46 protein-coding genes and 3 pseudogenes are annotated in these 43203 nt (G+C 62.2%); 29 read left to right on the forward strand and 20 right to left on the reverse strand.

Annotation, left to right across the window (positions count from 1 at the left end; translation table 11 throughout):
- The first annotated feature begins 161 nt into the window (after positions 1 to 161).
- Positions 162 to 512, forward strand: a complete 351-nt coding sequence (locus D4765_RS13870; RefSeq protein WP_338054641.1) for a GNAT family N-acetyltransferase — start codon at positions 162 to 164, stop codon at positions 510 to 512.
- A 429-nt stretch (positions 513 to 941) separates the two neighbouring features.
- On the opposite strand, the gene D4765_RS13880 is transcribed toward D4765_RS13870, so the two are convergent.
- From D4765_RS13880 to D4765_RS13925, 10 genes are read right to left on the reverse strand one after another with little or no spacing between them, the layout of a single operon-like run.
- Positions 942 to 2054: a hypothetical protein gene (locus D4765_RS13880; RefSeq protein WP_136642899.1), complete on the reverse strand. Its 1113-nt coding sequence runs from the start codon at positions 2052 to 2054 to the stop codon at positions 942 to 944.
- Positions 2054 to 2653 (reverse strand): hypothetical protein, encoded by a 600-nt coding sequence (locus tag D4765_RS13885; protein WP_136642900.1) that lies wholly within the window; start codon positions 2651 to 2653, stop codon positions 2054 to 2056. The genes D4765_RS13880 and D4765_RS13885 overlap by 1 nt, the downstream gene beginning before the upstream one ends.
- Positions 2650 to 3369, reverse strand: coding sequence for a hypothetical protein (locus tag D4765_RS13890; RefSeq protein WP_136642901.1), 720 nt, complete (start codon positions 3367 to 3369; stop codon positions 2650 to 2652). Before D4765_RS13890 ends, D4765_RS13885 begins: the two co-directional genes overlap by 4 nt.
- Positions 3366 to 5060, reverse strand: a complete 1695-nt coding sequence (locus D4765_RS13895) for a type IV secretory system conjugative DNA transfer family protein (RefSeq protein ID WP_136642902.1) — start codon at positions 5058 to 5060, stop codon at positions 3366 to 3368. Before D4765_RS13895 ends, D4765_RS13890 begins: the two co-directional genes overlap by 4 nt.
- Complete coding sequence (locus D4765_RS13900) at positions 5057 to 6553, reverse strand: ATP-binding protein (RefSeq protein ID WP_136642903.1); 1497 nt, start codon at positions 6551 to 6553, stop codon at positions 5057 to 5059. Before D4765_RS13900 ends, D4765_RS13895 begins: the two co-directional genes overlap by 4 nt.
- Positions 6550 to 8172, reverse strand: coding sequence for an SCO6880 family protein (locus tag D4765_RS13905; protein WP_136642904.1), 1623 nt, complete (start codon positions 8170 to 8172; stop codon positions 6550 to 6552). The genes D4765_RS13900 and D4765_RS13905 overlap by 4 nt, the downstream gene beginning before the upstream one ends.
- 20 nt (positions 8173 to 8192) lie before the next feature.
- The gene (locus D4765_RS13910) at positions 8193 to 9623 is read right to left on the reverse strand and encodes a hypothetical protein (protein WP_136642905.1); all 1431 of its coding nucleotides are present in this window, start codon (positions 9621 to 9623) and stop codon (positions 8193 to 8195) included.
- 14 nt (positions 9624 to 9637) lie between these two features.
- Entirely contained in the window at positions 9638 to 10297 is a 660-nt protein-coding gene (locus tag D4765_RS13915; protein ID WP_136642906.1) for a hypothetical protein, read from the reverse strand.
- Positions 10298 to 10338: 41 nt separating this feature from the next.
- On the reverse strand, positions 10339 to 10671 hold the full coding sequence (locus tag D4765_RS13920; RefSeq protein WP_136642907.1) for a hypothetical protein: 333 nt from the start codon (positions 10669 to 10671) through the stop codon (positions 10339 to 10341).
- A gap of 21 nt (positions 10672 to 10692) precedes the next feature.
- Positions 10693 to 11898: a MinD/ParA family ATP-binding protein gene (locus D4765_RS13925; protein ID WP_136642908.1), complete on the reverse strand. Its 1206-nt coding sequence runs from the start codon at positions 11896 to 11898 to the stop codon at positions 10693 to 10695.
- 194 nt (positions 11899 to 12092) lie between these two features.
- Here D4765_RS13925 and D4765_RS19255 point away from each other — a divergent pair, with 194 nt between their 5' ends.
- A complete protein-coding gene (locus D4765_RS19255) occupies positions 12093 to 12260 on the forward strand; it encodes a hypothetical protein (protein WP_161580450.1) in 168 nt (55 codons plus the stop codon).
- 22 nt (positions 12261 to 12282) lie between these two features.
- Here the strand turns inward: D4765_RS19255 and D4765_RS13930 are convergent, their stop codons facing one another.
- Entirely contained in the window at positions 12283 to 12471 is a 189-nt protein-coding gene (locus tag D4765_RS13930) for a DUF6290 family protein (protein WP_136642909.1), read from the reverse strand.
- Between the two features lie 385 nt (positions 12472 to 12856).
- On the opposite strand from D4765_RS13930, the gene D4765_RS13935 reads away from it, so the two are divergent.
- The 4 genes from D4765_RS13935 to D4765_RS13955 all read left to right on the forward strand — a co-directional run bounded on the left by D4765_RS13935 (position 12857) and on the right by D4765_RS13955 (position 16018).
- Complete coding sequence (locus tag D4765_RS13935; protein WP_136642910.1) at positions 12857 to 13303, forward strand: single-stranded DNA-binding protein; 447 nt, start codon at positions 12857 to 12859, stop codon at positions 13301 to 13303.
- 149 nt (positions 13304 to 13452) lie between these two features.
- Complete coding sequence (locus D4765_RS13940) at positions 13453 to 14121, forward strand: hypothetical protein (RefSeq protein ID WP_136642911.1); 669 nt, start codon at positions 13453 to 13455, stop codon at positions 14119 to 14121.
- Between the two features lie 77 nt (positions 14122 to 14198).
- Positions 14199 to 15563 carry a hypothetical protein gene (locus D4765_RS19260; protein ID WP_161580451.1) on the forward strand — a complete coding sequence of 455 codons (1365 nt, stop codon included), beginning with the start codon at positions 14199 to 14201 and terminating at the stop codon, positions 15561 to 15563.
- On the forward strand, positions 15560 to 16018 hold the full coding sequence (locus D4765_RS13955; protein WP_237280442.1) for a DUF6993 domain-containing protein: 459 nt from the start codon (positions 15560 to 15562) through the stop codon (positions 16016 to 16018). The genes D4765_RS19260 and D4765_RS13955 overlap by 4 nt, the downstream gene beginning before the upstream one ends.
- Before the next feature lie 71 nt (positions 16019 to 16089).
- On the opposite strand, the gene D4765_RS13960 is transcribed toward D4765_RS13955, so the two are convergent.
- The 5 genes from D4765_RS13960 to D4765_RS13980 all read right to left on the reverse strand — a co-directional run bounded on the left by D4765_RS13960 (position 16090) and on the right by D4765_RS13980 (position 22131).
- Positions 16090 to 16248: a DUF4175 domain-containing protein gene (locus tag D4765_RS13960; RefSeq protein ID WP_136642914.1), complete on the reverse strand. Its 159-nt coding sequence runs from the start codon at positions 16246 to 16248 to the stop codon at positions 16090 to 16092.
- A gap of 5 nt (positions 16249 to 16253) precedes the next feature.
- Entirely contained in the window at positions 16254 to 16958 is a 705-nt protein-coding gene (locus D4765_RS13965) for a class E sortase (protein WP_237280443.1), read from the reverse strand.
- A gap of 167 nt (positions 16959 to 17125) precedes the next feature.
- The gene (locus D4765_RS13970) at positions 17126 to 20119 is read right to left on the reverse strand and encodes a hypothetical protein (RefSeq protein WP_136642916.1); all 2994 of its coding nucleotides are present in this window, start codon (positions 20117 to 20119) and stop codon (positions 17126 to 17128) included.
- 115 nt (positions 20120 to 20234) lie between these two features.
- Positions 20235 to 21041, reverse strand: coding sequence for a hypothetical protein (locus tag D4765_RS13975; RefSeq protein WP_136642917.1), 807 nt, complete (start codon positions 21039 to 21041; stop codon positions 20235 to 20237).
- Positions 21034 to 22131, reverse strand: coding sequence for a ParB/RepB/Spo0J family partition protein (locus D4765_RS13980; RefSeq protein WP_136642918.1), 1098 nt, complete (start codon positions 22129 to 22131; stop codon positions 21034 to 21036). The genes D4765_RS13975 and D4765_RS13980 overlap by 8 nt, the downstream gene beginning before the upstream one ends.
- A 315-nt stretch (positions 22132 to 22446) precedes the next feature.
- On the opposite strand from D4765_RS13980, the gene D4765_RS13985 reads away from it, so the two are divergent.
- From D4765_RS13985 to D4765_RS14080, 20 genes are all read left to right on the forward strand, one after another.
- Entirely contained in the window at positions 22447 to 22671 is a 225-nt protein-coding gene (locus tag D4765_RS13985; RefSeq protein WP_136642919.1) for a hypothetical protein, read from the forward strand.
- A gap of 39 nt (positions 22672 to 22710) precedes the next feature.
- Positions 22711 to 23370, forward strand: a complete 660-nt coding sequence (locus D4765_RS13990; RefSeq protein ID WP_136642920.1) for a helix-turn-helix domain-containing protein — start codon at positions 22711 to 22713, stop codon at positions 23368 to 23370.
- Positions 23371 to 23425: 55 nt separating this feature from the next.
- On the forward strand, positions 23426 to 23881 hold the full coding sequence (locus tag D4765_RS13995) for a hypothetical protein (protein ID WP_136642921.1): 456 nt from the start codon (positions 23426 to 23428) through the stop codon (positions 23879 to 23881).
- Positions 23882 to 23890: 9 nt separating this feature from the next.
- On the forward strand, positions 23891 to 24820 hold the full coding sequence (locus D4765_RS14000; RefSeq protein ID WP_136642922.1) for a hypothetical protein: 930 nt from the start codon (positions 23891 to 23893) through the stop codon (positions 24818 to 24820).
- Positions 24821 to 24836: 16 nt separating this feature from the next.
- Positions 24837 to 25949 (forward strand): alpha/beta hydrolase, encoded by a 1113-nt coding sequence (locus D4765_RS14005; RefSeq protein ID WP_136642923.1) that lies wholly within the window; start codon positions 24837 to 24839, stop codon positions 25947 to 25949.
- A 67-nt stretch (positions 25950 to 26016) separates the two neighbouring features.
- On the forward strand, positions 26017 to 26337 hold the full coding sequence (locus tag D4765_RS14010; RefSeq protein ID WP_136642924.1) for a hypothetical protein: 321 nt from the start codon (positions 26017 to 26019) through the stop codon (positions 26335 to 26337).
- A gap of 280 nt (positions 26338 to 26617) precedes the next feature.
- A complete protein-coding gene (locus D4765_RS14015; protein ID WP_136642925.1) occupies positions 26618 to 26812 on the forward strand; it encodes a hypothetical protein in 195 nt (64 codons plus the stop codon).
- Between the two features lie 410 nt (positions 26813 to 27222).
- Entirely contained in the window at positions 27223 to 27477 is a 255-nt protein-coding gene (locus D4765_RS14020; RefSeq protein WP_136642926.1) for a hypothetical protein, read from the forward strand.
- 446 nt (positions 27478 to 27923) lie between these two features.
- On the forward strand, positions 27924 to 29930 hold the full coding sequence (locus tag D4765_RS14025; RefSeq protein ID WP_237280444.1) for a hypothetical protein: 2007 nt from the start codon (positions 27924 to 27926) through the stop codon (positions 29928 to 29930).
- 170 nt (positions 29931 to 30100) lie between these two features.
- Positions 30101 to 30346, forward strand: coding sequence for a hypothetical protein (locus D4765_RS14030; RefSeq protein ID WP_136642927.1), 246 nt, complete (start codon positions 30101 to 30103; stop codon positions 30344 to 30346).
- 382 nt (positions 30347 to 30728) lie between these two features.
- Entirely contained in the window at positions 30729 to 30920 is a 192-nt protein-coding gene (locus D4765_RS14035) for a hypothetical protein (protein ID WP_136642928.1), read from the forward strand.
- A gap of 837 nt (positions 30921 to 31757) precedes the next feature.
- Complete coding sequence (locus D4765_RS14040; protein WP_237280445.1) at positions 31758 to 32429, forward strand: ParA family protein; 672 nt, start codon at positions 31758 to 31760, stop codon at positions 32427 to 32429.
- A gap of 128 nt (positions 32430 to 32557) precedes the next feature.
- On the forward strand, positions 32558 to 32863 hold the full coding sequence (locus D4765_RS14045; protein ID WP_201799325.1) for a hypothetical protein: 306 nt from the start codon (positions 32558 to 32560) through the stop codon (positions 32861 to 32863).
- A 152-nt stretch (positions 32864 to 33015) separates the two neighbouring features.
- A complete protein-coding gene (locus D4765_RS14050) occupies positions 33016 to 33405 on the forward strand; it encodes a hypothetical protein (RefSeq protein WP_136642929.1) in 390 nt (129 codons plus the stop codon).
- 360 nt (positions 33406 to 33765) lie between these two features.
- Positions 33766 to 34125, forward strand: coding sequence for a hypothetical protein (locus D4765_RS20045; protein ID WP_338054642.1), 360 nt, complete (start codon positions 33766 to 33768; stop codon positions 34123 to 34125).
- Positions 34126 to 34418: 293 nt separating this feature from the next.
- Entirely contained in the window at positions 34419 to 34646 is a 228-nt protein-coding gene (gene nrdH, locus D4765_RS14060) for a glutaredoxin-like protein NrdH (RefSeq protein ID WP_136642942.1), read from the forward strand.
- A gap of 16 nt (positions 34647 to 34662) precedes the next feature.
- Positions 34663 to 35049: a single-stranded DNA-binding protein gene (locus D4765_RS14065; RefSeq protein ID WP_161580452.1), complete on the forward strand. Its 387-nt coding sequence runs from the start codon at positions 34663 to 34665 to the stop codon at positions 35047 to 35049.
- Between the two features lie 298 nt (positions 35050 to 35347).
- Positions 35348 to 36526 carry a site-specific integrase gene (locus tag D4765_RS14070; protein ID WP_136642932.1) on the forward strand — a complete coding sequence of 393 codons (1179 nt, stop codon included), beginning with the start codon at positions 35348 to 35350 and terminating at the stop codon, positions 36524 to 36526.
- Positions 36527 to 36726: 200 nt separating this feature from the next.
- Positions 36727 to 37485: a hypothetical protein gene (locus D4765_RS14075; RefSeq protein ID WP_136642933.1), complete on the forward strand. Its 759-nt coding sequence runs from the start codon at positions 36727 to 36729 to the stop codon at positions 37483 to 37485.
- A gap of 203 nt (positions 37486 to 37688) precedes the next feature.
- The gene (locus tag D4765_RS14080; protein ID WP_136642934.1) at positions 37689 to 37976 is read left to right on the forward strand and encodes a hypothetical protein; all 288 of its coding nucleotides are present in this window, start codon (positions 37689 to 37691) and stop codon (positions 37974 to 37976) included.
- 162 nt (positions 37977 to 38138) lie between these two features.
- On the opposite strand, the gene D4765_RS14085 is transcribed toward D4765_RS14080, so the two are convergent.
- Positions 38139 to 38471, reverse strand: a complete 333-nt coding sequence (locus D4765_RS14085; RefSeq protein ID WP_136642935.1) for a DUF7882 family protein — start codon at positions 38469 to 38471, stop codon at positions 38139 to 38141.
- Between the two features lie 267 nt (positions 38472 to 38738).
- Positions 38739 to 39017 (reverse strand): hypothetical protein, encoded by a 279-nt coding sequence (locus D4765_RS14090; RefSeq protein WP_136642936.1) that lies wholly within the window; start codon positions 39015 to 39017, stop codon positions 38739 to 38741.
- A 421-nt stretch (positions 39018 to 39438) separates the two neighbouring features.
- Here D4765_RS14090 and D4765_RS19745 point away from each other — a divergent pair.
- From D4765_RS19745 to D4765_RS14100, 3 genes and pseudogenes are all read left to right on the forward strand, one after another.
- Positions 39439 to 39687, forward strand: a pseudogene (locus tag D4765_RS19745) (diacylglycerol/lipid kinase family protein); the annotation flags it as partial.
- A gap of 329 nt (positions 39688 to 40016) precedes the next feature.
- Positions 40017 to 40334 (forward strand): diacylglycerol kinase family protein, encoded by a 318-nt coding sequence (locus tag D4765_RS19750; protein ID WP_237280447.1) that lies wholly within the window; start codon positions 40017 to 40019, stop codon positions 40332 to 40334.
- Positions 40335 to 40341: 7 nt separating this feature from the next.
- Entirely contained in the window at positions 40342 to 40650 is a 309-nt protein-coding gene (locus tag D4765_RS14100; RefSeq protein ID WP_136642937.1) for an alpha/beta fold hydrolase, read from the forward strand.
- 762 nt (positions 40651 to 41412) lie between these two features.
- Here D4765_RS14100 and D4765_RS14105 read toward each other — a convergent pair.
- Positions 41413 to 42566: pseudogene (locus tag D4765_RS14105) on the reverse strand (IS3 family transposase).
- Between the two features lie 77 nt (positions 42567 to 42643).
- Positions 42644 to 42859 (reverse strand): annotated as a pseudogene (locus D4765_RS14110) (IS3 family transposase); the annotation flags it as partial.
- Between the last annotated feature and the right edge of the window lie 344 nt (positions 42860 to 43203).

Genomic DNA, 43203 nt, shown 5'->3' on the forward strand with positions numbered 1-43203 from the left:
CACCGAGACCTACACGCTAAGAGACCGCCTAACGCTCGCTGCTCCCGTGAGCACAACAGATAATTGAATGGTGAGTTTCGCAGCCCTCTCCTTGGACGATGTCGACGGCCTGCGCGGATTCCTTCGCGAGACTGACCTGACGCTGGCTGGATGAGCCCGCATTGAACCTCTGGGTCGAGCGAGATGCCGACAACGAGATCATCGGCAGCACGGGATTCGAGCTAAGCAACGACCGTAAACACGCGTTAATACGCAGCGTCGCGGTCGCGCCCCAACGCCGCGCAGCCGGAGCAGGCTCGCGGCTGGCAAGGTATGCGATGGGCCAGGCGTCCAGGATGGGAGCGATGCGAGCGTGGCTTTTCTCGCGCCGGTCCGGTCCCTTCTGGCAGCAGCTTGGATTCGCAGGTGCGGACTTGTACGAGTTGGCAGCTGCTCTGCCGGAAACGCATCAGGTAGCCTCTTCGTCGAAAGTGGGCAACTCGAACGCGAGGTTGCATGGACGCGGTCGCTAGGAAGCGATGCCCGCTGAGGGATCGACTACAAGAGCAGTTCGATTTCATAGAGGCTGGAAGCCAGCTGACGTTCGCTGTTCGGTGCCGTGACATCCCGAACGTGTTTGAAGCCTTGGCGTTCGTAAACTTTGGAAACCCTGGGTTATCAGTCGCGCAATCAAGCCGCACCAAGCGCGTGCCGCGAAAACGGGCCATCCCCGGGCGAGACCGCAGCCGACACTCAGACCACGACCAGACGCCCCCCTTGGGGCTGGTGACAGCACCGTTACCAGCACCCCAACCCTGCAGGTAAGCCTCGGTGAGGCGCGCTACCAGGGCTTCCTCGGATGGGCGGGGCCCAGCGCTCGGGCCGCGGGTGCTCGAATTGAGCACCCGGCGATACCAGGGACGGCTATCTGTTGATGCGTCACTCATGTGAGTCGACCTCTCCTATGGGGTTGGTGTGGTGGGCGGCGTTGAGGTTTGGAAGGTGAGGGTCCCGTCGGTGTGACCGACGTCGATGTGAAGGTGGGTGCAGCTGTCGTCGAATTCGACGAGGTTCGTGAGGGCCAGGCTTATCCCTGCTGACTGCCGGCAGGACGATTGACCGACGTCGGCCCCGTGGGGCATGACGGGGTCGAGGATGCTGATCAGTTTGAGAGAGTTCTTATCGGCACCGGTGAGCCCGGAGCCGTCGAGGATGTAGAAGTCCACGGCGTGCCCGCCACCGTTGAAGTAGTGCGCGGATGCTGTCCCGGCGCCTTCGATCTGGTTGGTGCATTTTCGGTTGATGTCGGACACACCGACTTTTGCGAAGTTCCGGACGGCCAGGACGATGACTTGGAGGATCCGGACGTCGACGCCGCAGTCAGGAACGGTTTGGCCGTCCGCGATCCACCGGATCTCTTTGATGTGGTCGGGTGTTGACCCGACGAGTTTTCCGGCGTCGACGGCGACGATGAGTTCTTTAGCAAGCGCTTGGGCGTCCGCGGATACGGTGCACGCCCCGCCTGCACCGGCAAGGGTGTTCACAACGGTTTGCGCGTCGGCCCAGAATGGGGCGTAATACAGGGGATCTTGATTGATTTGCACGGCGTGCGTGGCGAGAGATGGCTCCAGGGTTTCCCAGTCCGGTACCTGAACAAGGCGTGCGAGGAACGCTGCGGCCGCTTTCGCCGTGTCGAGCCGATCCGCGACGGTTCCATAGCTTGCGCCTTGCTGAAACGTGCCGATCGTGGTGTTATCGACGGCGTCGCCGTGGTCAGGGTCACCGAGCGAGGACTCTCCCATCGCCGTCATCACGGCGATGGTTTCGGCTCGGAGATCATATTTGCCGGCTACCGCAACACTCATGATCGTCGCGGCGATCGCGAGTTGAGGTTTAGCCCATCGCCCTACAGAGTCGGGCACGGTACTCACCGCGGTGCTTATCGCAGTGCTTATCGCAGTGCAGCCGGTGCTGGTGGCTCCGGACGCGCCAGCACCTCCGACGAACAGCACTGCGGTGATACCTCCGACGATGATCAGAGCGAACACGACGAGGATGTTCAGAGCGGCTTTCATTAGTTCTGCCCCGCGGGCGGAATCGCGCGGGACACAGCCCAATTCCCGGCACCGGACGGACGAACCATTATGACCTGGTAGACCCCCGTAGACGTGGGTACGTCGCAGGTCGCAGTAGCGACCATGGCGCCCTGTTCCAGGGTGGGATCTCCGGAAAGGGTAAATGATGCCATGGTCGCTGGGTCGTTGTATTGGTATCCGGTGGCTGCGAAGTCGGTCAGGAATCCGCGGATCCCATCGAACCACGCCTGTTTGGGTAGCTGGGTTTGGCTGTACGCCCGCATGAATCCGGTCGCCGTCGACGTTGCCGCTTCAGCGCCCGCTTGGTCGATGGGGGCGGTCGGAATCACAGGCCCGGTCCCATCGGAGCCGGCGCTGTCGGGCGCGGCGGCAATGCCGGTCACAGCCGGTACACCACCGGTCGGTGCTGCAGTCGGTGAACCCTGAGTAAGGGGATCAGACGGTACAGGCGAAGCTGCTGCAGTACTCGTCGACGGGGGTGTGCCAGCGTTCGACGAACTGGCTGTGGAACAGCCGGAGAGGGTGAGCGTGACGACCAGAGCGGTCGTGCAGGCGAGCGCTGCAACGCGGCCGCTCATGTGATTTCTCCGGATTCCTGGTCGACGAACGGTTCGGTGCGTTTCTCGGCAGGCTTTTTCGCCCGCCCGGCCTTGGCTTTTTGTTCGGCGGCTCGGGTTGCTGCGAGAGTGCCCTCTATTCCGGTGCCGTCGGTGACGAAGGTTTCGAAATCTTCCTCGTCGAATGTGAGAGGGTGCGCTTTCTCGGCCAGGTCGACGTGCTGGTGGGTGGTGCATTTGTTCCAGAAGTCCCGGATCCGCTCCAGGGTTGGCCAGAGGGAGCGTTCATGCCACTCGAAGAGAGCCGCGGACGGCGCCGATTGGGCGGTACGATATGCGCCGGCGTGGCTGACCATCAACGCGGTGAGGTGCTCGACCACGAGCGGGTGTTTGTACCAACACGGCCGCAGACCGTAGCGGTCTTGGCCGAGGTATTGGACGTAGCGCCGCTCGAGCCACGCGACCCATTCGAACAGTTGCCCCCACAGCTCGGCAGCTTCTAGGCCTTCGAGCTCTTTCCAGAACCAGGGCCCACCGGGCCGTGTCTTCAGGTACGTGAGGATCTGGCTCAGCGATCCGTCCAGACCGTCAACCCGCTCGAGAAGGGTTCCGTGATGCCTATCAAGATTTTCTAGCCCAGAGGTGATCTCCTCGAGCAATGCGGCGAGTTCCTCCTCGCTTCCTGGGCTGTTAGCGGGCGACGGGTCGCCTGGTTCTGGGCCAATGTGGTCGGTCATGCTTGGTCCTCCGCTGTGAAACCTTCGAGTTCGAGTACGTGCTGCTCGGAATCGAGGAACACCTTTTTGTCTTTGCTCTCGAACCATGCGGGGAGACGAACGATCGCCGGGGCGTGGTTGCGGTAATTCAGAAGCGCTTGACCCACCCGGAGCTGAGCGATGTCCGAAACGGTGAGTACATCGTCTTTCGTGGTCGCGGTGTTCGTTGAACCGCCGCGATCGCTGGCGGAGTAGCTGACCTGGTCAGTCCACCTTCGACCGGCTAAGGCAACCATCTCTTGCAGATGCTTGGTGTCTCGTGACCCACCAAGCTGCAGGAACACGGAGGCATTGTTGACGATCTCGTTCGTGCCGTGCTCACCGAAACGGTGCGTGAGCTGGTCCCGGTTCTGCGCCACAACGACGGTTTTTATTCCGTGGCCACGACCGTCTGACATCAGGGTCGGCAGCATCGGGATCGGGCAAATGTTGGGTACCTCGTCCAGAATGTTGTGCAGGACCGGCGACAATCGCCCTTCACGGGTACGTGTCGCGGCCCTGGTCGCTTCTTGCTGGATCGACTCCACGAGGGTGGTGATGACGGGCGCTGCGAGAGCGTTCCCGCCGGACTGGGTGAGGAGGTAGAGGGTGTCTGTTGAGGCGTGGAAGGTGCTGGAGCTGAACCCCTCCCCCGGGTTCGGGCACACGGAGTCGAGGATCGCGCGGATCGAGAACGCTTGGAGTACCCCGGAGAGGGTCTGTTCCACGTTCGAGGCGGTCTCTGGGGATTCGCCGCGGGAGTATTTCATCAAGTCGTCGTACCAACCGGTATTCGCATCCGGGTGGTCACGGAGGATCGCGAAGGGTTCGTCGTCTTTGAAGTCTCGCGTCCATGCGAGCACGTCCCGCATCGATTTGTTCTCCAATGCTGCAGCGTGCAGCATGCAGCGGAGGATCGTCTCTGACGCGTTCGCGAAGAACCCGCTATTACTGGAGTCGCCCTCCAGCGGCCGGGCGGCTACGAGCGCGCGGGCGCGGCGCATCGCGGTTTCATCGTCCGCGCAGCCGGCGACGATGTCCCATTTGATCGGGTTCGGCCAGCGTGAGACGCCCTCGGGGTCAAAGACGTGAACTTTCCCGAAGACCCGGCGAAGCCACGCTGTGAGGCGCAGCACGTCGGGTTTGGTTGACGTGTTGATCAGGGGGGCGCGGCCGGCGCGGAAGATGTATCCAACGACAGCCCGCACTGTCTTTCCCATCCCGGAGGGGGCAAGGATCAGGGCGGAGTCTTCGTCGGTGTCGTAGATCCCCCGCCGGCCGATGTAGGCGTATGGGCGGCGCGCCTTCTTGAACGCACGCGTCAGGGCGGCGTTCAGGTCTGGGGCGTTCGATAAGCCGGTGTGGGTGGACCCGATCCGGACCCGGCGGTAGAAGCTGGCAGCGACGATCCAGACGGTGATGAACAGTGCCAGGTACGCGCCTGTCACCCAGAGCACGGGGGCGACGTCGGGAAGTGGACCGTCGCTGGTGGTGCCGTTTTTGAAGATGTAGCCGACGGCGGCCTGCAGGCTCGGGTTGATTTGCTCGAGCTTGTTGCCGAAGACGGTGACGACGGCGAGGTGCCAGGACAGCACGAGTAGCCCGGCACCGAGCCAGATTGGCCAGGTGTGGGTGGTGTTCGGGTCGGTGGCGGTGGTGGGGGTGACGGTCATGAGTTCTGGTGCCTTTGTGTGTCGAGCGCTTCGTTGGTGTCGGTCATCGCGACCTCCCACCTCGAGCGGGTGTGCTCGACGAGCATCTCGGGGCGGGTTCCGATCTTGAGGTACTGGCGGCCGTTGGGCAGGCCCTGCAGCTGCTTCGCGGTGCCCGGTTTGAGGCTGAAGAGCCGCTCGCACATGCGCGCGTCGTCGTTGAGTCCTTGCCGATACAGATGTACCGTCTGCGCTTCTTTGATGAACGCGATCGCGGGATCCTTCTTGGGGATGTCGGAGACGTGGTGGAGGCTGACGATGTTCGACAAACCGTGGGCCCGGGCCAGTTTCGCGTTCGACTGGATTACTTTTCCGCTGGGCCCGCCGACCAGGTGCCAGCCTTCCTCGACGACACAGTTGGTCTGCCAGCCGGGGTGCTTTTTCATGATGCCAAGCAGCCACACGTTGATCAGCATCATGCTGATTGTTAGTGCAGGGCCGGACTCTGGGAGGCGGGAAATATCGAAGACGGTCAGTTTGCCGTCGAGGCGAACGTCTTTGCTGGTCTCTCGATCGAACAGTCCTTCGAGCTCGTCGGAGACGAGCTTGTCGAGGAGGAACTTCACCGTCAGTCCCGCTTCGTTCATCTTCCTTTTGGCGTGCGGGGCCAGGTCTTTGAACTCGTCGATGTCGACGTTGCCGAGGAACTCGATTACGTCGGGGATCACAGGTACACGTCCGGCCCGTTCGGCGGTGCGGATACCGTACCGGTATGCCATGCGGAGCGCTTTGCCTTCCCAGGAGGTGAGTTCTTTACCGGATTGGCTGAGTTCGGCGACGGTTCGAAGCGTCGCGTATCGGCCGCCGCCTTTATCTCCGCCGAGCAGCAGCGGGTCGAGCATGTTCAGCGTCGATCCTTCACTGTCGCTGCCGATCCGGAGCCGGATGGTGTCGTAACCCATCTCGCGGCAGAGGCGTGCGTATTCGGACTCTTCGCCTTGTGCTTTCTTGTCAATAACACAGACCCGCCGCCCCTTGAGTAGAAGGGGCCGCGCAACGTAGACCGTTTTGAGGAGGGACGATTTCCCCGATCCAACGTCGCCCATACAGACGACGTTGGGTGAATCGACGATCCGTTTGTTGTACGCGGTGATCGGATCGTGCGCGACGGGGGTTCGTGAGAGGGTGTCGCGGCCAACGAGGATTCCTTCGTCGTCCGTCGGCGCGGCGATCACGGCGGTGTTCAGTATCTCGGCCTGCCTGGTCGTGCTCGGCGCACCCGGGGCGGTGGGGGCGTAGAACCCGCGCTTGGCCAGAAACCCGCGCCGCGGCGGTAAATAACCGCGCCGAATGTCGGCGTCCCATGCTGGCGCGTCGCTGGCCGCGTCCTGCGGCTCAGGGATGGGACGCTCTGGCCCGGCCAGCACGTCTGGCGGGGGCGGGGGTGCGGGTAGGCGATCATTCCGCCTTGCCCTCCGCGTGGCGGTGGGCTGGCCGGTGGCCGAGATTGTCATAGTTGTTCCTTCGCGCCTTTTCCGGCGATGAGAGATTCGAGTTGGGCGTAGCCCTGACGCCGGGCCGGGGTGAGCCCTCGGCCGACCGGCCAGGTGGTTGCGTGCGCGGCGGCTTGGTAGGTGTCGAGCCAGATGAGCTTGTTGATGCCGGCCTGTGATGCGGCGTCTTCGATGGCGTCGACCGCTTCGATGAGTGCTGGTTCGTCGGTGGCGGACACGGTGACGTAACCCACCCAGGCGACGCCGTGGATTCCGCTGCCGGGGTTGAGATCTCGGCGGCGGCGCTTCGCGGCACTGAGCGAGACGGTTGTCTCTTCGTCAGCGAGGCGACCTCGCTGCTGGTCTGTTGCGCTCTCGGTGAGGTCGCTGACGACGTCTTGTCTGGCGAGATAGCGCGCTTCTGCCTGTGGGATGACCTCGAGATGGAACGACAGCGTTCGTACGATCTGCTTACTCATCCCTGTCAGCATCGGAACAAGCCAGAGGCTGTTCCGGTATGACGTCTCGACGTGTTTCGCTTCGATTCGTGCGGTGCGGCTCAGGGACTTGGTGATGGGGCCGTTGGGGCCCGCTGCGGCGGCCGAGAACGTCGTGTACGACCATTTATCTTCACTGGGCACCCAACCGGAGGTGGCCGAGACGTCAGCGACCTGGTCGATCGGGAACGACGGGTGCTGCATGTGCCTGATGACCGCTGCGGTCTGGCGTGCGGAGAGCACGGTAACGGAGCGGAATTTTGCGGTCCGAAATGCTGAGGCAACGTTTCGGATCTCGTCCTCCATCAGACGGATCCAGCCGTCGCGGCCGACGCCGCGGCGTTTCGCTTTATTGATGAAGAGCGGGGTGATGGGCCACGACACCGTGAACATGTGCCGTTGGAACAGCTGGCCGCGGCGCAGCCCGGTGATGACCTCTTGGTAGGACTCTGCGACGATCGCGGGCGCTTCCGAATCGCGGTTATTGTTGACCCACCGCTCGTGACGAGCGGAGTCGACGGGCAGCACACGTGTCAATGTTTGGATGCGACCCACCAGAGCCGCCCTTTCGCCATTTCTGGCAAGGAGCGCTCCGTATGCTTCCGCGCACGCATCCAGAAAACTGTCTCCTTCGATGCCGGCGATCTGGCCGGCAGTGCTGAAAGCGACCGAGAGGTACGCTTCCTGCTCGAGAGGGCGATGCCAGGCGATGCCGGGTTGACCGGTGCGGTCCTCCAGCCAGCTCATTCCTTCGACCCCGTCCGGGGTCTCCCGCATGGCGGCGAGCTTGCGGTTTGCAGCTTTTCGTTCTTTGCCCCGGGCAGCGACAGCATCAGCCATCCACTCGTCCCAGACATCGCTGTCATAGGGCACATACACCGTTGTTCCGGTGCGGATGCGGCCCCTCCACCGCCACTTGCCTAGCTGGCGAGCAAGGATGGTGCCGTTCTCGGTTCCCATCGTCCCCAACCAGGCCACCGCGAAGATCGGCAGGGCCACCAGGAGCCCGTTGAACTGCAAAGCCAGCACGAGGATCGCAGACGTAACGCCCGCGATCGACAATGCCCACGCTCGAGCTTTGGGCACTCGGCCCCACGCCCCACGAGAGCTTGATTCGCCGCCGAGGATAGATGTACGTGCCATTGTGTCGGGGTTCCCTTGTTCTAGTCCTGGGCCGCTTCGGCGGCGTGCCCGGCTGTCGACTCCGCCATCTGGGCTCCTTTGCTCGCAGCTGACAGCGCCGCCGCCGCGATCAGGGTCGGGACGCCAACAGCGGCACCGACACCAGTCGCGGACTCCGCGGCGCCAGCTGCAGCGGCGCCCTCTGCAATCCCGGTTGCGCCGGCTGCGACGCCTTCTGCTCCTGCAGCGCCCGCCGCCCCTGTCGCGCCGACAGCTTCGGTGCTGGATGCTGCAGCCGCAGCGCCTGACTCACTCGCCATCGCGGTGCTCGGCGCTCCGGGGGAGCCGGCACCTGTCGTGGGCGCTGATGCGGAACTGCTGACGTCGGTGTTCGCCGGCGCTTCTGAGCCGGGAGAGACCTGAGCTGCGCTTTGCTCGTTCGCGACACTGGTGAGCTGGCTCTCGCCGCCGTCTCCGCCGCTGTTCCCTCCGCTGGGACTGCCAGAGGGGCCTGACGATGGGCTACCGGGGGCGGTGAACCCTCCGCTGCTGGCGTGCCCTGCATTGCCGAGAGGGCTGGCAACTTTGGCGAACGCCAGTAACCCCATCGGGGCGAACACCACCAACCCCATGATCACTCCCACGGTTACGAGGTTGACCAGAACGACGAGGCCGTTCTGCTGCGCGGTGGAGGCCGGGTCCGCCCACGATAAACCGAGACCAGAGATGGCGAAGAAGCCGATCGCGAGCAGGAAGAACAAGAAGAAATGCGACGCGATGATCCCGACCACGACCAGCGGGGCTTTCTTGGCGAAGCTCCGAGTCCGGGGATCTATCAGCCAGACGATGCCGAGGGGGATCAGCGCTGCGCTCAGGTAAACGGCGGCCAATTGAACGATGCAGATCACGACCGCACCGATCAACGCAAGCAAGACCACCAACATCACGATGATTCCCACCACCGCGCCGCCGGTGATGCCTGCAACATCCTTGGAGGCGAACCGGGCGGAAAGGGTGGTCAGGAACGCAGTCTGGGTTCCGCCGAGCCCCCAGGCGGTGACGCCATCCGTCGCTGCTGAGACGATGTTGGAGAACGTGGCACCAATGATGGGGCCGAAAACAGTTCCGGCCAAAAAGAGAGGCCCGTACTCGAAGACCGACTCGAACGCTTCCCGGCCGCCCATCTCATGCCGACCCGCTCGGGCCAGGGTGACGATGATGAGGATCACGAAAACCAAGACCGCGATGCCGAAGGAGGCTTCGTAGCATTGGATCCACCACGCGGCGCTGAAATCTGGCTTCAATGCGTCGACGAGTGCGGGTAACACGGTGCCCGAGAGACCTGCGGTAGCTTCTTGGATCTTGGAAAGTACGTAGCCCAGCGGGTCGGTGGCGAAGCTGACGGCCTGCACGCCGGCGCCGATCACGCCTCCGATCCCGTCGGTGATTCCACAGCCAATGGGGCCTAACACGCATCCGTCGGCCATTAGCAGCCCCCTTCAAATTTGGTCCCGACGCTGTAGATGTCTTGCATCGTGCGTGCGGACGCCGTGCCATCGCTGAACTTCCAGCCGTCGCTGGTTGGCTTCAAGGTGTACGTCCCGGCTGCCGTCGTCACCTGGCCCGGGTTGCTGGCATCCGCGACGTCTGGTTTGTCGTTCAGATACATGGGTGCGGCGATCGTGACGACTACCGCGTCCGGAGTCGCGGATTCGATGTAGTACACCGCGCCGTCAAGCGAGACCCGCTTGTTCGCGCCGTTGTATTGCCCGCCGGGGGCGGCGTACTTCGGGACGAACGTGACCATCGTGCTCGTGAATGGTTCCACGGTCGTCGCCGCGAGCACATGGTAGTAATCGTTCGCCGGGGCGGGGCCCGGGAGGGAGATGTATTGCAGCCAGGCACCGAAGAAGGTGACGGCGCCCAACGGTGTGAGATCTTTACGGGCCTGCTCGGCGAGCAGCTGGTCGACGGTAATAGCGGTCCCGCCAACACAGCCATTCGCGGCGGCGCCTGTGACGCTTGCCCGCGGCGACGCGGTTGCTGCGCCCGCGATGATGCCGGCAGGCGCGGGTGGGGCCACAGCGACCCACACACCCACGCCGACGGCCAGCAGCACCGCGGCGCCGGCGATGATGCCGATCACTGTGCGACGCCGACGCGAACGCTGACCTGGAAGCTCCGAAGTCATGAAAAGACCGTGATGATCGCGCCCACGATGATCGGTAGAGCGACCAGACCGCCCAGCGAGCCGAGCGAGCCGATGACCTTGCTCTTGGCTGAACCGGCCTGCTGCGGATTCGAGTTATCCCGTGCATGCCTCACGGCCACGAGGGCCATGATCAGGTAGACGATCGCGACGATGATCGCGATGCCCCACACCCCGGCAAGGAGAAGCTGCCAGAGCGCGGTGAACTTCACCCCGAGGAACGTGAAGTTCGGGGTGATGTTGTTCAGTGGGTTGTCGAACTGGTGAACGTAGGACGCAACGGTCGTGCTGAGGCGCAGAGTGATGTTCATGAGGTTTCCTTCGGATGCGTGTTAGTGGACGTTGGCTTTCAGGACCTGAACGATCCGCGCTGACGCGCGGGTCCAGGCGCGTCGCGAAGGCGCGCTGAGTTTGGCGAGAGTCATCTCTCCCCCGGCGGCGATGTGCGGGTCGAACGGAATATCGAACAACGTTCGCTCCGTCTCCCCCCGCAACGTCAGTGCGCGGAGTTTCTGGTCGACGTGCGGGTCTTCTCGGGAGCCGTTGTGCATGAACAGGATGGTCGCGGTGTCGGCCAGCTCTGGGTGCCCATACCGGCGCACCACATCAAGCAAATTCAAAACACCGAAGAGGGAATCAACCGAGGCGATCGTGGGCACGACGAGAGCGTCGGTTAGCTCGAGCGTCTTAACAAACGCCGACGAGTGCATGTTGTTTCCGGTGTCCGCGATGCTGATCCGGTAGTACCGGTCCAGCAACCGCTCAATGCTGACGATGTCATCCTCGAGGAGTACGGCCCGGTCAGCGATCGACCCGATGACGTCCGCGCCGGAGCTTTGCGGGGCCACGTATCCGCCGAGCTCGCCGTGGTTCGAGACGGTGTCGACTCTCTCGAGCAACTCAGCCAGACCACGCGCCGGGGTCCCTTCTGCCCGTCGACCAATGCTTCCCGCCGCATCAGGGGCGTCCCATATCACAACGGAACCGCCCCGACCTTCCGCGAGGGTGTCCCCGATCGTTTTCACTGACGGAGTCTTTCCGACTCCGCCCTTCGGGTTTGCCACGGTGATGTGGACGGGTCGCACCCACATCGTCTGCCTGATCGTCAGCTTCGCTTCCCGGTCCGACACCTCGTCGCTTCCCGGCTTGAGCTTGACCAGTCCGCCCGTCAGCTGACGGACCCTTCCCCGGGCGCCCCACAACGCCGGTTCAGGCGTCGCGGTCTCCGTCGGCATCACCGCGAAATCCTCCAGCACCGACCGGTGAAGGACGACAGCCGCGGCGGGTTCTCCCTCACCAGGTCGCACCCGCTCCGGTCGGGCTGCAGAGGCCACCGCGGCGGAGTGGGCGGGCGATGTGGGCGGGAGCGCGATCTCGAGATAAGAGTCTGTTCGGTGTCCGTCACCGAACAGCTCGTCTGTGGGTTGGGTCATCAGAATGCTTCCTTCCATCGAAGGGCATGACAGGTGCGGCACCGTGCGGTCCGCGCCCTTCACGAACAAGAAGGAGAGGCACGCGCAGTCCGCTGCTGCGCGCACGCGTGCTTCTTATGAGCACACGAAGACACCCCGCCCCGAATAGGGGGTGCTCGACTACTTCAGCAGGAGAAGGACCCGAATGTCACACCCCCCCGGCCCGGCCCGAGAACCGCCCCTCTCCCCCACAGCCCGCGGACGCACCCTCCCGAACTATCTGCAGCGCACGTATCCCCGCGAACCCCGATACGCCCGAGTTGGTTCGGGAAGAAACCCGGCTCCTTGCCGAGCACGCCGCGAACGTGAAGTCCTACACGGCCGGCGGGTGGGTGGTTACTGCGAACACCATGATCAACAACTACGCCAACCGCACCTACCTGATCCTCGACGTCGTCGAACGCGCAGAGCCGGCCGGTCAGCCGTGACAGCGCAGAGCCCGGCTGGCCTCTACTCGGAGGAGGTGCCGCCTATCAGCTGAGCTTTTTCAATCGCCGCATCGCGAATGAATGCTGACAGGTTCGTACCAGTTGAGGCCGCCGCTTTGCTGATCAGTTCCCGCTCCGACGCGCGCAACCGCAAAGCTACCGGATTCACCGGCGGATCTTTCTCAGGCGGTCGGCCCATCGTTTTCGCCACGACCACATACTAACCGTATTGCACTAATTATCACGACATGTAGTTATCGCGATACGGAAAGTGCTATTATCGCGATACGGAAAGTAACCCGGAAGGTGCCCGATGACTGTCACTCCCACCCCCAACAAGCCACCTCGGCCTTTGGTGGCCGCGGCGATACGGCCCGGCTCAAAAACCAGCCTGGTCAGGTGGTACCCGACCGGCGACGGCTGGCGAACGGAACTGCTCACCGGCATCTATCGCGGCCGAAGCTCGGACGTCTGGAAAATCGAAATCGCCAACGAGGAACGTCACCTCCCCCGTGCAGACTGGCACCCGTGCACCCTCTGAACCCTCTGGCTCAGTCACGTTTCTCCACAGAATCACTCAAGGAAAGAAGGAAAAGATGGCCGGCGAAACGATTATCACCGTCGTGGGGAACCTGACGGGTGACCCGGAGCTGCGGTACACGCAGAACGGGCTTGCGGTCGCGAACTTCACGATCGCGTCCACACCACGCACCCTTGATCGCAGTTCGAACGCCTGGAAGGACGGGGATCCGCTCTTTCTGCGGGCGAGCGTTTGGCGGGAGTTCGCTGAGCACGTCGCAGGGAGCCTGACGAAAGGATCACGAGTCATCGCGACCGGTCGCCTCAGGCAGCGCTCGTATGAGACAAAAGAGGGAGAGAAGCGATCCTCGATCGAGTTGGAGATCGACGAGATCGGCCCCAGCCTTCGCTACGCGACGGCGACTCTCGCCCGGCCCGCAACGACAAGCACGGCTCCTGCGTCAAGCGACGCCGGCGACGTGTGGGATCAGCCCGGGTCGTACAGCGACGAAACCCCGTTCTAAAAGCCAACCACCCCGAATCCGGAACCAGTGGATCCCGAACCTCTGCCGACCCGGCACCGTATGGTCAGCAGAGGTTCGGGTAACGGGTCGGGCGTGACCCTCCTGCGCCGTCTGCCAACCCTCGCACCCTCAAAAGTAGGAATCTCCCGATGCCACGAAAGACCAGGTCCGCCCTCTACATCCTCGGCGTGATCATCGTGGTTGCGGGGATCGTCGTTTACTTCGGCCCCCGGGTCCAAGGCGACTCTGTCCCGCAAGCCGGCGTTGATGGTTCGCACACGCCTGAGCTGGACTCGACCTCGAGCGGCGTCACTCTCCGTCAAATCCACTCCCCCGGCACAGTCGAGCGCGACCTTACCCTTCCCGCCGGACAGTGCCACATGATTGTCGTCGACGCCGACGCGGGCGAGTACCTTCCCGACCAAACGTGCACACCAGGCGCGGTCGACCCGGCTGTCACTCAGGAGAGCATCGACGCCACGATCTGTGTCAGCGGGTACACGTCCACCGTGCGACCCCCGTCGACCGATACGAACAAAATCAAGACGATGGAGCTGGCCGCGTACGGCATCGCGTACGACAAGACCATCGAACTCGATCACCAGATCCCGCTCGAGCTCGGGGGCGCGAACAGCGTCTCGAATCTATGGCCAGAAGCGAACACCAGCACCGCGACCACAGTGAACAACCCAAAAGACCAGGTCGAGAACGACCTCAAAACCGCGGTCTGTGATCACACGGTCACCCTGATCGCGGCGCAAACCGCGATCAATTCGAACTGGGTCACTGCTGAAACTGTGCTCGGTCTTTCCCGCTAACGCGGGATCGAACTCGTGCAGGACACAATGACTGATAACTCCGCACCAGGCATCATCACTGCACCACGGAGCACCTCATGAATATCACCGATACCCCGTCAGAACGACCTGGTCGACGTCGACCATGGAAGCGCACTGTTGCTGCGATCACTCTGATCGCAGTTATCGTGCTCGGCGCGGCAGGGGCCGGCATCACGACGGTCATCGTTCACAACAACGAGCATGACCAGGCACAGGCAGCCATGCTCGCCGCGTCGACCACGTACGAGGTGGCCGCCACGGCGCAGAACGCGGCGGCAGACGGCATTAAGGCGACGGTCGCCGTGTCGGCGGCGTTGTCCGCATCCGCGCAGCAGCTGATGAACGAGTCGGCGCCGAACGGTCTTGATCTGCTCACCCCAGACAGCCGCGCCGCTCTCAACACGCAGCTCGCCGCGCTGAACACGGCGCTAGCTCCTGAAACCAGCGCTGCCATCGCGAAGCTCTACACACCGGCCAGCGCCCCCGCAGCCTCGACCCCAGGCCCTTCGGGAGCAGCTAGCCCGGCCGCGCCGGCAGCGGACGCTACCCCCGGCATCCCGAGCGCAACCCAGTCGGTTGCACCTACCCCCCAAGGCAGGGAATACATCAGCCCGACCGGGGACGTCGTCTCATTCACCGACGACACCGACTCGCTGAACAAAACCGCCCAATCAATGACTAACGAAGCCGTCATACTCACCGAGGCAACACCGCCCGTGGTTGCCCAGACCGCACAGCTCGTGACGCTTAACACGAACGTGGTCGCGGCGATCGACGCAGCAGCTGGCACCGTCGCCGTTCAAGGCACCGCTATCCTCGCCCTTGTTCAGGGAGCATCACAGCCCGAGAAAGATGCCCTCACCGCGTCGATCGCGGCCGTCGCGGTGCCAGCCGACCCGTCGGCGGACCGGGCAGCAACCGTCGGCGCGGTCAACACCTACGTCTTAGCTGTGAACGCCGCCACCACCTCCCTCGCCGCGAACGCCGCAGCAGCGCAGGCCGCAGCGAACGAGTCCAGCTCAGGCGGCAGCTCGAGCGGTGGTGGCTCATCGTCCGGGTCCCATGGAAGTGGCTCCTCCGGTGGCGGCTCGAACGGCGGAGGCGGCTCGTCAGGAGGTAGCGGTTCCAGCGGCGGAGGCGGCTCGAACGGCGGAGGTGGTTCGTCAGGAGGTGGCGGCGGCTCCAGTGGCGGAGGCGGCTCATCGGGAGGCGGCGGCGGCACGCCCCCCGTCGATAAGAGCCTGAAAATCCGTGTCGGGTCGCAGGTTGGTTCTTGCCCGAGCGCGTACCCGACCTCCTACAGTTTCAGCCAGTCGGTGTCGTATGGCTCGACGCTAACCGTTCCAAACCGTTGGCTGGACTACAGCACGAGCGACACCGGCTCTGGGTGGTCTGTATCCGGCGACTACTGCGACCAGTGACGATACGAAGGATTGCCATACTGCTGGCCGTCAAAACCATCGGCCTCGCCGGCTGCACAAGCCAACCGGCGGCGCCAACTCCGGTCTCGGCCGCGGCCGCGCAAGCGCCGCCGACCGGATCGGTTGAACCGGGGCCGGTGATGGGTGGATCCGCCGCGGCCGATCAACCACTTTTCGATGCAACGAACGAGGCGACGATTCAGCACAACCCCGCAGCGTCGGGCGCCGACTTCGCCGCTGCCCTCGCCGGCGCCGGGTTCGCGGCATCGACGCTGCAGTACACAGCGGATACGACGAGTGCTGGCCTGACCGCCGCCTCGACCCAGTTCTCTGCGCAGCTCGGCGCGGCGTGTCTGATCGGCCAGTATGGGGCAGGCGCAACGGGGTATCGCAGTATCGTCGCGGCCACGCTAAACGGGCTCTGCCTCGTCGGAGGTGCCGCTATCGGCGGCTGAATCCAAACTAGCGATGAGGAAGGCCCCGTGGAACATTCCACGGGGCCTTCCTCATTTGCGCCAGTATCGGGCTAGCCGACCGTACCCGAGCTGTCGGAGTAGAGCCAACGGTCGGCCATCGGAAACAGCCACGCCACGAGGCAGAACCACGCGGCGCAGACCAGTGCTACCGCGAGGACAATACTGAGCCACAGAGGGCCAGGCAGGGCCCGCCAGATGAGGGTGTACATGGTGGCTATCCTTTCGACGCGACGGTAGCCGCGATCTCGGCGGGGGCGCCGGCGGTGAGGGGTTGGAAGGACTCGAACGAGCCGTAGGCGATGAGACGTTCGACGGCGTGAAACGGCGGGTTGCACGTCGTCATGGTGATGAGGCGGGCCCCAGCGGGTGCACCGTTGACGGTCGGGACGGCATTCAGGACGTTCACCTGGTCGGGTTGCACGTACTGGAAGTTCCGGAAACGGTAGGTGTACCAGCCGTCCGGGGTTTGGATGTAGATCGCGTCTCCGATCTGCAGTTTCGAGACATCGATGAAGGTGTTGCCGTAGCCGCTGTCGTGCGCGGCGATCGCAAAGTTCCCGACACCACCAGGCATTGCGGTACCCGGATAGTGGCCGACGCCGGCGTCGTAGGAGTTCAGCACCGTTTCGGTGTCGACGGTCTCTCGAATGGTTCGTTCCCAGTCCGAACCAAGCCGGGGTACGTAGATCACGGCTAGCGGTTCCGTGGCACCCGGCGCTGCGTCGACGGGCGGGTCAGCGGGGCTTCCTGCAGGCGCGGTCGCGGCGTGACTGATCCACGTCTGCGAAAGCGTCGACGCGGCGGCGCTCTGCCCGGCGTTCAGGACGATGCTGTTGAACCAGGTCTCCCAGCCGAGGAACAGCACCACGATCAGCCCGGCGGTGACGAAGGCGTCTGCGGCGTAGCGGAGAGGTGTCACCTGGCAGCGGTTTTTCCGGTGAGTCATGTTTCTCTTAGTCCAAGCTCGAGGGCTGAAATACAGTGATGGGGCTCTCGGTGTACGAGAGCCCCATCACTGGTCAGAGCCGGTTGGGTGGTGTCGGCCGGGACTGGTAGGAACGTTCTATCTGTTCCTGCCGGCCGGGGTTACTCGGCCGTCGTGCTGCGGCGCCGACGGATCATGAACAGCGCGAACAGGACCCCGCCGCCGGCGAGCAGACCACCGGCGAGGAGTACCAGCGGCTGCGCGTCGAAGCCGGTGTGAGCCAAGACAGGCGTGCCCGGTGAACCGTTGAACAGTTCTTCGGTGCAGCCGCCCTGGACGATGACTTTGCCATTTTGTCCGATCAGCTGCTCTACGAACCCGTAGTTACCGGCGTCCAAACCTCCGGTTGCGGGAGACGTGTAGCTCGTGTTCGCGTTGGGTCCAGCGGTGATGCTGATCGCGGGCAGCGTCGTCACGAGCGACGTGGCGTCGCACACCAGCGTGTTGTTCGTAGCGCCCTGCTTGTACAGAGAAACCACGGCGGTCGTGCCGGGGTTGATCGTACCGTTCACCACGAGGGTGTCCGTGGCTGTGCTACCCGCGGTCAGGGTCGACGGCGGGGTGGTTACCACCGTCGGCTGCGAAACGGGGAACAGCTCATCAAGGCAGCCGCCTGTCACGATCGCAACGCCCTTCGCGTTGAGCAGCTGCTCCACGAAGCCGTAGTTTCCGGCGACCAGGGCGTCAGTCTCAGCAGACGTGTACGAAGCGTCGCTGGCAAAGCCAGCGGTGATCGCGATCGGCGCCGAAATGGCATCGACCTGAGTGCTCGTGTCACAGACCAATGTGGCAGCGCCAGTTGCCTGCTTGTAAAGCGTGACAACAGCGGTGGTGCCGGGGTTGATCTGCCCGTTGACGGTCAGTGTGTCGTGTGCCGTCGCGCCGGACGAAAGCCCGGTCGGCGGCGCGGTGACGACCGTTGGCTGAGCAACAACGGTCTGCTCACTCGTGACACCGCACTTCCCAGTGCTGATGACATTCGTGGTGCCGTGAACGCTGGCCGTCTCGATCCAGAAGACCTTCCCTGTCGTGGTGTCCGCGACGGGGAAAGCCTCGGATGGGTAATCGCCCGCCGTTGTCGCGGTGACCGGCTTGGTGCTCGTGTACGTCAGAGTCGACGCATCGCACACCGGGCTGGTCGAGCCGTCCTTCTGCAGGTATCCCTTGAAGGTGACGTCAACGCCGACGGTCGGCATCGGCCCGGTGATCGTCGCAGTGTCCTGAACCGTGCCACCAGGTGCAGCATCGGCCTGAGCCTTTGTGGTGACCGTCGGGGTGAGGATCTGCGCCGTCTCGGCGGGAACGCCGTAGTTGTCAGACCAATCAGCGAAATACCCCTGATATTGCGCAGGCTGATCGGCCTTCACAAGCGCCCACACAACGGTGTCGTATCCAGCGGCGTAGCCCACGTCGATCGAGGACGACGTCACGGTTCCTCCACCAGCAAGAATCTGGGTTGCGGTCCCGATCTTGACGGCGTCGGCGGGAACGGTTGAAGCCTGCACTGGTGCCTTGTCTGAGTGGTAGACGGCTCCCGAAAGTGTTACCGGGATCGGGGTTCCGTTGCTGTCGCGGAGCCAGTCACCGCCCACGAGGGTGGGGGTGATTGCGTCGGTGACCGAACCGCCCAGTACCTTGCTCGTGTCGCTCAGCGTGGTCGACAGAGTGGGGCGGGAGGGGGTGATGTGGGACTCTGCGACCTGGCCGAACTTGTCGGTGAAGGAGTAGCCGTCGGGGAGGACGGTTTGCGCATCGGCGCTCTGATCAGCGGCGCTGATCGCCCAGACCCACGTTGAGTATCCGGCTTGGGTAGCGGGCGTGTCGCTTGAGGCGGTGTACACCTTATTCGGGCCGTCAGCCGCGGTAGTTGTAACGCTGGCGTGACCCAACACGACCGATCCTGCCGGAGCGGTATCTGACTCCGTGAATGCGGCGGTCGACCAGTACAGGGTGCCGTTGGCCACGATCGGGACGTAGCTACCGTCACCGGCCTTTGCCCACGGGTTCGTTACTGTGCGACCACTGGATGCTTGGAAGCTCGTCGTGCTGAAGGTGAGGTTGTCTTGCGGGGTAGCGCCCGCGTCGACGAACGTTGACGCAACCGTCGTGCCCACGATGGGCGCGAATGCCGCGGAACGCGCGAACGGGTCGTGGCCTGAAACTGTGAACGTCGCGGTCGGAGCTGTTGAGGTGCCAGCAACCAGTAGCCGCTGCTCTGAGCCGGTGTTGTACTGTGCAACGTTCGAGTCAGCGTGTGACCCGGTCGACGGGCCGGTGAAAGTACCTGATCCGGAGATTTGGTAGTCCTTGACGCCGGCGGGCGGTGCGCCGTGGACGTCCAGTGTTTCTCCGGCGGTCACACCGGCAACCGATGAGCTACCGGTCGCGGTGAAAACGCCGTTGGTGAGGGTGATCGCACCCGTCGCGGTTGACGGCTGAACGTCTGCCGTCACCGTGCCGTCGAAGTTACTGCCGACGACCGCGAAGTCGAGGGTTCCGCTGCCGGTTCCGCCGCCGCCGCTGTTCCAGTTCGCGTCGGCGTCGGCCCAGATGGTGTTGTATTCGTCGGTGACCTCTGGGTGGCTGGCCGAGATGTACGCAGCGCCTTCGGCTTGGGTGCCTGGGCTGATCCCGCCACCAAGATGAGAGCCGGTGTAGGCGTAGATGTACGCGTTCACCGCTGCGGCCTGGACGTCGTCGCCGGTGTCGCCGTATTTCAGCAGGACGTAATTGACCTTCGTCATGTCGTCGCCTTGCAGTACCTGGCCGGCGTCGGCGGTGAACGACGTGACGTACTGCCCGCCGTCTGTGTCCCCGAACGCGCCATCGCGCGACGGGTCAGCGCAGTAGCCTCGTTTTCCGTCGGGCGTGATTTCGTTACCGAGGTGACCACCGAAAGAGGAACCGTCATCGAACCCCGCGCCTTGCGTTGCAGCGTTCGCTGGGGCGGCGGCGAGAGTGAGGCCGGTCAGAGAGATACCGGCGGCCGCGGTGATCGCGAGCACCCTGACCATCAACGAGTGTGGCGACTTGTGTGTGTCACCCTTTTTGCGGCGAGGGCCGGGGCCCGCGCCTGGCGGCGTGCTAACTGACATGGATGCTCCTCAGCATTGGTGGAAACCGAAGGCTTCGGCTCGCACCACGAAGAAGCGCGACAACGCGCACCACCAAAAGCCAATGACCGTGGTACGCCGGCGTAACAAGGGACTGCTACGCGGCCATCATTCGGCTTTGATAGGTGCGAAGTGCACGGAAATGGGTGGGCGACGTCTTCGGGTCGAAGTCCTGGTCTCGAAGGAACCCGTATGCCAGGGATGTCTCTCGCGGGGTCGGCCTGCCGCCCCAGGTCACGTTCGCGACCGCGTCGATCTGCGCCGGACGCAGCGCCGGGAAGAGCTCGCCAGCCGCGCACCGATCGCCATGGTCGTAAGAAACCCGCTGCGGCGGGTTCTCAGCGAGGTGCCAGACCAGGTCGGCAACCACACCGCGGAGCCCGGCAGGGGTGCGAGGGCTGATGGTCTGGAAAGTGAGGTCGACGACGTCGCGTAACGGCGTCAGGCCGTGTTCTGGGACCCAGGCCGGGTCGCAATGCTGCTGACGCGGATCCGCGACCTCAGCGCTCAGCCCGTCGAGCGCGTCGGCGTGGAAGCCCGCACGATTCCATAACCACCCCGGCGATTTCCCGGGACGAGGCCGGTCCGTCGCGCACGTGTAGAGATACGCTGCGGGATCCCTCACGAAACCGGGGTCGTCGTTATCGATAATCGCGAGTCTGTTGAGCGCGGCCGGTGACGTGAGAAGTTCGGTCAGGATGAAGGATCCGACCTCGTTTGGCTCGAGCGGGAACCAAAGCGGGTCGACGCTGTACTTCACCAAAGCAGGCCCAACCAGCGCTTCCAACAGGCCAATGAACGCCACTCCCTCGGGCTGGCGGAAACAGTCTCGTCCGGTGGCCAAGGCGACGAAACCGTCCCGAAGGAGAGCTGTTTCCTCGGGGCTGGTGCTGATGCTAGACATGGCGCGCCTGCACAAGCGTATTGATCTGATCGAGCCTTCCGATAAGTCGCTGGGCCGAAGCGAGGACGCCGTCCCAATCCTCTGCAGCGAGAGGGTCCTCACCGATCGCGTCGACCACGTCGGCTCCTTTGACGCGGATGATCTTCTCTTCCGCAAGCGTTACCGCGTTCACCAGCTGGCTGATGAGATGGCTGTGAATCTTCGTGGCCATGCCATCCGCACCAATCCGGTATTCCTCGACGATGCGGAGCGCTTTGTTGTAATACCCGTCGACCTTGCCAGACTCGTTCGCCGACGCGACAAGTTGGCCGAGCTCGTCGCGAACCGGCGCCGGCAATGAAAGGTCTTCATGAAGGGAGCGGATCTTTTCGTACTTCATCACAGTTTTCTCGGACGCCGGGACTAAACGCTCGATAATCTCTCGTCGGCTTCCCGGACGATCCAATGCGGCCTGTATCGAAGCGGGCAACTTTCCCTCTCCGATGATCAGAGCGACTCTCTCGTCACTGCTCATCGGAGTCGGCAAATTTCCCACCGTGCCCGGACCGCCCCAACGTTCCATATTTAGGCGGTCACCGTTGATCCGTCTGACTCTCTTTTCTCGCTCGGCCAGCGCCGGCTGCAGCGACTTCACCAGGTCGGCCTGCTGCTCCAGGCTCGGCGTCGACCGAGCTTGGTTCTCTTCCCAGCGCAGCAGATCACGCGTCTCGACGTCTTTGGGGTCAATGTCCTCGAACACCCGCGCGCTAATGGTCTCCCACCGTAACTGGCGGGCCGCAGCCAGGCGTACCCGGCCAAAGATCAGCCCGTAGTGGAAGTCCAACGAAATGGGATGAAGCTGCCCGTATGCTTCCAGCGACGCGGCCATTCGGGCGACGTCGCGGGCATCCACCACCGAATCCGGTTGGTCGGTTCCACCGTGCACGCGCGCCACAGGCACCTGTTCGGTGCGGACGGCGCCAATGTTTCGGGAGCTTTCCACCGGGCGCAACCCTTGCGAGCCTCCCCGGGCTGCCGGGTCGAACATCGATCGAGCTGCGGGCGTTGCGGGCACATTTGAAGATCGTTCCTGCGCCAGAAACTCTCCCATCACAATGTCCCCTCCCCCACGGGGAGTCTCGCAAGATCCCCATCAACGCCCAGCGCGTACTATTTATACGCCATCAGTATAGTGTGAAAACACTAATTGCGTATTATTGGTACTCCAAAGTCGACGCCGCTCCGCGCTGAAGCCAATTGGCGGCAGAACGCTTTGCGCTGCGCCAAAATAGTGTTCATGCCCCCGAGACACTCATGGCCGACTCCGGAGGAGAGGCCAGTAGACCTTGAGGCGGCTTTGCAGGTACTAGGCGATCGGCTGTGCGTTGAAATTCTTAGATTCATGTGGCCACTAACGAGCGCAAGCGTGGCGCAACTGCTCCGGGGCACCCAGATCACGCGCTCATCCCTGACCAACAAGCTGCTTATCCTCGAGAAAGCTGGATGCATCACGGCCGATGTTCCCGAAGGCGAAAGCCGCGTCGGTAAGAATCTGAACTACTCGGTCGTGCATGAACGCGTCGAAACCCTCCAGCAAGCCTGGAAGTCATACGTTCTCAGCAGCACGCCGCCAGACCAGCCGCTGCCCTAGTACTCCTGTAGACACTGGTCTCCTTGGTAGGATGCCCACGTGAGTAGAAAAGCGGACGCCCCTGTGACCCCGTGGGCGCGCCAGGTGGCCCGCGCGATCGCGACGCTGCAAGCTCAGACAGGAATTTCTCACGCAGAACTCGTCAGACACTGCGGCTTTTCGCACACTTACTACTACAAGCGCCTTCGCGGCGACGAAGCGTTCGATCTCGACGACGTAGCAAACCTCGCCGCCCCTCTGGGTGTCACTCTCGTTGAGCTCATGGAGCTCGCGGCTTTGATGCCGGAGAAGAACGAAGATGATCGCGGCGCGGTCGTCAAAGTCGATGGGGCTGAACTCGGCCGCCGGCTTCGCTATTTGGAGGACACCTCGGTCTACGAGTTGGACATACCTGAGCTTGACCGGCAGCTCCAAACCGAAGGATTCTCCTTCAACCAGAACGACTGGACCGAGCTGACAACCGGGACCGCAACCAGCAGCGTTTACGAGGCAATCCTCAAGCGAATCGCCCAGGCTTTCCACGTACCGGACGAATACCTCACCGATACGGGGCGGCCGGCTTGGGCGGATCGAATCGAGGCGGAGATCGACTTCGATAGAGCTGTCCAAGATGCCCACGTTCAACGCATCGCAGCTCGGTCGCTCGGTGAAGTGAGCGCCGCCGAGCTTCGCGCACTAGCTGCAGCAATTCGCGGTTAGTCCGCTCGTGGGTTCTAATCCGCAACCCCGGTGGTTGGAGAACGATGGAGTCATCTTGCGCGCCGAGCAGGCCTTCGTAAAGCATGGGTTGAGCAGAATCCGAACAGCAGAGGATCTCCAGCAACTGGTCACGGAGATCAGCGGAAAGCCGGTCGAGCTCAAGCTCATCAGCGACACAAACATGAAAACCACGACAGCGCTCTGGATCGAGGATCAACGCCGGCACCGGATCATTCTCCGCAAGCAAGACCGGCCGCTCTACCGCGCCCGAGGGCTACACCACGAATACGCCCACATCATCCTTGGCCACCCAACGTGTATCGGCCATGTTGCCGACCCTCTCATCAGGCGAGAGCGGACCTTTGGTGACCAGACGATGTCCGCCGCAATTAACGCCGACGAGGCCGGCGACGCAGCCCAATGGGAAGGCGAAGCCGAATATCTCGCCGGACTCATTGCGCGCACCCTTTTACACCCGATTTACCTCGACGACGAGCGACTATTCGGATAGGCAGATTCGATGCTGACCTATCTGATCGTCTTCCTCATTCTGGCCGTTCTCTTCGTGACGCGCGCCAGTAGCGCTTACCGTGTGCCACACGCCCGCACTTCATGGCTGGCTTCAGGCATCGGCGCGCTGGCGATTCTCACGCTCGGACCAGTCATACCAGTCGAAGAACTCGATGGATTCCTGGGCGGCACGAACCTGATCTACCTCGTCCAGTGCATCCTGGCCACCCTTGCTTTCTCGCTCTTCGCCCGCGCTGCGCTCATCACCGATACCCACCTGCTGCTCCCGGCACGGACCTGGCCGGTCCTTCTCTGGTGTGCCGTCTTCTGTGTACCGTTCTTCTTCATCAAAAGGCGCGAACCAACCGCGGATCTCTTTATTCGCGTCCACATCGACCAACTTGCATCTGTCCTCTGCGCATCCCTCTACATGCTTGGAATCGCGGCGATCTCGACGAGGCTGCTTCTTGGTACCCGCAACAAGTCCGACCGGGTCTACTGGCTCTTCCGACTCGGAGCAACGCTGGCGATCGCCGGAATAGCGACGCAAATCGCCGCCCTTATCCTCGACCACTTCAAAATCGGGCCATACGCCCTGGCTGATTTCTTCTACGACTGGTTCAACCCGCTTTTCTACGGAGGCGTCATAACCATCGGACTCGGTATGGGCGTGTTTGCCATCAGCCGGTGGGGACGAACGAGGCGTCTCAAGAAACGCATCCGCGAACTAGAGAACCTGCTGCGTGCTCGAGGTATCCAAGTGCCGAGCACGTCCGGTGATGAGCTCTCCTACGCCGTTTACACCCTGATTGTCTGGATCACCGACAACGTCATCAACGGTGACATCGTGCTCAGCCCAGAAGAGGCACTGGTCGTCGAAGAATCTGAACTCTGGATCGAACGCAAACTCCCGCAACTCGACCAACTCGCCGCACTATAACCACAACTGGAGTACCTTGAAGCGCCTTATCGCGGCTGCCACCACCGTTACTGCTCTACCGCTCGCGCTCGGTGTCGTCTTTGCCCGCCGCGTTGTCGGGTCATATGGCCACGGATCCCAACAGGTTGTCAGCTCGAGCGCCGACTCCATCACTTTTCACGCCAACCGGAAGACCAGCCACCCCGGCACGTTCGGGTTTTGGTTCACCGAAGGCCACGCGCTGGTTGGTGAAGTCATCGCCACCGACGAAGACCGTAAGACCGTAGAACGCAGGCTCATCACTCTCGAAGGACAGCTCAGCGACAACACCAAAGGCATCTGGGAAGGTGACGTCTTCCGGAATCCGAGCGTCATCGGTCACTACCGCGATATCGACATCATCGGCCCGACTGGAGTTTCACCCGCCTGGCAATTCGATGGCGAAGACAAAGGGTTCTGGGCGATTCACGTCCATGGCATCAGGACCACCAAGATGAACGCCGTTCGCACGGTGCCGCCTTTTCAAAGCTCCGGAGCGACGTCGCTGGTCGTTTCCTACCGAGGCGATGGAGAAGGCCCATCAACCGGCCAAAGCGGCGCCATGCTGGGCCTGACCGAATGGGAAGACGTCGAAGCTGCCATCGACTACGCGATCAACAACGGCGCCCGGCGCATCGTTCTCGTCGGCTGGTCCATGGGGGCCAGCGTCGTTCTCCTAGCAGCTGAACGATCCGCCCACAATGGACTCATCGCAGGAATCCTTCTCGTTTCGCCGGCGGTCGAATGGCGCACCATCATGAGCTACCGCGCACAAAAAATGGGAATCCCCCTTCCTCGCCTCTGCAGCCGCCTCGCGGAGCTCGTACTGTCCACTCCGGGACTGTGTCGTCTGGCCGGCCTGGCAGCGCCCATCGACTTCACAATGCTGGACTGGACCCACCCAGGCCGAGTCACAGTCCCGGTGTTCGCTGTCCACTCTGACGGGGACCAGACGATCCCCCTGCAGCTCTCACGAACCTTCGCGGACAACAACCCCGACCTGGTGGATCTTCACATCACCGCCGACGCTGACCATTCGTGGGAATACAACGTCGGCCCCGAAAATTTCAACCAAGCCATCCAGGCTTGGGCAGAAATGATAGCCCGATAAGCACCCCCCGTACCAGGGGTGAACCATATGAGTAGCGACGTACTGCCTGTGCAGGTAGTATCGCAATATGACAGCCCTGATGAGCGCAGCCAAAACTTGGAAGGGTCGCCACCAGATGCCTTCCGCATCAGCAACAGACCGTCTGGTAGCGGTAATGACCATCCCGGCCAGCGAGGTCATACGAGCGATTTCGGCATCTGCCGAGTCCGTGAGTGAAATCGTGCGGCGTACCTGCCTGCGTTCAGACGAGGTGAGCGAGACCCTTGACGAGCTCGAGCGCGTCGGCTGCGTCAGTGAGCTAAGCGTCAACGGTGACACTCTCTACCGCGCAAACCGTCACCAAATTTCCACGGTTACCCTCTTCGGCGGCTTCCCTGGAACTACTTAGTCACGTGCCGATCAGTAAATATTCCCTCTCAGAAAATCGCGGGGCGCGGGGATCGGGCCGGATTCCCGACGGGTCAGCTGTGGCTTACAGCTGCGCACTGCTCATTGAAAGACTTGAATCCGGAAGACCGCTTCGCTACAAGTGGACTCTGCTCCAAGCTCCTTGGATCTTAACTCGCCATACAGGAGCGCAACACGCCGCCCGCCAAACGTTTCCTTTAATGATTTGCCGGTTGGATGGACGTATGGGCAGACCAAGCAAGGGACCGCGATTCTCCATCATGGCAAAGCCAGCTTTGCCTCTCGCCGAAGTCATCAAGACCAATGCCGACGCGCTCGGACTGGCCTACGGCGAATACATCACTGCCATCGTCGCGGAATCCCTTGGAATGCCCGAGTATGCTCCGAGGCCCGAGCGAGACAGGACTAACGAACTGCCGATCCCCGGGGAGACACCGATCAGCAAAGTGGCCTAATCGAAAAAGGCCCGTCGCTTGCGGGACGGGCCGATGAAGTTTCGTAGCTCAGAACCCTCCACAGTTTGCCGACCTAGAGGTTCGAGCTAATCCAACGAAGAAACCGGTTCATCAGCCCGGTGCCTTCGCTGTACCCCAACGGATGAACCGGAAGGAATGGTCTCATAGTAACCGATAGCGCTTTTTCAGCGCCAGTATTGGCGAACTCAATTTCGGGCGTGTCTAACGCGACACAGTCCCCTTCGACGGCATCTTTCGACGGAACTAAGGCTTCCGGTCAAGCTGCCGACTTCGTGACTGCTGTTAGTTCAGTCGCCCAACGAACGCCTCTCGAAACGGTTCCCTATCGAATTCCCGACACGCTGCCCCGCCTGACGTTAACCACCCCTTTAACTCGACATGCTTTCCTCATGACGCAAGCCAAGAACGCAGGCATCAAGCGGAACCGCCGCCCCGCAGGGGCCAAGGTTGTTGAACGAAAAATTGTTCTCTCAGCCGAGACTGCTGAGCGACTAAGAGCCGCCGGCATGGCCTCTGGCTCCTTGTCGCTGTCGCTGTACCTTGAACTGCTAGTTGGCCAGCTCGAAGCAGAACGCGGGGCCCTCCCTGTTCTGTCTCCTACGCTCGACATCCACTCCAAGGAGGCTGTCACGAAGGCCGCCTAAACGAAAAGGCCCGCCGCTTACGCGACGGGCCGGACAAGTTTCGTAGCTTCGAACCCTCTTCGCTGCCAGGCCAACGGGTTCAAGCTAATTCAGATCACCAGCCCACAAGGGAGGTTTCTCTATGACCGTCACTATAGCAACATCAACTGAAATTCCTAGAGGTTCCTTTTTGGGCGTGTCGTACTACCCCACAAAGACCCTCGTCCGCCATTCAGAGCAACGATGCTCTGACTTCGCGTTGAACGACAGACTCACGATGAGCATGCCTGCTCTCGTCTTCTCGCGCACGTCTCCCAGACGGGAGCTGCCTACGGCCGTCGCTTAACGAAAATGACCCGCCGTACTATCGGCGGGTCATTCCCAAGTCATGTAGTTCGAACCCTCTTTGCTTGCCGGCGGGAGGTTCGAGCTAATTCGATCCACCTGCCCTCACGGGAGGCTTTTCTATGCCCGAAACATTACCCCAGCCGATGGGTTCATTACCTGAGCGTCGTGTCGGCGTGTCGTCGACCCCGGCGATCGCTGAGGACGCGAATGCGCTGTTGCGCGCCTGGGATTTGACCAGGCGGTTGAGTCCGCGGGGCACGGTGCGGGTGATGAAGCGGGACGCGTACGGCCGGTTGGATGAGAATAGTTACCCGAGCACGCACATGGTGGGTCCTGGGGCGCCGTCGACGCCGTGGTGCATGAATCTCGCGGACGAGGCGGGGTTGTTTTGGGTGTTGTGCTTCGACTTCGATGGCAAGGACAAGCACGGGGTTGATCCGGAGCTGATGGAACTCGCCCGGGATGAGAGCGACGCGCTGTCAACGGTTCTGGGTGAGCTGTCGATCGCGCATGTTGTCTGCCAGTCGTCCGGTACCGGCGGCCGACACGTCTGGGTGGCTCTGAACGCTGGCGTACCGGCCGATGAGATAGCGGCGCTTGGTCGTGCGGCGCGGGCGAATTATCGGACGCTGGATCATGGGATGCTGCACAACGCCCGCACGGGCGCCGCGCGCCCTCCGTTGTCGCCTCACCGTGATGGGAGCCGCTCGAGTGTGCTCCGCGGCCGGCTGGACTCTTTGCTCGCACCGTCCACCGACGCCGAGATGGTTGCTGAGCTTGCCCGGGTCCTTGATAAGCGGAAGCCCGCCCCCCGTGCGCTTGAGACGGCACCGTCCGGCCCGGTTGATGCCCGGCATCACGCGCACCGGACGTTGAGCGCTTCTGGGACTGCGCATATGGCCACGATTGGTGGGGGTAGTAACCCGTCGTGGACGGGGTTCATGTGTCTTCTCGCGGCCGCGCACGCTGGCTGGCAGCTCGCCGATGTCCAGCACGCTGCGAAGGTGGCACCGGGGATGGAGCATTACCGCAGCAAGAACACCGGCCGCGGCACCCGTCGTGCCCGGAGTGCGGCGGAGGCGGCCGAACGGCTTGGCCGGCAGTGGGAGAAGGCTCAGCAGTACGCCGCCATCCAGCGCCCACTCCCCCCAACAGGGAAGGCACCGGCGGACCTGACGGAGCTGGACGGCATCGTTGGCGCCGTAGAGGCCGTTCTGGGCTCTTTTTACACGGCTCCTGGCCGTTGGGGTAGCACCGAGTCGGCGCAGTCCCAGCGCAGCGTCCTGGCCGCTCTGGCGTACCTGTCCCTACAGACCGGGAAACGCATCGTCGCCGCCTCGATCAGAGACCTCGCCCTGATGACAGGGCTCGGCCGGACAACCGCAGCAGACGCACTCGTAGCCCTCACAGAGCAGGACCTGATCGAACGGGTTAGCAGCAGCGATGGCGGCAATGCCGCGGAATGGCGGATGACCCCCGAGTTTTCCACAACCTCAGGAACAGTCCGGTCACAACCACTACATAACCCCCGCCCCCCTGCCGATCTCTTCAACACCAGAGCCGATCAAGTGGCCACCCTGGAGAACCTGCTTGCTGATCAACGGCACGACCTGTTTACCCGCGCCGGGCTGGGTCACCTGGCAGGGAAGGTCTACGCACTGCTCCGACAGATCCCCGCCCTGACCGTCGAATCTGCTGCACGGTTGCTGGGTGTGTCGACGAAACATACGATCACGGTGCTGAGCCGGTTACGTCGGCACAGGCTAATCATTCGCCATCCGGAAGGCTGGGCCAGGTCCAAACGTGATCTCCGACACTATGCAGCGAAACTGATCGGTGTCGCGGGCATTCTGGTGGATCGGGCAAACCGGTACCAGAAGGAGCGGGAGGTGTGGGCATGGTGGTTGGCTGAGGTGAACCAGATGAACTCGACCCCGAGGCGTCGTATCAGGAGGCCACACGTTTCGAGCCGGACGCTGCAGTTCGTTGATGATCTCCCGGGTGAACGGCAATGGCCCCGCTACCCTCGAGCTGCTGACGGTCGAGCCGATCACAAAGAAGCCCGCTATTGGGCTGTGAACGGAATGCTTGACCCCGGATCGTTGTGGTACTCCAGCGCCGCCTAACGGCCTGGTCGACGCCGCAGCGGTAGACAATATCCAGACGGTTCCCGCAGGTCAGGGAAGGCGGCTTGTTGATCTCGACCGGGCGTGAGCACCGACCTGGCTTGACAGCGCCTCGGGTTGCCGAGCCAGGTCGGACGCCCCGGGGTGGTTGGGCGGTGTAGGTTTTTGGCATGCCGCGTCTGATTTCGCTGCCTGACAAGCATGACCCGTCCAGCCCGCGACGGATCTGGTTCAACCCGGAACACGTCGTATCGTTGATCCCGAAATTCGGCAGCAACGGCACCCGGCACACCTTCACTGTCGAGATCAAACTCACCGGCATCCCCGCGATGGACGCCTGGCTCGGCGACTACGGCTCGCGAACCGACGCCGACAACGTCTGGCGGGCCTTCCTCACTAGCATTACCACCGGCTGACTAGGTGCGCGCAGCTCGCACGGAGCGTCAGGTCGTCGACATCGGGGCTGATCTGCGCCGCGGAAGACTGGTCCCTACCCGGTTCCGGCCTCGGCGCAGAGGCCGGAACGTCTGACCGACCAAGCACGGACACGGGCACGGATGCCGGCGCGGCCGACAACGCACTGATCTGATGGAGCCGCCGTGGGCGGCGCTGCCTGGTCGAACATGTTTCCGTCTGTCTGGCCACTTCACGATAGTTCGCTTCCTGCCCTCCGTGCCCACCAGGTTGGACGCGCCCTGCGGGCTGATTTCGCCCAAACTGGCACGCACTCCGTGCCGTCCGCTCTCACTCGCTGCGCTTGCCAGACAGGCAAAAAAATCAGTTGAGGGAGAGAACCCCATGAGCACCACCCTTGAAAGCATCCTCCGCGACCAGATGGTCACCTACCTCGTCAGCCGCAGCATCACCTGCCCTATCACCGGGAAAGTGCTCGACACCCGCACCTGCGTCACCGTCACCGACCGCGACGGGGACCCGAGTGTCGTGCTCTCCCCCAAAGGTTGCACCGACGACCTGGACAGCACGAGCTAAGTCCTACTCCCCCGCACCAGAAAAGTAGCTGCGCAGCGAATCAGTGGAATAGAAACCGTCACCAACCGCGTGACCAAAGTAAACGACACCTAGCTAAGGCGAGCAGAACAGACAGGCGAGCAGAACAGATAAATCAGGCACCGACACGACGCCCTGGGGGAGTTCAGTTGCGCCGGCTTCAAACTCACCCACACCGGAACAATCTATAACGCGGAGTCAGTGGTGTTCATAGACTCACTAATACGCGCGGCGTAGCGGGGCGGTCGCCATTGGCGTCGCAGTCTTGCGAGCGGTCGCCCCTCGCGCTCCCCCAGACGCCACTCCCCCTCGTAGTAGTAGGTCACCGCACCTGCTTTGTAACTTACAGACTCTGTATGTTACGAATGCTTGTCCTGCAGTTCTCGGAGACAATGTGAGTTCTGCGCTACCGGGCGATGATTGCGTACAAATCGATTGTCACTGCTGTTACCAACGGATATGAGAAGCCTGGCTGGGGCTGGTCTCAGCCGGTATGCCGATGGCTTTCGCCCTTCTAAACGTACAGACTCTGTAACGTACAGACTCTGTAACGTACAGACTCTGTAACGTACAGACTCTGTAACGTACAGACTCTGTAACGTACAGACTATCGGCGGCGTAAGTCCGTAAGTCCGTAAGTCCGTAAGTCCGTAAGTCCGTAAGTCCGTAAGTCCGAAAGTCTGGTAGTTTGTAACTTACTAACTCACTGAGCTCAGACTTACAGACTTCGGTACTTCCGATGTCTGTAAGTTCGTAAGTTCCTGACTTACAGACTTAGACTCGCCGGCGCTGCTCCGGGCAAATGTCACTACATCGGGATTGGAAAACAACATGCGCATAGTGTCTCTGGTCGGTCAGAAGGGTGGGGTGGGAAAGACAACGACCACGATGAATCTGGCCGCCGTCATGTCCAAACACTCTCGTGTGCTGGTCGTCGACGTCGACCCTCAGAAGTCCACAACGTGGTGGGCAGAAAACGCGGGGGAGAGTCTTCCTTTTGACTTCGCCGCAGACGTGGATCCAGACAACCTCGCCCGACTTCGCGAACTGCCCTACGACACCATCTTCGTCGACACACCAGGCAGCCTCGAAGACACTCGTGTCCTATCCGCAGTTCTCGATGCATCTGACTTCGTCATCCTTCCGCTCAATCCGGAGCCGCTCAACACCCCCGCGATGATACGAACGATCAAACAACACATCGCTCCCCGAAATCTCCCCTTCAGGGTCTTGCTCAGCAAAATCGACCGACGTCGTGCGGGCCAGCTCGAGGACTGGGAGCAACTCGTCGACCACGGACTCAAGTTGCCGCGGTTCCGGCAATATGTGCGACTCTATGCAGCCCACGCCGACGCGCCGCTGGAAGGTCGGGTGGTCACCCAATACGCCGACACTCGGCAAAACGCAAATGCCATCTTCGATTACACCCACGTGGCCATGGAACTCATGGCCATCTGGGCCAACGAACCCCTGAAAGCTGAGGCGCGGTAATGGCTCGAGCCGACTTGAACGCAATGCTTGGCCGACTAGGCGAGGAGGATGTCACCAACTCAGAGCCCGTGACGTTCGAAGCGGCAGCGGGTACCAGGCCCCCAAGAACCTCGTCAGCTAAACGAAAAGTGACGCCGACGAAGTCAACCGACAAGTCAGAGGCCATCGATTCTGGAAGCGTAGCGGGGGAGGCCGCGGGTAAGGCGCCCGTGCCGCTCTACATGCGCCTCGAGCGCAAAGAGGCGCGGCTGAGGGCCGACCAATACTCGAAACTAACAGAACACGCTCGGCGGCTCAGCAGAGCCAAGGCCGAGGGCGGCGACCGAATCACAGAAAACACTCTGATCCGTGTCGCGATAGACCTGCTGCTCGATCGCGCCGACTTACTGGCCGGATCAGACGAAGCGGAACTACGTAACTCTGTAAGTCTGTAAGTCTGTAAGTCTGTAAATCTGTGGAATGTCTGACCACGACCTTTGATGTTCACGGACCGATGTGCCGCAAGTCCGAAATCGATAAGTGATTTCGTTGTGATTGCGAGTAGAAGAGCCTTGTTATTCGGGTGTCATTGGTGTGGAATGGAGCTATGACCACAACAACGTCACGTCCGGGGCTTCGCGCTTATGAGGACTCGTTGCGTCTTGCGCCCGCCGAAGTGGTAGCAGCGCTTCGAGAAACGCTTGGTGCGAAGTTGGTTGCTTATCTCGGGGGAGTGCGTGAGACCCGGGCGGTGCGCGAGTGGGCGGATGGAACCCGGATCCCTGCTGACGAGGTGATTCAGCGGCTTCGTGCCGCGTACTACGTCACAGCGATGCTCCGCGATAGAGAGTCCGCGCCGACGGTAGCGAGCTGGTTTCAGGGGATGAATCCTGAGCTTGACGACGTCGCGCCGGCGCGCATGCTCCGTGAGCAGGATTTGGACACGGCTGGGCCGGCCGTTCTTGCTGCAGCTCGATCTTTCATCGCTCTCGGCTAACTGAGCGTTCCTTCGACAGAACTAACGATCCGCGAGAACCCAGGAAACGTCTGGCGCGTCGGGTTTGCCCCGGACCCATGGGCGTGGAGCGACTGGAAGTACGCGATCGATGAGGGCCGCTTCAATGGCCGCTGGGACGACCTCCGCGGGCAGTTCCGTACCGTCTACGCCGGCAACACCCTGTATGCCTGCCGGATCGAGGTACTTGCCAAATATCGGCGAGACGCCGCGCTCGCCCTCGAGCTCGATGGCATAAACGAAGACCCCGCAGACACTGATGAGTTTCCGGCCCGTCCTGCTGCCACGGTTGGGTACGACTGGCTGGAGCTGCGGCTCGCATCCAGCGGCATGCTCGGCGGAATGTTCGGCGACATCAATGCGTCAGCGACGATCGCGGCGCTCTGGCCACGGTTCGCACCCATGGCGATCGAACTCGGTGCGAAAGATTTTGATCTCGCGGCGTTGAAGGATTCTGGACCCCGCGATCTCACGCGCTCCATCGCGTCCTGGCTGTACGCCCTCACCGACCCGGTGATCGACGGGGTCGAGTTCAGTTCCCGTCACGGCGACGACCTCCGGCTTTGGGCCATCTTCGAACGCCCCTCGGGGGAGACGAACGTGTCGCCGCTGCTGACGCAGCGCGAGAACTCCCGGCTTACACCTGAAACCCCAGAGCTCGTTGAGGCGTTCAGAACACTTGGGCTGGCCTGGGCGAGCTGACTCACCACGGCTAGCGCCGCCAAGACGGAGGTGACGCTAGCCGGCACGGAGGCCGGCTGGGAAACGGAGCCGCTGCGCGGCGCAGCGAACCATGAGACGTTTTCACCTTGTCTGGCCGTTCACCGTAGCTCGCTTTCACGCCTCCAGGTCACGCATTCGCGGCATATCCTCCTGCGCTGCGCTGCGTCCGGTATTCCACGACCTGACACTGCGGCGTTCACGCTCGCAAACGATTCCCTTTGCCAGACAGGCTAAGCATAATGTCGGTGGGAAGGGGTAGAACGATGAGCGAGATGGTGGTCACGGTGTATTCGAAGCCCGCGTGCGTGCAGTGCGTGGCAACAAAGAAAGCCCTCGAGCGCAAGGGCATCCGTTACACCGAAGTCGACGTCACGACGAACGATGCTGCCCTGGAGTATGTGACCGAGGAACTCGGCTATAGCGCAGCACCTGTCGTTGTCGTTGACGATCATCACCACTGGTCGCAGTTCCGACCCGACCTCATCGACAACCTGGCGTAACCGATCACAACAGAAATTGAAGGAGCAGAAACCCCTGTCCACAGCACGCACCATCACTGGCAACTTGGCCGCTGACGTCGAGGTCGTCAAAGCCGGCAGTATCGACATCGCGAAGCTCCGTGTCATCGAGAGCACGGGCGAATACCGGGGCGGCAAGTATGTTGAGCACCCCGATGCTACAACCCCCTTCGTTGAGGCCAAGTTCGAGCTCGGTGAGAACGTCGCCGCAACCCTTCACAAAGGAGACGCCGTGATCGTTATCGGCCGCGAACACACCAGCAGCTGGGGCCCGGAAGGGTCCAAAACGTATGGCCGCGTCATCGACGCCGACACCATTGGCGTGGACCTTGGCCGCGCCGTCGCCGCCGTCCGGAAAGTCACCCGTGACGATGACGGACGGTAGCGGGCCACTGCTGACGCAGCGCGAGAACGTACGGCTCACACCAGACACTCCCGAACTCGTCGAGGCATTCGCAACGCGGGGCCTGGCGTGAGCGAGCTGACCCGTGGCGCCGCGCAGCGGTCGCATTCGGGGCTCAGGATTAAGTCTCCCGGCGAGCCGCTGATACGGGGGTCCTAGCCGCTTCGCCCTGTGTGCTTGTGTGTTGTGCAAGGGTTATTGTACGAACGAGGTCCATAATAGATGTTCTAGCCCGGAAATGGGCTCGGCTGAGCCGTGAGACCGGGGGAGGACAACGCCAATGGATGAAGTCACTCTCCTCGGGGAGAAAAAGGGCCACGTCGCACGGGGCGGGGGTGGGGAGGTTGCGGGTGCGGTGAGGGTGCCGGTGCGGTCGCGTGCGGAGGAGTTCGCGGCACCGAACACGGTGAAGGGGTATCGCAGTGATTTGCGCCGGTTCCGGTTGTGGTTGGCACGAATGGACCACCTGCCTCCCGGTCAGATAGATGAGGGTTTCCTGGCCAGTCCGGAGTTTGATACGGTCCCGGTGTCCGGGCAGACGGTCGCGGACTACCTCGATCTGAAGGCGGAGGAAACCGATCCAGTCACGGCGGAGCGGAAGTTCGCCGCGTCGACGATCGTCCGGTGGGTTGCCGCGATCGGTTGGGAGCACCTACTGCAGGGCTGGCCGTCCCCGGTGAAAGATCCGGCCGTGGTCCAGGCACTGAAAGTGATCCGCCGAACCAACGCCCGACCTACGAAACGCGCCGCCCCGCTACTGCTTGATCCGCTGCGGAAAACGTTGCTGTCTGTCGATATCAGCGGGGAGCAGCGCGGGGTCCTCGGTGCACGCGATGTCGCACTGATCTTGTTCGGCTGGGTGGGCGCGTTTCGTGGCAGCGAACTCGCCGCCCTGCAGGTCAAAGACGTGACGGTGGTGCCCGGGGAGGGGCTTCGTGTTCGGGTGACGAGGTCCAAAACGGACCAGGAAGGTAGGGGAGGGGTGAAGGCGTTACCGTTCGGGTCAAACCCTGTTACTTGCGCGCCGTGCGCGTACACCCGCTGGTACCGCCTCCTTGCCGCACAAGGCGACCGGCGGGACCGGGCTGCGCTGATGCGGAATGTCCGGGAGAACACCTTCGCGGTGCACGTCTGTCGGGAACCGCTACCCGGGGTGTTGCCGGGCTCGGTGCCGTTGTTTCGTGCGGTGTCCACTGCGGGCCTGATCAGGGACGCCCCGATCACCGGGGACACTGTCAGCCGGGCTGTGAAACGCCGAAGCCACGCCGCTGGTATTGATGTGCCGCAGTTGAGCGGTCATTCGCTGCGTGCAGGGTTCATCACCGAAGCTCTGAACGCGGGAGCGTCCACAGCGGAAGTGATGCGGCAATCGTTGCACCGGGACGAACGCACCATCCTGATCTATGACCGGGAAAACAACCCTCTGAAAAGAAACGCCGTCACCCGGGTCCGGCTCTGATGCGACCAGAGCTCCGCACCCAATGGGCGCTTTTCGCTGATTGGTGCGCGTCGTACGACCAGGCACCGATCCCGGCATCCGCGGAACTTGTTACCGGTTTTCTTACCGCGTTCCCCGGCACCTCGCGTACGCAGCGCCGCCGGGTCCGTGCGATACGCCTCCAACACGACCTCGCCGGGATACCACTCGATATCCCAGCGATGGCAGCTGCCTCGTCGACCGTCTGGTCTGCCATGCCGGGCTTGATCGAGGCTGGTGCCGCGTTGTCGCAGATGCCCCGCTACGGCGCCCCACAACGCCACGGAACCCGGCATGGCAGCGGGCTGCGCGGCAGGAGAGACGCCTGCCTCATCGTTCTCGTTGGCGTCTTGCAGTTGTCCCGCCGGGAGGCCCGACAGATCAGCACCACCGACGTGCGCATTGACACTACCCTCACCGGGTCAATCATCCGGATCGGTGACCTGGTCGTGCCCCGCACCGATACCCCCGGGTCGTGTCCTTCCTGCGCTATCACCCGATGGCTTCGCGTGACCAACGCGATCAGCATCGGGCACCGCGGAACCGCATTGGACCTCATCGACGTGACCCGAAAAGACGAGACAAGTCACGATTGCGACCGCCCCTTCAGCATCGACATGCCCGGCGGTGAGGGTGCGATAGCGGGGCTGCTGCTGCTCAGCCTCACCCACGAGGGCTGGACCCAACCCGGCGTTGCCCTGAGCACCCGATCGATTAGTAAAATCGTTCACGCCCGCCGAATACCCACCGGACACCGCGAGGAACCAACCTACCGACGCCCCAGCCCCGCGGGCCGGTTCGCCATGGCAACAGCAGAACAGGTCTACCGAGCCGCGGGAGACGTTGATGACGAAGCCGATCACCTTCTCCGCCGGAGCCAACGACTTCTCGCACTCATCGAAAAGACAGTCACTCTTGGTGACGCAGCGGAACGAAGATGAGTATGACCTCCCCCGTCTGTCCTTCATACGACCCACGTCCCGCAGCCGGCGAAGGGCGAAGCCGCTTCGCACAACGACTTCGCGGCCGCGCGCACCGGGTACTCCAAGTGCAACCTGATCGAGCAGGCTATACGGCAAGGGTCTGGGGGTAGCCGGCGAAGGATGGCCGCCACGTTGAGGGGCACGGCGGCCCGGTGCCCTGGATGGGCCATGACGTCGTCGAAGCCGTCCGCAACGACCCGGTAGGTATGGATCTCATCAGCATCAACGGACAACCCGACGACCTCACCATCACAACCTGCATCGGCATAACAGCAGAACAATCAGCGATCCAGATCTGCTGCCGAGCCCACGAGCTTTACGAAGCTATTTCACAGACCAAGGACTCATCCCACCCACAACCATCAAAGTCAAAATCGGCCGCGTCGGGTAAAACACACCACGACCGGCTGCCAAGCCAAGCCACAGGAAACAGTCCGCACCAACATTGAGTTCCGCGTCGAGGTCCTGACACGGCCCACGTCGATGGGTGATCGATCAACCGATCAAGCACCATCCTCTCCCGGACCCGGACCAAGATTGACATACTCACCAAGACTTTGGTACCCGGGGGAGCACATTTTTTAGGCCGTCTCGAGGCGGCGGCGCTATTCCTAGTTCGGTGATGCACGCACGAGCGCGGCAATGGTTGCGGGAGGGTTTTCCGGCATCACGATCAAGCCGCGGGAGCTGTTAGCCGAGGCGGTGAGCTCGGCAAGCCATGCCGGGTTGATCGCGGGGGCCCGGCTGCCACTGAATCGGAAGTAGAGCGGGATCGCAGGGTGTAACCAAATGGACGCCCGCCCGCTACCAACATCGGGCGACAATGCCCACGACATCGCAAAGCTCTCAGCGCGCCGCAGCTTTTGCATGATCACGATCTGCAAGTGGGTCAGAGTACGATCGTTCAGCTCGATTTCTGTACCGTCGTACGTTAAAGAACCCATCAGAACTCCCTTAGTGAACACTGGCTATGCGGTCACCAAGAGCCTTCCCGCATGATTCGCTCTTTGAGGCCGGTGTGAGGGGTTGAAAAAAGTTAGGTGTTCATAGTCCAAACGGATGACTACACAGCCAAGTTCAGCGGCAGTCTTTACACTACATCGCCGACACGCATTCGTGCGGCGGAAAAATTCTTACTAGACGAAGTTCACCCCTAAGTGTGGACTCTGAAATGCGGTTGCATCTGAAACCGCACCGGATTGCCGCGCACTTCAGCCCTCATAGTCGTTGTCGAAATCAGAGCCAGGCACGAATGGGCTGTCTAAGTCACCGTCGTCCCGGTCTTCTTCCGGAACCTCACTCACCACGAAAGTGATTGGAACACCCGGGGAGACCAGAATAGACAATTCCCGGTTCCCGTAAAGAGTGACCTTCACAATGTCCCCGCCCCCACGGACCGCAGCAAGAGCTAAAGCCTCGATAGTGTCGATGTCCTGGTCTTGAGCGAGCGGGTGTTGCGTGTCGCTCACGGTGATGATGATGCGTTTCATAAGGCAAACCTCCACTGCACACTAAAGCATGACGGCGCTAAGAAGCGAAACCGTGGACAGACCCCGTTCGAGCGTGTATGTACCCGCCTAGACGGGTTGGGCTGCTGCGGGGTGTTCGGACAGCGGATCGGCACGGTTGCACCAGGACCGGTCCATCGGTGGCAGGCAAGTTCCTTCGGCCCTGAAGGGCCGTCGACGTGGCCGCGGACGCTGCGGATATAAAAACCGATTCTCCCGGACGGCGCTGCGGCGGGGTATGCCTTGCTGTTCTCGGCCCGGTGCGTATTCCTTTGGCAACCCCTGACCGTTTCTTCTTCACCGATTCGCCTGCCCCGCATCCTGATCGGACGGCTGACACCTCAAAGACCGCTGCAGTGGTTTACAACCGAGTCAAAGTTGACCTCGACGCGCTCCGGAAGCCGTGAACTCGTCTGCTCGCGAAGCGGGGTGGGGTGATTCGGTTTGGTTGGAGACGTCCGTTGAAGACGTCGGTCAAGGCGTCACTGAGCAGGCCATAGAGCTCGGTTCCAATCCGGTGATCGTGGCCGGTGGTGACGGGACCGTCCGTGCCGTCGCTGAAGCAGTCCGGGGCACTGGCATCCCGGTAGCTCTCCTGCCATCGGGGACCGGGAACTTGCTTGCCCGGAATCTGAAACTTACCCTCGACGACGTGCCCGGCTCGGTGCTCGCCGCGTTCACCGGAACGGACCGGGCCATCGATCTCGGAGTGGTCGATATTGAACGGGCCGATAAGACCCGGGACTGGCACGTGTTCGTCGTGATGGCTGGGATGGGTATCGACGCGAAAGTGATCGCCAACACCGACGAGAACCTCAAATCCAAAGCCGGTATCGCTGCGTACGTCGGTGCGGTCAGCAAATCCCTCAGGGACCCCAACGAACTGCACCTCAGGTTCAAACTCGACGACGAACCGGTCAAGCATGCAACCGTGCACACGGTGATCCTTGGCAATTGTGGGTCGCTGCCGGCATCCTGTTGGTGCCCAACGCCGTCATCGACGACGGCCTGTTTGACCTGCTCCTCATGCGGCCAGGCAGTGTCCTCGGCTGGATCAGGGTGTGGGCGAAAGTTGCCTGGAACGGGATCGTGCGCCGCACGAAGGCGGGGAAGGCGTTCGCGGGGGAGCAGAAGAACGATGGCGACCTGCACTACCGGACCGGTAAAAAGTTCAGCGCCCGTCTGTCACGGCCGGAAGAGATCGAACCCGACGGTGACGGGCTCGGGAAAGCCGTCGCCTTCAACGCCTGGATCGAACCCGGTGCGCTGCAGATCCGTGTCTCAGCCGACGCCAACTGACTCACCCATGGCTGAGGAGTATCGGGTGTTCCGGATGCCCAAACAGCCGGGTATTCATCGGCCAACAGTTCAGTTGCTGCATGGCATCGCGCTCTCGCACCGCTCGCCCACCCGGGCCGGAAGACTGCGTGCCCGGCGCGGCGACATCATCGGAATCGACCTCCCCGGGTTCGGCGGCACCCGCCGGGCGAAAAACCTGTTGAGTGTCGAAGCGTACGCTGCCGGAATCGCAGGCGTTCTGGACCGTCTCGAAGCTGACCCGGTGATTACGGTGGGGCACTCCATGGGTGCGCAGTGCGCTGTCGAGCTCCCGTGAGCCGCCCCGACCTGGACAAAGTCGTCGTGATGATCGGACCAGTTGTCGACCTCCGCTACAGAACCATGTGACAGCAGGGCGTCCGGCTGCTCCGCGACGCGGCTCTCGAACCGCGACAGACGAACATGATGGCCCAATTCGACTACGCCCGCTGCGGACCGGCCTGGTTCCTCACCGAAACCTGTGCCATGCTCGCCTGCCGCACCCACGACCGCGTTCAGCAACTGATCAAATCGCTTCTGGTGCGTCGCGGGAGCAACGGCCCGATAGCGGATGAATAGTGGGTGAGTTGGCCGGCCACCCACACCGGGTAACACCAGCCAGAGCATGCCCGGGTACCGCCACAACGTCGGACATAGTGCCCTGGCGGAGACCGAGAGAATGATCATCCTCTTCGAAGAACACCTCAGCAGCCAACCGGGAGACCGCGAGTGAACGCCCGTCTCGGAAGGCGCAGACTGGCCACTCTGATGATGCTTCTCGCAACTGACGCGTCCGGTCGCGGCCTTCTCTCGGGTGTCGCGATCGCCAGCAATCTTCGACCCGGTTTCTCGGCCCAAAATCGTCGAGGGCTCTTGATTGCCGAGGTGGTCGGGATAACACGGGGTCAAGGCTACGGCAACGTCTTACAGGTGGCTTAGGCGGGGGAGGGATGCCGGCCGAGGGTGAGGACACCGCTCATGCTGCGTTGTCGGGTCTGCTGCACGGATGGGTGACAGTTTGACGTGCCCCACAGTTTGGTTACCCGTTGGGGTGTGTAGATTAGGCCGATCTGGATGTTTGTGTGAAGCGTAACTCGTGCTCGACTGGAGAGAGATACTCCAGCTGGGAATGGCGTCGTTGTCGGTTGTAAAAGATTTCGATGTAGTCGAAGATCGCGTTCGCCAAGTCGAGCCTTGTGCGCCATTTCTTCCGGTTGAGAAGCTCGATCTGCATGCTTGACCAAAAGGATTCCATCATGGCGTTGTCGTAGCAGTCACCGATTGTGCCAAACGAGGGCATCCGCCCGGACGAGCGAATCTTGTTGGTGAAAGCCCACGAGGTGAATTGGACTCCGTGGTCGGCATGGACGATTCCGCCGGCTGCAGGTTGCCGGTTTTTGATCGCCATGTCCAGCGCGTTGACGACCAAGGTCGAGTCTTGGGCGCTATCGATCGACCAGCCGACGATCTTTCTAGAGAACGTATCCATGACCGCGCAGCAATAGATTTTGCCTTCTCTCGTTGGATGTTCCGTGATGTCCGTGATCCATAGTTCGTTTGGTGAGAGCCGGTGAAACTTGCGGTGTACCAGGTCGTCGGCGATGGCGATGCCGTGCAGCCGTTTCACCTTCGCTGGCCCTGGAAGCCCACGGATGCCGGCTTTGCTCATCAGAACAGCCACCAGACGCTCGCTCACCTGGAGTTTCATGCCGATCGTCAACTCCGCATGAATCCGGCGGGACCCGTAGGTTTGCCGGGACGCGGTATGGACTTCGCTGATCAAACCCGTGAGCCACAAGCGGCGCATCTGAGTGGGCGATATTGGCCGGTTTTTGTATCTGTAATAGCCGGGGCTGCTGACTCCGAGGAGTCGGCAGCACAGCTTGGCCCGGTAGCCAGCCTCGATCAGCTGGTCGACTACCGGGTGAATCCTTTTGGGCCAGGACGATCTTCCCCGTGGAGCTTCGCGGCGATCTTCAAGATCTCGACTTCTGTTTCGAGTTGTCGGATTCGTTTCTTCGCTTTCGCCAGCTCAGCGGTTTCCGGCGTGGTTATCCCTGGCCGTTCTCCTCGATCGATCTGGTCTTGGCGCACCCAGCCGTGCAGTGCTGCCGCGCTCACCCCGAGCTGAACGGCCGCGGTCGTGATGGGTTTGCCGGCTCGCACGAGAGCGACTGCTCTCAGGCGAAACTCGGCGGGGAATGGTCGTGGCATGGATGAAGCCTCTCAAAAGGGGCCCGAATCTTCACACTGTTTCAGGTAACCAAACTATGGAGCAGGTCAGTTTCTAGTCACGCAGCCAGTGTGGCTGGCGTGTTCATGATGGCCTCGAGTTCGATCGTGGCCAAACGGCCCAGGCGGGGCTGCCCGCGTCGGCGGTGGTAGGTCCGTTCGATCCAGGTCACGATCGCGAGCCGAAGCTGGTCCCGGGTGGTCCAAGATCGGCGGTCGAGGATGTTCTTCTGCAGCAGGCTGAAGAAGGATTCCATCGCCGCGTTGTCGCCACACTGGCTGCGTGACTAGAAACTGTCATCTACTCGTGCAGCAGACCCCACTGCGAAACATCGAGTCTCGCTCGTTCGAAGTCAGGTCAACACCGGAGCCGGAGTCCTACGGTTGTCCCGGCAAAAATTGCCCAGACTACGGAGGATCGATAGCCGCAAACTGGAACCGGACTTGAAATCAATTCTCAGATAACCCCGAGGTCCATGGGTGGCTACGCCGGTCATGGCCGGTTATGGTAGCTGGCAGTTCGTCGAGTGGGGTGGTCTTGCTGCCGTTGTTGCTGGTGCTGAGCTAATTTCGGGGCCAGCTAGTGGCTAGTTTTGTCGATTGAGTTCCTACAAATAGC

Origin of the sequence: Subtercola vilae (assembly GCF_004923255.1) — a bacterium.
Lineage (GTDB): Bacteria > Actinomycetota > Actinomycetes > Actinomycetales > Microbacteriaceae > Subtercola > Subtercola vilae.

Coding starts and splice junctions, on each gene's coding strand:
- D4765_RS14080 (WP_136642934.1), top strand. CDS start 37,689: ATGGGCCATGACGTCGTCGAAGCCGTCCGCAACGACCCGGTAGGTATG.
- D4765_RS14030 (WP_136642927.1), top strand. CDS start 30,101: ATGCCGCGTCTGATTTCGCTGCCTGACAAGCATGACCCGTCCAGCCCG.
- D4765_RS14085 (WP_136642935.1), bottom strand. CDS start 38,471: ATGGGTTCTTTAACGTACGACGGTACAGAAATCGAGCTGAACGATCGT.
- D4765_RS14100 (WP_136642937.1), top strand. CDS start 40,342: ATGGCTGAGGAGTATCGGGTGTTCCGGATGCCCAAACAGCCGGGTATT.
- D4765_RS13940 (WP_136642911.1), top strand. CDS start 13,453: ATGCCACGAAAGACCAGGTCCGCCCTCTACATCCTCGGCGTGATCATC.
- D4765_RS14050 (WP_136642929.1), top strand. CDS start 33,016: ATGACCACAACAACGTCACGTCCGGGGCTTCGCGCTTATGAGGACTCG.
- D4765_RS13890 (WP_136642901.1), bottom strand. CDS start 3,369: ATGACCGACCACATTGGCCCAGAACCAGGCGACCCGTCGCCCGCTAAC.
- D4765_RS19260 (WP_161580451.1), top strand. CDS start 14,199: ATGAATATCACCGATACCCCGTCAGAACGACCTGGTCGACGTCGACCA.
- D4765_RS14035 (WP_136642928.1), top strand. CDS start 30,729: ATGAGCACCACCCTTGAAAGCATCCTCCGCGACCAGATGGTCACCTAC.
- D4765_RS13975 (WP_136642917.1), bottom strand. CDS start 21,041: ATGTCTAGCATCAGCACCAGCCCCGAGGAAACAGCTCTCCTTCGGGAC.
- D4765_RS20045 (WP_338054642.1), top strand. CDS start 33,766: ATGTTCGGCGACATCAATGCGTCAGCGACGATCGCGGCGCTCTGGCCA.
- D4765_RS13900 (WP_136642903.1), bottom strand. CDS start 6,553: ATGACAATCTCGGCCACCGGCCAGCCCACCGCCACGCGGAGGGCAAGG.
- D4765_RS14090 (WP_136642936.1), bottom strand. CDS start 39,017: ATGAAACGCATCATCATCACCGTGAGCGACACGCAACACCCGCTCGCT.
- D4765_RS14000 (WP_136642922.1), top strand. CDS start 23,891: ATGCTGACCTATCTGATCGTCTTCCTCATTCTGGCCGTTCTCTTCGTG.
- D4765_RS14075 (WP_136642933.1), top strand. CDS start 36,727: ATGGCAGCTGCCTCGTCGACCGTCTGGTCTGCCATGCCGGGCTTGATC.
- D4765_RS14025 (WP_237280444.1), top strand. CDS start 27,924: ATGCCCGAAACATTACCCCAGCCGATGGGTTCATTACCTGAGCGTCGT.
- D4765_RS13935 (WP_136642910.1), top strand. CDS start 12,857: ATGGCCGGCGAAACGATTATCACCGTCGTGGGGAACCTGACGGGTGAC.
- D4765_RS13920 (WP_136642907.1), bottom strand. CDS start 10,671: ATGAACATCACTCTGCGCCTCAGCACGACCGTTGCGTCCTACGTTCAC.
- D4765_RS13905 (WP_136642904.1), bottom strand. CDS start 8,172: ATGGCACGTACATCTATCCTCGGCGGCGAATCAAGCTCTCGTGGGGCG.
- D4765_RS13960 (WP_136642914.1), bottom strand. CDS start 16,248: ATGTACACCCTCATCTGGCGGGCCCTGCCTGGCCCTCTGTGGCTCAGT.
- D4765_RS14020 (WP_136642926.1), top strand. CDS start 27,223: ATGACGCAAGCCAAGAACGCAGGCATCAAGCGGAACCGCCGCCCCGCA.
- D4765_RS14010 (WP_136642924.1), top strand. CDS start 26,017: ATGACAGCCCTGATGAGCGCAGCCAAAACTTGGAAGGGTCGCCACCAG.
- D4765_RS14015 (WP_136642925.1), top strand. CDS start 26,618: ATGGCAAAGCCAGCTTTGCCTCTCGCCGAAGTCATCAAGACCAATGCC.
- D4765_RS13980 (WP_136642918.1), bottom strand. CDS start 22,131: ATGGGAGAGTTTCTGGCGCAGGAACGATCTTCAAATGTGCCCGCAACG.
- D4765_RS13895 (WP_136642902.1), bottom strand. CDS start 5,060: ATGACCGTCACCCCCACCACCGCCACCGACCCGAACACCACCCACACC.
- D4765_RS13970 (WP_136642916.1), bottom strand. CDS start 20,119: ATGTCAGTTAGCACGCCGCCAGGCGCGGGCCCCGGCCCTCGCCGCAAA.
- D4765_RS13885 (WP_136642900.1), bottom strand. CDS start 2,653: ATGAGCGGCCGCGTTGCAGCGCTCGCCTGCACGACCGCTCTGGTCGTC.
- nrdH (WP_136642942.1), top strand. CDS start 34,419: ATGGTGGTCACGGTGTATTCGAAGCCCGCGTGCGTGCAGTGCGTGGCA.
- D4765_RS13880 (WP_136642899.1), bottom strand. CDS start 2,054: ATGAAAGCCGCTCTGAACATCCTCGTCGTGTTCGCTCTGATCATCGTC.
- D4765_RS14070 (WP_136642932.1), top strand. CDS start 35,348: ATGGATGAAGTCACTCTCCTCGGGGAGAAAAAGGGCCACGTCGCACGG.